Annotated in this window: 61 protein-coding genes, 8 tRNA genes, 3 rRNA genes and 1 pseudogene (2 of these 73 cut by a window edge); 61 read left to right on the top strand and 12 right to left on the bottom strand. The window is 42.8% G+C overall.

Features of this window, described 5'->3' with window-relative positions; all coding sequences use genetic code 11:
- The 24 genes from rplF to B9Y89_RS00990 all read left to right on the top strand — a co-directional run.
- Positions 1 to 357, top strand: partial view of a 50S ribosomal protein L6 gene (gene rplF / locus B9Y89_RS01100; protein ID WP_085520756.1) — the 3' portion only. 180 nt of this gene lie to the left of the window's left edge; the window shows 357 of its 537 coding nt (coding positions 181-537); its start codon lies off the left edge, out of view; its stop codon occupies positions 355 to 357.
- Between the two features lie 28 nt (positions 358 to 385).
- The gene (rplR, locus tag B9Y89_RS01095; RefSeq protein WP_085520754.1) at positions 386 to 748 is read left to right on the top strand and encodes a 50S ribosomal protein L18; all 363 of its coding nucleotides are present in this window, start codon (positions 386 to 388) and stop codon (positions 746 to 748) included.
- A gap of 21 nt (positions 749 to 769) precedes the next feature.
- Positions 770 to 1,273 (top strand): 30S ribosomal protein S5, encoded by a 504-nt coding sequence (rpsE, locus tag B9Y89_RS01090; protein WP_085520752.1) that lies wholly within the window; start codon positions 770 to 772, stop codon positions 1,271 to 1,273.
- Positions 1,274 to 1,286: 13 nt separating this feature from the next.
- Positions 1,287 to 1,472 (top strand): 50S ribosomal protein L30, encoded by a 186-nt coding sequence (rpmD, locus tag B9Y89_RS01085; RefSeq protein ID WP_085520750.1) that lies wholly within the window; start codon positions 1,287 to 1,289, stop codon positions 1,470 to 1,472.
- A 31-nt stretch (positions 1,473 to 1,503) separates the two neighbouring features.
- On the top strand, positions 1,504 to 1,944 hold the full coding sequence (gene rplO / locus B9Y89_RS01080; RefSeq protein WP_085520748.1) for a 50S ribosomal protein L15: 441 nt from the start codon (positions 1,504 to 1,506) through the stop codon (positions 1,942 to 1,944).
- Positions 1,944 to 3,230 carry a preprotein translocase subunit SecY gene (secY, locus tag B9Y89_RS01075; protein WP_085520746.1) on the top strand — a complete coding sequence of 429 codons (1,287 nt, stop codon included), beginning with the start codon at positions 1,944 to 1,946 and terminating at the stop codon, positions 3,228 to 3,230. Before rplO ends, secY begins: the two co-directional genes overlap by 1 nt.
- A 23-nt stretch (positions 3,231 to 3,253) precedes the next feature.
- Positions 3,254 to 3,904: an adenylate kinase gene (locus B9Y89_RS01070; protein WP_085520745.1), complete on the top strand. Its 651-nt coding sequence runs from the start codon at positions 3,254 to 3,256 to the stop codon at positions 3,902 to 3,904.
- Complete coding sequence (locus tag B9Y89_RS18880; protein ID WP_176222055.1) at positions 3,905 to 4,072, top strand: hypothetical protein; 168 nt, start codon at positions 3,905 to 3,907, stop codon at positions 4,070 to 4,072.
- 3 nt (positions 4,073 to 4,075) lie between these two features.
- Positions 4,076 to 4,396: a KOW domain-containing RNA-binding protein gene (locus B9Y89_RS01065; RefSeq protein WP_085520861.1), complete on the top strand. Its 321-nt coding sequence runs from the start codon at positions 4,076 to 4,078 to the stop codon at positions 4,394 to 4,396.
- Positions 4,389 to 4,607, top strand: coding sequence for a translation initiation factor IF-1 (gene infA / locus B9Y89_RS01060; RefSeq protein WP_085520742.1), 219 nt, complete (start codon positions 4,389 to 4,391; stop codon positions 4,605 to 4,607). The genes B9Y89_RS01065 and infA overlap by 8 nt, the downstream gene beginning before the upstream one ends.
- Positions 4,608 to 4,637: 30 nt before the next feature.
- Entirely contained in the window at positions 4,638 to 4,751 is a 114-nt protein-coding gene (gene rpmJ / locus B9Y89_RS01055) for a 50S ribosomal protein L36 (protein WP_085520740.1), read from the top strand.
- Positions 4,752 to 4,766: 15 nt separating this feature from the next.
- A complete protein-coding gene (rpsM, locus tag B9Y89_RS01050; RefSeq protein WP_085520739.1) occupies positions 4,767 to 5,132 on the top strand; it encodes a 30S ribosomal protein S13 in 366 nt (121 codons plus the stop codon).
- 25 nt (positions 5,133 to 5,157) lie between these two features.
- Complete coding sequence (gene rpsK, locus B9Y89_RS01045) at positions 5,158 to 5,553, top strand: 30S ribosomal protein S11 (RefSeq protein ID WP_085520737.1); 396 nt, start codon at positions 5,158 to 5,160, stop codon at positions 5,551 to 5,553.
- A 165-nt stretch (positions 5,554 to 5,718) separates the two neighbouring features.
- Positions 5,719 to 6,663: a DNA-directed RNA polymerase subunit alpha gene (locus tag B9Y89_RS01040; protein ID WP_085520735.1), complete on the top strand. Its 945-nt coding sequence runs from the start codon at positions 5,719 to 5,721 to the stop codon at positions 6,661 to 6,663.
- A 38-nt stretch (positions 6,664 to 6,701) separates the two neighbouring features.
- Positions 6,702 to 7,064, top strand: a complete 363-nt coding sequence (rplQ, locus tag B9Y89_RS01035) for a 50S ribosomal protein L17 (protein WP_085520734.1) — start codon at positions 6,702 to 6,704, stop codon at positions 7,062 to 7,064.
- 134 nt (positions 7,065 to 7,198) lie between these two features.
- Complete coding sequence (locus B9Y89_RS01030) at positions 7,199 to 8,047, top strand: energy-coupling factor ABC transporter ATP-binding protein (protein WP_085520732.1); 849 nt, start codon at positions 7,199 to 7,201, stop codon at positions 8,045 to 8,047.
- Positions 8,023 to 8,904: an energy-coupling factor transporter ATPase gene (locus B9Y89_RS01025; protein ID WP_085520730.1), complete on the top strand. Its 882-nt coding sequence runs from the start codon at positions 8,023 to 8,025 to the stop codon at positions 8,902 to 8,904. Before B9Y89_RS01030 ends, B9Y89_RS01025 begins: the two co-directional genes overlap by 25 nt.
- A complete protein-coding gene (locus B9Y89_RS01020) occupies positions 8,901 to 9,695 on the top strand; it encodes an energy-coupling factor transporter transmembrane component T family protein (protein WP_085520728.1) in 795 nt (264 codons plus the stop codon). The genes B9Y89_RS01025 and B9Y89_RS01020 overlap by 4 nt, the downstream gene beginning before the upstream one ends.
- A gap of 26 nt (positions 9,696 to 9,721) precedes the next feature.
- A complete protein-coding gene (truA, locus tag B9Y89_RS01015) occupies positions 9,722 to 10,468 on the top strand; it encodes a tRNA pseudouridine(38-40) synthase TruA (RefSeq protein WP_085520859.1) in 747 nt (248 codons plus the stop codon).
- A 121-nt stretch (positions 10,469 to 10,589) separates the two neighbouring features.
- The gene (rplM, locus tag B9Y89_RS01010) at positions 10,590 to 11,027 is read left to right on the top strand and encodes a 50S ribosomal protein L13 (RefSeq protein WP_085520726.1); all 438 of its coding nucleotides are present in this window, start codon (positions 10,590 to 10,592) and stop codon (positions 11,025 to 11,027) included.
- Between the two features lie 20 nt (positions 11,028 to 11,047).
- Positions 11,048 to 11,440, top strand: coding sequence for a 30S ribosomal protein S9 (rpsI, locus tag B9Y89_RS01005; protein ID WP_085520724.1), 393 nt, complete (start codon positions 11,048 to 11,050; stop codon positions 11,438 to 11,440).
- A 122-nt stretch (positions 11,441 to 11,562) separates the two neighbouring features.
- Positions 11,563 to 12,003, top strand: a complete 441-nt coding sequence (locus tag B9Y89_RS01000) for a DUF2521 family protein (protein ID WP_085520722.1) — start codon at positions 11,563 to 11,565, stop codon at positions 12,001 to 12,003.
- 70 nt (positions 12,004 to 12,073) lie between these two features.
- On the top strand, positions 12,074 to 12,796 hold the full coding sequence (cwlD, locus tag B9Y89_RS00995; RefSeq protein ID WP_085520720.1) for an N-acetylmuramoyl-L-alanine amidase CwlD: 723 nt from the start codon (positions 12,074 to 12,076) through the stop codon (positions 12,794 to 12,796).
- A gap of 88 nt (positions 12,797 to 12,884) precedes the next feature.
- A complete protein-coding gene (locus B9Y89_RS00990) occupies positions 12,885 to 13,931 on the top strand; it encodes an Mrp/NBP35 family ATP-binding protein (protein WP_085520718.1) in 1,047 nt (348 codons plus the stop codon).
- A gap of 39 nt (positions 13,932 to 13,970) precedes the next feature.
- Here the strand turns inward: B9Y89_RS00990 and gerD are convergent, their stop codons facing one another.
- The gene (gene gerD, locus B9Y89_RS00985; RefSeq protein WP_085520717.1) at positions 13,971 to 14,594 is read right to left on the bottom strand and encodes a spore germination lipoprotein GerD; all 624 of its coding nucleotides are present in this window, start codon (positions 14,592 to 14,594) and stop codon (positions 13,971 to 13,973) included.
- A 153-nt stretch (positions 14,595 to 14,747) separates the two neighbouring features.
- Here gerD and B9Y89_RS00980 point away from each other — a divergent pair, with 153 nt between their 5' ends.
- Complete coding sequence (locus tag B9Y89_RS00980) at positions 14,748 to 15,323, top strand: KinB-signaling pathway activation protein (RefSeq protein WP_085520715.1); 576 nt, start codon at positions 14,748 to 14,750, stop codon at positions 15,321 to 15,323.
- Positions 15,324 to 15,363: 40 nt separating this feature from the next.
- Here B9Y89_RS00980 and B9Y89_RS00975 read toward each other — a convergent pair whose 3' ends face one another.
- Positions 15,364 to 16,122, bottom strand: a complete 759-nt coding sequence (locus B9Y89_RS00975) for a polysaccharide deacetylase family protein (protein WP_085520713.1) — start codon at positions 16,120 to 16,122, stop codon at positions 15,364 to 15,366.
- A 139-nt stretch (positions 16,123 to 16,261) separates the two neighbouring features.
- Between B9Y89_RS00975 and B9Y89_RS00970 the strand changes: the two genes are divergently transcribed.
- From B9Y89_RS00970 to B9Y89_RS00945, 6 genes are all read left to right on the top strand, one after another.
- The gene (locus B9Y89_RS00970; protein WP_085520712.1) at positions 16,262 to 16,483 is read left to right on the top strand and encodes a hypothetical protein; all 222 of its coding nucleotides are present in this window, start codon (positions 16,262 to 16,264) and stop codon (positions 16,481 to 16,483) included.
- Positions 16,484 to 16,970: 487 nt separating this feature from the next.
- Positions 16,971 to 18,518, top strand: a 16S ribosomal RNA gene (locus B9Y89_RS00965).
- Positions 18,519 to 18,699: 181 nt separating this feature from the next.
- Positions 18,700 to 21,622, top strand: a 23S ribosomal RNA gene (locus tag B9Y89_RS00960).
- A 162-nt stretch (positions 21,623 to 21,784) separates the two neighbouring features.
- A 5S ribosomal RNA gene (gene rrf, locus B9Y89_RS00955) occupies positions 21,785 to 21,900 on the top strand.
- Together the 16S, 23S and 5S rRNA genes with 1 tRNA gene alongside form the textbook arrangement of a ribosomal RNA operon.
- A 25-nt stretch (positions 21,901 to 21,925) precedes the next feature.
- Positions 21,926 to 21,998: transfer RNA gene (locus tag B9Y89_RS00950), tRNA-Thr, on the top strand.
- 513 nt (positions 21,999 to 22,511) lie between these two features.
- Positions 22,512 to 22,910: a hypothetical protein gene (locus B9Y89_RS00945; RefSeq protein WP_139822664.1), complete on the top strand. Its 399-nt coding sequence runs from the start codon at positions 22,512 to 22,514 to the stop codon at positions 22,908 to 22,910.
- Between the two features lie 927 nt (positions 22,911 to 23,837).
- Here the strand turns inward: B9Y89_RS00945 and B9Y89_RS00940 are convergent.
- Complete coding sequence (locus tag B9Y89_RS00940) at positions 23,838 to 24,743, bottom strand: SDR family oxidoreductase (RefSeq protein ID WP_085520708.1); 906 nt, start codon at positions 24,741 to 24,743, stop codon at positions 23,838 to 23,840.
- Positions 24,744 to 24,878: 135 nt separating this feature from the next.
- Here B9Y89_RS00940 and B9Y89_RS00935 point away from each other — a divergent pair, with 135 nt between their 5' ends.
- The 10 genes from B9Y89_RS00935 (at position 24,879) to rocF (ending at position 28,808) form a co-directional block, all read left to right on the top strand.
- A complete protein-coding gene (locus B9Y89_RS00935) occupies positions 24,879 to 25,241 on the top strand; it encodes a potassium channel family protein (protein WP_176222054.1) in 363 nt (120 codons plus the stop codon).
- 109 nt (positions 25,242 to 25,350) lie between these two features.
- Positions 25,351 to 25,425: transfer RNA gene (locus B9Y89_RS00930), tRNA-Glu, on the top strand.
- 4 nt (positions 25,426 to 25,429) lie between these two features.
- Positions 25,430 to 25,505: transfer RNA gene (locus tag B9Y89_RS00925), tRNA-Val, on the top strand.
- A 4-nt stretch (positions 25,506 to 25,509) separates the two neighbouring features.
- Positions 25,510 to 25,583: transfer RNA gene (locus B9Y89_RS00920), tRNA-Thr, on the top strand.
- 13 nt (positions 25,584 to 25,596) lie between these two features.
- Positions 25,597 to 25,682: transfer RNA gene (locus B9Y89_RS00915), tRNA-Tyr, on the top strand.
- A gap of 38 nt (positions 25,683 to 25,720) precedes the next feature.
- A tRNA-Lys gene (locus B9Y89_RS00910) sits at positions 25,721 to 25,796 on the top strand.
- Positions 25,797 to 25,799: 3 nt separating this feature from the next.
- Positions 25,800 to 25,874: transfer RNA gene (locus tag B9Y89_RS00905), tRNA-Gly, on the top strand.
- 1 nt (position 25,875) lies between these two features.
- A tRNA-Ala gene (locus tag B9Y89_RS00900) sits at positions 25,876 to 25,951 on the top strand.
- 267 nt (positions 25,952 to 26,218) lie between these two features.
- On the top strand, positions 26,219 to 27,505 hold the full coding sequence (locus tag B9Y89_RS00895; protein WP_085520704.1) for an IS110 family RNA-guided transposase: 1,287 nt from the start codon (positions 26,219 to 26,221) through the stop codon (positions 27,503 to 27,505).
- Positions 27,506 to 27,911: 406 nt separating this feature from the next.
- Positions 27,912 to 28,808 (top strand): arginase, encoded by an 897-nt coding sequence (rocF, locus tag B9Y89_RS00890; protein ID WP_085520702.1) that lies wholly within the window; start codon positions 27,912 to 27,914, stop codon positions 28,806 to 28,808.
- A gap of 50 nt (positions 28,809 to 28,858) precedes the next feature.
- Here the strand turns inward: rocF and B9Y89_RS00885 are convergent, their stop codons facing one another.
- The gene (locus B9Y89_RS00885) at positions 28,859 to 29,032 is read right to left on the bottom strand and encodes an aspartyl-phosphate phosphatase Spo0E family protein (RefSeq protein ID WP_254901153.1); all 174 of its coding nucleotides are present in this window, start codon (positions 29,030 to 29,032) and stop codon (positions 28,859 to 28,861) included.
- 205 nt (positions 29,033 to 29,237) lie between these two features.
- Here B9Y89_RS00885 and sigW point away from each other — a divergent pair, with 205 nt between their 5' ends.
- From sigW to B9Y89_RS00850, 7 genes are all read left to right on the top strand, one after another.
- A complete protein-coding gene (gene sigW, locus B9Y89_RS00880) occupies positions 29,238 to 29,810 on the top strand; it encodes an RNA polymerase sigma factor SigW (RefSeq protein WP_085520698.1) in 573 nt (190 codons plus the stop codon).
- Between the two features lie 5 nt (positions 29,811 to 29,815).
- Entirely contained in the window at positions 29,816 to 30,454 is a 639-nt protein-coding gene (locus tag B9Y89_RS00875) for a zf-HC2 domain-containing protein (RefSeq protein ID WP_085520696.1), read from the top strand.
- 166 nt (positions 30,455 to 30,620) lie between these two features.
- Entirely contained in the window at positions 30,621 to 31,445 is an 825-nt protein-coding gene (cdaA, locus tag B9Y89_RS00870) for a diadenylate cyclase CdaA (protein WP_085520694.1), read from the top strand.
- Positions 31,438 to 32,679, top strand: coding sequence for a CdaR family protein (locus B9Y89_RS00865; RefSeq protein ID WP_085520692.1), 1,242 nt, complete (start codon positions 31,438 to 31,440; stop codon positions 32,677 to 32,679). The genes cdaA and B9Y89_RS00865 overlap by 8 nt, the downstream gene beginning before the upstream one ends.
- A gap of 40 nt (positions 32,680 to 32,719) precedes the next feature.
- On the top strand, positions 32,720 to 34,072 hold the full coding sequence (gene glmM / locus B9Y89_RS00860) for a phosphoglucosamine mutase (protein ID WP_085520690.1): 1,353 nt from the start codon (positions 32,720 to 32,722) through the stop codon (positions 34,070 to 34,072).
- 408 nt (positions 34,073 to 34,480) lie between these two features.
- A complete protein-coding gene (gene glmS / locus B9Y89_RS00855) occupies positions 34,481 to 36,283 on the top strand; it encodes a glutamine--fructose-6-phosphate transaminase (isomerizing) (protein ID WP_085520688.1) in 1,803 nt (600 codons plus the stop codon).
- A 390-nt stretch (positions 36,284 to 36,673) separates the two neighbouring features.
- Entirely contained in the window at positions 36,674 to 37,570 is an 897-nt protein-coding gene (locus B9Y89_RS00850; protein WP_085520686.1) for a mechanosensitive ion channel family protein, read from the top strand.
- Positions 37,571 to 37,757: 187 nt separating this feature from the next.
- Here the strand turns inward: B9Y89_RS00850 and nagZ are convergent, their stop codons facing one another.
- Positions 37,758 to 39,476 carry a beta-N-acetylhexosaminidase gene (gene nagZ / locus B9Y89_RS00845; RefSeq protein WP_085520684.1) on the bottom strand — a complete coding sequence of 573 codons (1,719 nt, stop codon included), beginning with the start codon at positions 39,474 to 39,476 and terminating at the stop codon, positions 37,758 to 37,760.
- 311 nt (positions 39,477 to 39,787) lie between these two features.
- On the opposite strand from nagZ, the gene B9Y89_RS00840 reads away from it, so the two are divergent.
- The 10 genes from B9Y89_RS00840 (at position 39,788) to B9Y89_RS00795 (ending at position 48,686) form a co-directional block, all read left to right on the top strand.
- The gene (locus tag B9Y89_RS00840) at positions 39,788 to 40,588 is read left to right on the top strand and encodes a sulfite exporter TauE/SafE family protein (RefSeq protein WP_085520682.1); all 801 of its coding nucleotides are present in this window, start codon (positions 39,788 to 39,790) and stop codon (positions 40,586 to 40,588) included.
- 140 nt (positions 40,589 to 40,728) lie between these two features.
- The gene (locus B9Y89_RS00835) at positions 40,729 to 40,908 is read left to right on the top strand and encodes a hypothetical protein (protein WP_139822663.1); all 180 of its coding nucleotides are present in this window, start codon (positions 40,729 to 40,731) and stop codon (positions 40,906 to 40,908) included.
- A 297-nt stretch (positions 40,909 to 41,205) separates the two neighbouring features.
- Positions 41,206 to 42,435 (top strand): MFS transporter, encoded by a 1,230-nt coding sequence (locus tag B9Y89_RS00830; protein WP_085520678.1) that lies wholly within the window; start codon positions 41,206 to 41,208, stop codon positions 42,433 to 42,435.
- 170 nt (positions 42,436 to 42,605) lie between these two features.
- Positions 42,606 to 43,343 (top strand): class I SAM-dependent methyltransferase, encoded by a 738-nt coding sequence (locus B9Y89_RS00825; RefSeq protein WP_085520677.1) that lies wholly within the window; start codon positions 42,606 to 42,608, stop codon positions 43,341 to 43,343.
- A gap of 158 nt (positions 43,344 to 43,501) precedes the next feature.
- The gene (locus tag B9Y89_RS00820) at positions 43,502 to 43,801 is read left to right on the top strand and encodes a CotD family spore coat protein (protein WP_254901149.1); all 300 of its coding nucleotides are present in this window, start codon (positions 43,502 to 43,504) and stop codon (positions 43,799 to 43,801) included.
- 253 nt (positions 43,802 to 44,054) lie between these two features.
- Positions 44,055 to 44,987 carry an aldo/keto reductase gene (locus B9Y89_RS00815; protein WP_085520675.1) on the top strand — a complete coding sequence of 311 codons (933 nt, stop codon included), beginning with the start codon at positions 44,055 to 44,057 and terminating at the stop codon, positions 44,985 to 44,987.
- Positions 44,988 to 45,460: 473 nt separating this feature from the next.
- Entirely contained in the window at positions 45,461 to 46,234 is a 774-nt protein-coding gene (fadH, locus tag B9Y89_RS00810) for a 2,4-dienoyl-CoA reductase (RefSeq protein WP_085520673.1), read from the top strand.
- Positions 46,235 to 46,357: 123 nt separating this feature from the next.
- Positions 46,358 to 46,756, top strand: coding sequence for a hotdog fold thioesterase (locus tag B9Y89_RS00805; protein WP_441351459.1), 399 nt, complete (start codon positions 46,358 to 46,360; stop codon positions 46,754 to 46,756).
- A 96-nt stretch (positions 46,757 to 46,852) separates the two neighbouring features.
- The gene (locus tag B9Y89_RS00800; RefSeq protein WP_085520669.1) at positions 46,853 to 47,638 is read left to right on the top strand and encodes an enoyl-CoA hydratase/isomerase family protein; all 786 of its coding nucleotides are present in this window, start codon (positions 46,853 to 46,855) and stop codon (positions 47,636 to 47,638) included.
- Positions 47,639 to 47,744: 106 nt separating this feature from the next.
- Positions 47,745 to 48,686, top strand: a complete 942-nt coding sequence (locus B9Y89_RS00795; RefSeq protein ID WP_085520667.1) for a phosphotransferase family protein — start codon at positions 47,745 to 47,747, stop codon at positions 48,684 to 48,686.
- A 183-nt stretch (positions 48,687 to 48,869) separates the two neighbouring features.
- Here B9Y89_RS00795 and B9Y89_RS18660 read toward each other — a convergent pair whose 3' ends face one another.
- Complete coding sequence (locus B9Y89_RS18660) at positions 48,870 to 49,064, bottom strand: hypothetical protein (protein ID WP_139822662.1); 195 nt, start codon at positions 49,062 to 49,064, stop codon at positions 48,870 to 48,872.
- A gap of 320 nt (positions 49,065 to 49,384) precedes the next feature.
- Here B9Y89_RS18660 and B9Y89_RS00785 point away from each other — a divergent pair, with 320 nt between their 5' ends.
- Together B9Y89_RS00785 and B9Y89_RS00780 are read left to right on the top strand one after the other, a co-directional pair.
- On the top strand, positions 49,385 to 49,792 hold the full coding sequence (locus B9Y89_RS00785) for a hypothetical protein (protein WP_085520664.1): 408 nt from the start codon (positions 49,385 to 49,387) through the stop codon (positions 49,790 to 49,792).
- A 4-nt stretch (positions 49,793 to 49,796) separates the two neighbouring features.
- Positions 49,797 to 51,080, top strand: coding sequence for an ammonium transporter (locus B9Y89_RS00780; protein ID WP_085520662.1), 1,284 nt, complete (start codon positions 49,797 to 49,799; stop codon positions 51,078 to 51,080).
- Positions 51,081 to 51,248: 168 nt separating this feature from the next.
- Here the strand turns inward: B9Y89_RS00780 and B9Y89_RS00775 are convergent, their stop codons facing one another.
- Both B9Y89_RS00775 and B9Y89_RS00770 read right to left on the bottom strand, forming a co-directional pair.
- On the bottom strand, positions 51,249 to 52,412 hold the full coding sequence (locus B9Y89_RS00775) for an ABC transporter permease (protein ID WP_254901148.1): 1,164 nt from the start codon (positions 52,410 to 52,412) through the stop codon (positions 51,249 to 51,251).
- Between the two features lie 48 nt (positions 52,413 to 52,460).
- Positions 52,461 to 53,555, bottom strand: coding sequence for an ABC transporter ATP-binding protein (locus tag B9Y89_RS00770; RefSeq protein WP_254901147.1), 1,095 nt, complete (start codon positions 53,553 to 53,555; stop codon positions 52,461 to 52,463).
- 405 nt (positions 53,556 to 53,960) lie between these two features.
- On the opposite strand from B9Y89_RS00770, the pseudogene B9Y89_RS00765 reads away from it, so the two are divergent.
- A pseudogene (locus B9Y89_RS00765) lies at positions 53,961 to 54,167 on the top strand (thioredoxin family protein); the annotation flags it as partial.
- A 51-nt stretch (positions 54,168 to 54,218) separates the two neighbouring features.
- On the opposite strand, the gene B9Y89_RS00760 reads toward B9Y89_RS00765, so the two are convergent.
- The 4 genes in view from B9Y89_RS00760 to phnD are tightly spaced (at most 58 nt apart) and all read right to left on the bottom strand, a layout consistent with a single transcriptional unit that may run on beyond the window.
- The gene (locus tag B9Y89_RS00760; protein ID WP_085520659.1) at positions 54,219 to 54,809 is read right to left on the bottom strand and encodes a polysaccharide deacetylase family protein; all 591 of its coding nucleotides are present in this window, start codon (positions 54,807 to 54,809) and stop codon (positions 54,219 to 54,221) included.
- A gap of 58 nt (positions 54,810 to 54,867) precedes the next feature.
- Positions 54,868 to 55,611 carry a phosphonate ABC transporter ATP-binding protein gene (gene phnC / locus B9Y89_RS00755; protein WP_085520657.1) on the bottom strand — a complete coding sequence of 248 codons (744 nt, stop codon included), beginning with the start codon at positions 55,609 to 55,611 and terminating at the stop codon, positions 54,868 to 54,870.
- Between the two features lie 14 nt (positions 55,612 to 55,625).
- Entirely contained in the window at positions 55,626 to 56,384 is a 759-nt protein-coding gene (phnE, locus tag B9Y89_RS00750; protein ID WP_085520655.1) for a phosphonate ABC transporter, permease protein PhnE, read from the bottom strand.
- A gap of 8 nt (positions 56,385 to 56,392) precedes the next feature.
- Positions 56,393 to 56,623 carry the 3' portion of a phosphate/phosphite/phosphonate ABC transporter substrate-binding protein gene (phnD, locus tag B9Y89_RS00745; protein ID WP_085520654.1) on the bottom strand. The gene runs 687 nt beyond the window's last position, so 231 of the gene's 918 nt are visible here — the last part of the coding sequence; its start codon lies beyond the right edge, outside the window — the gene reads right to left on this strand; its stop codon occupies positions 56,393 to 56,395.

Raw genomic sequence — 56,623 nt, 5'->3', positions numbered from 1 at the left:
TACCGTATGTTGCATGGTACAACCACAAGTATCATTAATAATATGGTTGATGGTGTCACTAAAGGGTTTGAAAAACATCTTGAACTTCAGGGTGTTGGTTACCGCGCAGTAAAACAAGGTGAGAAGTTAGTTTTAAATGTTGGCTATTCTCATCCAGTTGAATTTGAGCCTGAAGAAGGCATTGATATAGACGTTGAAAAGAATACAAAAGTCATCGTAAAAGGTGTCAGCAAGGAACGCGTTGGTGCTGTCGCTGCTAACATTCGTGCTGTACGTCCGCCTGAGCCATATAAAGGTAAAGGGATTCGTTATGGTAATGAACGCGTACGCCAAAAAGAAGGTAAATCTGGTAAGTAATAAAAGTTAGCAGAAGGGAGTGACCCAGATGATTACTAAGGCAAGCAAAAATGATGTACGGAAAAAACGCCATCAGCATGTCCGTAACCGGATTTACGGAACAGCGGAGCGTCCTCGTTTGAACGTTTATCGTTCGAATAAACACATTTATGCTCAGTTAATCAATGATGATGAAGGTGCTACAGTTGTCGCATCTTCAACCATGGATAATGAACTCGGCCTTGATAAGGGCGGCGACGTTGAAGCTGCTAAGCAAGTTGGAAGCAGTCTTGCAGCCCGTGCCTTAGAAAAAGGTTATGAAACAGTAATTTTTGACCGTGGCGGTTATCTCTATCATGGTCGCATTAAGGCGTTAGCTGACGCAGCTCGTGAAGCTGGATTACAATTTTAAGAGAAGGAGGGAAATGCTTTTATGGCTAATCGTGATCAAAAGAAAAGCTCTGATATCGAAGAACGCGTTGTGGCGATTAACCGTGTTGCCAAAGTTGTTAAGGGTGGTCGTCGTTTTCGCTTTGCAGCTATTGTTGTTGTCGGTGACAAACAAGGTAATGTTGGCTTTGGCACAGGGAAGGCCCAAGAAGTTCCTGAAGCCATTAAAAAGGCTGTTGAGGACGGTAAAAAGAACATGTTTAATGTACCGATCGTTGGTACTTCAATACCGCACCAAATTCATGGCCGGTATGGTGCAGGAAATGTCCTTCTAAAACCTGCTACTGAAGGTACTGGCGTCATTGCTGGTGGTCCTGTTCGTGCAGTACTAGAACTTGCCGGTATTGGCGATATATTATCTAAATCTCATGGGTCGAACAACCCGATTAATATGGTTCGTGCAACTCTTGAGGGACTTAGAAATCTCAAACGGGCTGAAGATGTCGCTAAACTACGTGGCAAATCCGTTGAAGAATTGTTAGGATAAGGAGGGACTATTGATGGCCAAAAAATTGGAAATTACCCTCACCCGAAGTCTAATTGGACGCCCTCATGACCAACGTGTTACAGTTAACACGCTGGGATTGAAGAAGACCAATCAAACTGTTGTTCAAGAAGAAAATTCAGCCATTCGTGGCATGATTAATAAAGTATCGCATCTAGTGAAAGTCAACGAAATTAATTAATATTAAACGATTGACCTGAGGAGGTGTCAATATGAAACTCCATGAACTTAAAAGCCCTGAAGGTTCCCGTTCCACTCGTAAACGTGTTGGCCGTGGTTATAGCAGCGGTTTAGGTAATACGTCTGGTCGCGGTGAAATGGGTCAAAAGGCGCGTTCTGGCGGTAATGTTCGCCCTGGTTTTGAAGGGGGTCAAATGCCTCTAATCAAGCGTTTGCCTAAGCGTGGGTTTAAAAACCCTAATCGGAAAGATTATTCTATTGTTAATCTTGAAACGTTGAATAAATTTTCAGATGGAACTGAAGTTACACCAGATGTTCTTCTTGACAATAAAGTTATAAGCAACTTGAACAATGGCGTTAAGATCCTTGGTAAGGGGCAATTGAACAGTCAATTAACGGTTAAAGCTAATAAGTTTTCCAATTCGGCAAAAGAAGCCATTGAAGCTGCTGGTGGAAGTATTGAGGTGATTTAATGTTCCGTACCATCTCCAATATTGTGCGTGTCGCTGACATTCGTCGAAAAGTTTTATTCACTTTATTAATGCTTGTTATATTCCGTGTCGGGACATTTATTCCTGCGCCAAACGTTAACAGTGATGTTATTACGTTTAATAATAACGATGTGTTTGGCTTTTTAAATACGTTTGGCGGCGGGGCCTTACAGAACTTTTCGGTATTAGCGATGGGGATCATGCCCTATATTACTGCATCCATTATTGTTCAGCTTTTGCAGATGGATGTTGTACCAAAGTTTACTGAATGGTCCAAGCAAGGCGAGATGGGGCGAAAGAAACTTGCCCAAGTCACCCGATATGGAACGGTTGGTTTAGGGTTTATTCAAGCCATTGGTCTTTCCTTTGGCTTTAATCAAAAATTTCCGGGTCTGGTTGAAAATCCAGGTATTACAACTTACTTGTTAATTGCATTAATATTAACCGCAGGCACGGCTTTTCTCATGTGGTTGGGTGAACAAATCACAGCTCATGGTGTTGGCAACGGTATTTCTGTCCTGATCTTTTCAGGGATTGTCGCTGGAATACCGAATTCGGCTAATCAGTTATATGTTCAGCGTTTTGAGGATGCCGATAATATTTTTTTACAAATCGTTACGATCCTTGTTATTTTGCTTGTTGCTCTTCTGATCGTTATCGGAACCATTTTTGTACAGCAAGGTTTGCGTAAAATTCCAATTCAATACGCCAAACGGACATCAGGTAATAAGTCATATGGTGGCGAGTCGACACACTTACCTATTAAAGTTAATGCTGCCGGGGTTATCCCCGTCATCTTTGCCATTTCTTTAATTATTACACCGCCAACGATAGCGAGATTTTTTCCCAATAATGGTTTTACAGACTGGATTGAGACGACATTTGATTATACTCATTTCACTGGGATGATTATATACGCGGCGCTTATTATCGCCTTTACTTATTTTTACACATTTGTACAGGTCAATCCTGAACAAATGGCGGATAATCTTAAAAAGCAAGGCGGTTATATACCGGGTATTCGTCCGGGGAAAAAAACGGAGACTTACATTACTCGTATTCTGTATCGATTAACTTTAGCAGGGTCGCTTTTTCTAGCAATTGTTGCTGTCATGCCAATGGTTTTTGTTGATATTGCCCATTTGCCACAAAGCGTCCGCATTGGTGGAACCAGTCTGCTTATTGTTGTCGGTGTTGCTTTGGATATAATGAAACGGATTGAAAGTCAGCTAGTCAAACGGCATTATCGAGGATTTATGAGACGTTAAAAATAACGTTTGGAGGGGTTTTTATGAACCTCATTCTTATGGGGCTGCCCGGTGCCGGTAAGGGTACTCAAGCCGAACGCATTGTTCAGGAATACGGCCTACCGCATATCTCCACGGGTGATATGTTTCGCGCCGCTATTAAAGAAGGAACTGAATTAGGAAATGAAGCTGGGTCCTATATGGATGCTGGTCAGTTAGTTCCGGATGAAGTGACTGTTGGAATTGTAAGAGAACGTCTGGCAAAAGATGACTGCCAAAAGGGTTTTTTGCTCGATGGATTTCCTCGTACAGTTTCACAAGCGGAATCATTAGACCGCCTATTGGCGAATTTGGATCGCAGGCTCGATGCTGTGCTTCATATTAATGTTGATAAGAATCAGTTAATGGAACGTTTGACCGGCCGGCGTATTTGCCGTCAATGTGGTGCCACTTATCATGTCACATTTAATCCACCGCAAGAAGCAGGTGTCTGTGACAAATGTAACGGTGAGTTATATCAACGTGATGACGATCAAGAAGAGACTGTGAAATCACGTTTGGATGTTAACATTGAACAACAAGAACCGCTTTTGAATTTATATGAGGAAAAGGGTATTCTTAAGACTATTGACGGTAATCAGGACATTAACGATGTTTTTGCTTCCGTTGAAAGCATACTTGGGGGTATCAAATAAGTGATCATCCGGAAGACCCCTCGGGAAATTGACATTGTTGAGGTATTGGATGACGATTGGGTTGTCTTGCCCCGTGATGATCAGTTTTCGGCTTACTTTGAGAACACCATAGCCATTGCTGATACGGGCCCCGAATGTAACCAATCTTTAAGTGAAGGTGATGCTTGATTGGTGAATGAATCAGATGATAAGCCTGTACCCGGGCAAATCGTCCGTGTTATAAAGGGAAGAGATGCTGGTAATTACTGTGTTGTAGTACGAGTGCTTGATGGTCGATTTATAGAGGTTGCTGATGGCTATCGAAGGAAGTACGACCGTGCTAAGAAAAAAAATTTAACACACGTTGTGCCGCAACCTTTTATATCAGCTGAAGTGCAGAACAGTTTGAATGAAACCGGAAAGGTGACGAACGGTAAACTGCGCTTTGCCGTATCCAAGTTTATGAATGAAATTGTCAGTGACCTGAGGAAGGGTGAATCAATCGATGGGTAAAGAAGACGTCATTGAAGTTGAAGGCACCGTGGTCGACCCGTTGCCCAACGCAATGTTTAAAGTAGAACTTGAGAATGGTCATACAATATTGGCACATGTTTCAGGTAAGATTCGGATGCACTATATTCGTATTTTGCCAGGCGATAAGGTCACGGTTGAACTTTCACCTTATGACTTGTCGCGTGGACGCATTACTTATCGTCATAAGTAATGCTCGGACTCTTGTAAGGAGGTACTCAAAATGAAGGTCAGATCATCCGTCAAACCAATTTGTGAAAAATGTAAAGTTATTCGCCGTAAAGGCTCAGTTATGGTCATTTGTGAAAATCCAAAACACAAACAACGTCAAGGTTAATAGGAGGTGTATTGAATGGCACGTGTTGCAGGTATTGATATTCCTCGTGAGAAAAGAATTGTTATTTCTTTAACATATCTTTACGGTGTCGGTAAAACCACCGCGCAAGAAATTTTATCAAAAGCGAATGTATCTGAAGATACAAGAGTTCGTGACTTAACTGAAGACGAACTGAACAGCATTCGTGAAGTCGTTGACCAATATAAGGTTGAGGGTGACTTGCGCCGCGAGATTCGTTTGAATATCAAGCGTCTAACAGAGATCGGTTCTTACAGAGGCATTAGACATCGCCGCGGATTGCCGCTTCGTGGGCAAAAGACGAAGAACAATTCACGTACAAGAAAAGGTCCGCGTCGGACCGTTGCTAATAAGAGAAAATAATGATTGATAAAGGAGGTTATTCCTTATGGTTAAACGTCAAGATAAGCGCAGTCGCAAACGTCGCGTGAAAAAGAATGTTGAAAGTGGCATTGCCCACATTCGTTCAACTTTTAACAACACTATTGTGACCATCACTGATTCCCATGGCGGTGCTATTTCTTGGGCAAGTGCCGGAGCGCTAGGTTTCAGAGGGTCACGTAAGTCAACACCGTTTGCCGCTCAAACGGCTGCTGAAACGGCAGCGAAAGCCGCTATGGAACATGGTATGAAAGGCATTGAAGTGTCTGTTAAAGGCCCTGGTGCCGGCCGTGAAGCTGCCATTCGTGCTTTGCAAGCCGTTGGTCTAGAAGTAACGGCTATTCGTGACGTAACGCCGGTACCCCATAATGGTTGCCGTCCGCCGAAACGTCGCCGTGTATAAATTTTATGTATAATGTGAAATCAATCTGTCAATAATGGCTTTTATGTGAAGCTTGGACGTACACGTTTTAAATTCGAGCTAAGGGAACTGTATGCCATGGAAATCTTGGTTAGATAGGGTCTGGTCTAGCCGGGATTTCGACGTTTTGAAGGAGGGTTTTGTTGGATGATTGAAATCGAAAAGCCAAAGATCGAAACGATAGAGGTCTCGGACGACGGCAAATATGGCAAATTTGTTGTTGAACCGTTGGAACGCGGGTACGGTACGACTTTGGGTAACTCACTTCGCCGTATTTTGTTGTCATCCCTCCCAGGTGCGGCTGTTACGAGTGTGCAATTTGACAATGTGTTACATGAATTCACATCTGTTGAAGGTGTTGTAGAGGACGTGACGAACATTGTCCTCAATATTAAAAGTCTAGCGATGAAAATCTACTCTGATGATGATAAAACCTTGGAGATTGATGTCCAACGTGAAGGCAAAGTCACAGCAGCGGATATTATTCACGACAGTGACGTAGATATTTTGAATCCGGACTTAGAAATTGCAACACTATCTGGTAACGCACGGTTTCATGCTAAAATGACCGCCAAAAAAGGTCGCGGTTATGTACCTGCGGAAGGTAATAATGAGGAAGATTTGGCAATCGGCGTAATACCAATTGACTCCATATATACACCTGTTTCTAAAGTCAATTATCAAGTAGAAAACACCCGTGTCGGCCAAGTCACCAACTATGACAAACTAACCCTCGATGTTTGGACCGATGGCAGTATTCGTCCGGAAGAAGCCGTATCTTTGGGTGCAAAGATCATGAACGAACACCTTAATATTTTTATAGGGTTAACTGATCAGGCACAAAAGGCTGAAATCATGGTCGAAAAAGAGGAAGACCAGAAAGAAAAAGTTTTGGAAATGACTATTGAAGAACTTGATCTATCTGTCCGTTCTTATAATTGCTTGAAACGTGCCGGTATCAATACGGTTCAAGAATTAGCTCAGAAATCGGAAGAAGATATGATGAAAGTTCGTAATCTTGGACGCAAATCCTTGGAAGAGGTTCAAGAGAAATTGGCTGAGTTGGGACTTGGCCTAAGACCAGAAGAATAGTTGCAATCAAGACGACCGACGAAGGAGGGAGATCGACTATGGCATATGTAAAATTAGGCCGTACATCAGCTGCTCGTAAGGCACTTTTTCGTGACTTGGCAACTGATTTAATTATTAATGAACGTATTGAGACAACTCATGACAAAGCCAAAGCGCTTCGTTCTTTTGCCGATAAATTAGTTACTTTAGGGAAACGTGGCGATTTGCATGCACGTCGTCAGGCGGCTACATTGATTCGTAATGAAATCGCCGATGAAGAGACTGGCCAAAAGGTCCTTCAAAAACTTTTTGGTGATATTTCCGGCCGCTATGAAAATCGTCAAGGTGGTTACACACGCGTGCTTAAACTTGGACCGCGTCGTGGCGATAGTGCTGAAATGGCCATTATTGAATTTGTATAATTGTGATCAAAGGGCGGCTTCTTTTTTGCGCCCTTTTTTTACTTAAGAGAAAGAATTTGAGGCATTCATCCTTTGTGACGGTGAATGCCATGTTTTCGTTATCGTTGGTAACATTAGAAATTTGGGAGGTTGCCATGGCTTCTACCAAACCGATTGTCGATTTAAAGGGATTATGGTTCAGGTATAATGAACAAAGTGAGTGGGTCCTGCGGGATGTTGATTTTTCTGTCAATCAGGGCGAATGGGTGGCAGTCGTTGGCCACAATGGGTCAGGAAAATCAACATTGGCCAAATGCCTCAATGGGATTTTGCTCCCTGAGGTAGGAACGGTTAAGATCAATGGGTATAATACGTTGAATGAAGACCATATTTGGGAGATTCGTCAATGGGTTGGTATGGTGTTTCAGAATCCTGACAACCAATTTGTCGGGACGACGGTACAAGATGATGTTGCTTTTGGCATGGAAAATCATGGTTTGCCACGTGAGGAAATGGTCAAACGGTTGGAGCAGTCTTTGACCCGCGTCCATATGCTTGATTATATCAACCAAGAGCCTCACCGCCTGTCAGGGGGGCAAAAGCAACGGGTCGCGATTGCTGGGATCGTTGCCTTAGAACCAGAGATTATTGTACTAGATGAAGCCACATCGATGCTTGATCCTCAAGGTAGACATGATATTCTAGAGTTAATGAAACAATTAAACAAAGAGTTAGGGATTACGGTTATTTCAATTACCCATGATTTAGAGGAGACCCTACATGCCGACCGCATGCTTGTTATGAATGATGGTGAGCCATTAATGCAAGGGCAACCAGCCGATATTTTTCAAGATCCCGAACGCTTAACACAAATCGGTTTGGATTTGCCACTTGCCATCAAGCTGCGCCAAGCATTGTCACAGCGAGGGGTTCCGATCAAGGAGACCGTTATCGAACAAGATGACTTGGTGGAGAGTTTATGGACATTGTATTCAAAGATGTGACACATATTTATCACAAAGGGACACCGTTTGAACAGCGGGCCATTGAAAACACGAATTTGTCGATTGCTTCGGGAAGTTTTGTCTCTGTCATTGGTCATACGGGGTCAGGGAAGTCAACGTTGATTCAGCATTTTAATGGATTGCTAAAGCCGACAACCGGGACAATCACGATGGGTGATATGGAGTTATCCGGTAAAAGTGATAAAAAGGCATTGCGCCGTTTGCGTCAGTATGTTGGTTTAGTGTTTCAATATCCTGAGCATCAATTATTTGAAGAAACCGTTCTTCGTGACATTTGTTTTGGTCCATTAAATTTTGGCGCGACAGAAGAGGAAGCTGAGCAGAAGGCGTATCATGCGATGGATTTGGTGGGGTTGCCTAAGGATCTAGCTGAACGTTCACCGTTTGATTTAAGCGGTGGACAAATGAGGCGTGTTGCCATTGCCGGCGTCATAGCCATGGAACCGAAAGTGATGATTCTTGATGAACCGACAGCCGGATTAGATCCTAAGGGACAGAGAGATATCCTCTCATTGTTTCAGCACCTACATGCTGAACGCGGACTGACGACGGTCATGGTTACACATCATATGGCTGATGCCGCTATTTATTCTGATGAGATTATTGTTATGGATCAAGGTCAGATGGTCATGCAAGATAGTCCTGATAAGATTTTCGCACAAGTCGAGCGATTAAAAGGATTGGGCTTGGATATTCCAGAAACCATGGCATTTTTGGCTAGATGGCGGCAGAAATTAGGTCGTGATGACTATCCAGCCGTGTTTACCGTTGATGATACAAGTGATGCTCTCATGAATGATTTATACGGGAGCCGGAGAGGCGGTGTGGGCCGTTGAAAATCATTATTGGTCAATATGTCCCTGGTGGATCCATCATTCATAGGCTTGATCCGCGTGCTAAGATTTTGACCGTTTTTCTGTATGTTGTGATTGTTTTTTTGGCAAATAATTGGTTGACACATGCGTTAAGTGTTGCCTTTATTATTGTTGGTGTTCTCCTTTCGCGGGTGCCATTGCGATTTATTTATAATGGGTTAAAACCTATTTTTATTCTTGTCCTTATCACATTTATTTTAAATCTTTGGTTAACCAAAACTGGCGATCCTTTGGTTGAGTGGGGATGGCTGACGATTTATGAAGGTGGTCTGAAGCAAGCTCTTTTGATATCGGTTCGCTTACTTGTCATTATTGTTTCGACAACCTTATTGACATTAACAACGACACCCATTGCGATTACTGATGCTTTGGAAGTGCTTCTTGGCCCTTTAAAGAAAATTAAATGTCCCGTGCATGAATTTGCGTTGATGATGTCTATTTCATTACGATTCATACCCACCTTGGTTGAAGAAACGGATAAAATTATGAAAGCGCAGATGGCTCGAGGGGTTGATTTTTTTACGGGTTCCTTGATGAAAAGGGCTAAAGCTGTCATACCGCTGCTTGTACCATTATTTGTGAGTTCATTCAAGCGTGCTGAAGATTTAGCGATGGCGATGGAGTCTCGAGGATATCGCGGAGATGTTGGTCGAACGCGTTTTCGTAAGTTACTGTGGACTTTTAGAGATACGATGGTGTTGGTATTGCTACTTGCTCTTACAGTAAGCCTGCTGATTTTACGGAATGGTTGAGAGGGGCGGTTAGATTGCCAAGAATCATGTGTACAGTTGCTTATGACGGAACGCATTTTTCAGGGTATCAAGTGCAACCGAATGCCCGGACCGTTCAGTCAGAGGTTGAGGATGCTTTACTAAAAATGCATAAAGGTCGGTTGATCCGAATTCATGCATCTGGACGGACGGATGCGGGCGTACATGCCAGAGGTCAGGTGTTTCATTTTGATACGCCCTTAGAAATTGAACCAGAAAGATGGGCTCATGCTTTAAACACATTAACCCCAGCGGATATCAAGATATTAACTGCTTCCGTCGCTCGTGATGACTTCCATGCTCGTTTTGACGTGATTGGCAAGGAATATCGTTATTTCATTGACAATGTGGCTGATCAAGACATTTTTCGGCGGTTGTATGCGGCCCATATTCCAAGACCATTAGACCTCATCCTCATGCAAACGGCAGCTGAGTATCTAGAGGGGACGCATGACTTTTCTTCGTTTTGTGCAGCCAGATCTTCGACTCAAGATAAGGTGAGAACGATTAAAACCATTAATGTCACTGAGAATGAAAATACTTTTACGTTAACCTTTAAAGGTGATGGTTTTTTATATCAAATGGTTCGAATTATGGTAGGGACATTATTAGCTGTTGGACAAGGTCGTATAGGCCCTGAAGTCATTCCAGATATTATTGCTGCCCGTGACCGACGACGGGCTTCTATGACAGCACCTCCACACGGGCTGTTTCTTTGGGATGTCTTTTATCAAGATTGTGAGATCAAGGATTAAAATCACCTTGACATGAGTTCTCATGTGTTATAGTATATAATTTGGCATTTATGTAAGCACCACTGTAGCCCCGTTTACTATAGATGACTGTTTACGATGCTTTTATAGGAGGGAAATAATCGTGCGTACAACATATATGGCGAAACCACAAGATGTCGAACGCAAATGGTTCGTTGTCGATGCTGAAGGTGAGACACTTGGTCGTTTGTCAAGTGAAGTGGCAAAACTACTTCGAGGCAAACATAAGCCAGAGTATACACCTCACGTTGACACAGGCGATCACGTTGTTGTTATTAATGCTGATAAAATTCGCCTAACTGGTAAAAAACTTACTGACAAGAAATATTATAATCACAGTCGATACCCAGGTGGCTTGCGTGAACGTTCTGCGCTTGAAATGCGGAATAAATATCCACGTGAGATGCTTGAACGGACAATCAAAGGTATGCTTCCACATAATACCCTAGGACGCCAAATGGGTCGGAAGCTTAATGTCTATGCTGGTGCTGAGCATCCGCATCAAGCTCAACAACCTGAAAAATATGAATTAAAAGGATAATGAGTTAGGAGGGAATTGAATTGGCTAAAGTCCAATACAACGGCACAGGTCGTCGTAAGACATCTGTTGCTCGTGTTCGTTTGGTGCCTGGTGAAGGTCAAATTGTCATTAACAAAAAGCATATTGATGACTACCTTGACTTTGCAGCACTTAAAGAAATGATTAGACAACCATTGATCAGTACAGAAACTGATGGTAAGTATGACGTGTTAGTAAACGTTGAAGGCGGAGGTTCCACTGGCCAAGCTGGTGCGATTCGCCACGGCGTTGCTCGTGCTTTGCTTCAAGCTGACCCTGATTATCGTCAGACGTTGAAGCGCGCTGGTTATCTTACACGTGATTCACGTATGAAAGAACGTAAAAAGTACGGTCTCAAAGCAGCCCGTCGTGCGCCACAGTTCTCGAAGCGTTAATTTTGCTGAAGAAAACCTCGTTCGTTTGAACGGGGTTTTTCTATGGCTACCATGGCAAAAGCTGTTAGCATGATACGTCTCCATTCATCAAAAGCTACAGATGAAAGGAGGCGTTTTTTATAATGGCAATCGTCACCGACTTTCAAAAGGTTTATCGACATAAACAAGTGGATTTTGAAAGGAAACTTCTTAAAGAACTTTCCATACACAATATTGAATCCATGATAGCAGAGTATTTTGATTCATTTCTTAAGCCGTTATCTATATATAAACAGACGATTAGTGACATGTGCTTAGACTATGCCATTGAATCATATTTACTGGGGGCCTCCTATGGTCGCTTAGGCTACTATGATGGCGAGTCAGCAAAAAGTGCTTTTAAAAAGAGTTCCAGTCGATTTAAAACTTTGCTGGATGATCTGTATGATTTCTGGATGTTTGGGTTCCATGCCGATGATTTAATGTATGAATCCCTTTATATGGCTTGTGAAGGTTTTATGTACTATTGGTGGACTGATGGTTTTGAGCAAACTGTTAGAAGGTATCGTTTACGACTTCATTAAATAAAATCATAAAAATCCCTCTCGTCCCATATGTATGAGTTAGACAGGCATATGGACGGAGGGACTTCTTATGTTTAAAAATAAATGGTTAAGGTGGTCGGCCATTGCTGCTGGAGCTATTTTATTAGTTGTCATTTTAAATTATGAAGTGTTGACCCGGAATTCCTGGAACAATTGGAATCTGCCGTTATCGGGAAGGGTTATTGTTCTTGATCCTGGACATGGCGGGGTTGATGGCGGTGCTGAAGGCGGGAAGGTTAAAGAGAAAGATATCGCTTTACAAATCGCTAAGAAATTAAAGGATGACTTACAAGCCTCGGGTGCGCTTGTGTTAATGACACGTGAGAAGGATCAGGATTTAGCTGATGAAGATCTTCAAGGGAATAGTCGTCGAAAAACACAAGATTTAAAGCGACGTGCAGAGATGGTTAAAGATAGTGAAGCCGATGCCATGGTGAGTATTCATTTGAACGCGATCCCTTCATCTCAATGGCGAGGTGCGCAAACCTTTTATCATCCGCAATCTAAGGAAAATAAAAAAATGGCTAAATTCATTCAAGACTCCCTTAGGAATGAGTTAAATAATACGAACCGTGTCGCGAAAGCCATTAATAGCATCTATTTATTAAAAGTTGCAAAACAACCCTCAGCTCTTGTTGAAGTCGGGTTTTTATCGAATCCAGATGAAAGACAATTACTCAACACTGATGATTACCAACAGAAAGTTGCAGCCTCTATTTACCAAGGACTTATGCGCTATTTTACTGACGAACCTGTTCCTGAATTGGAATAGGTTTTTGTTTATTAAAAAGTGGTGATCGATGCTAGGTTATTGATGTTTTGTTATACTGTACTTGTAATCATTTTCAAAGGAGGCCACTATTTTGACAAAAGAAGAGGTCATTGAGATTCTTAAGTCAATGGAAGACCCACATTTACATAAAAGTATTGAAGAAACAGGCGGCATTCGGGAAGTGAAAGTGGACGATACTTTTGTCAGTCTTAAGATTGCCTTAGGCAAGACGCAAACAGCTGAACAAATGAAATTGCAGCAAGAGATTGTACAGAAAGTGAAGCAAAATGGAGCTGAATCCGTTGGTTTGCGGTTTGAGCAACTGACTGATGAGGAGTTAGCGGCACTGGGTGGTATCCCCGAAGAGCAAGGCCCTTCCCTGTTGGCGGAAGGCAGTAAAACACAGTTTATTTCGGTTGCAAGCGGAAAAGGCGGTGTCGGTAAGTCAACAGTTTCAGTTAATTTAGCATTAGGCTTACAACGTATTGGCAAAAAAGTTGGGATTCTTGATGCTGATATTTATGGATTTAGCATCCCGGATATGATGGGTATTGAGAATCGGCCGACAGTTGTTGACAAACGAATTCAACCCGTCGACCGTTTCGGTGTTAAGGTTATTTCTATGGGCTTTTTTGTTGAAGACAATTCGCCGGTTATTTGGCGCGGTCCAATGTTAGGTAAGATGCTCAATCAATTTTTCAGTGAAGTTGACTGGGGTGATTTGGATTACCTTATTTTAGATTTGCCACCAGGAACGGGCGATATTGCTATGGATATTCAGTCGATGGTGCCGTCTGGTAATGAACTAATTGTAACAACGCCACATCCAACAGCGGCTTTTGTTGCAGCGCGTGCAGGGGCTATGGCTATAAAAACGGAACACAAACTGCTCGGTGTTATTGAGAATATGTCCTATTTTAAAAGTGATAAAACCGGAGAAATTGCACATATTTTCGGAGAAGGCGGCGGAGAAAAACTTAGTGAGAACCTGGGTACAGAATTATTGGGGCAGATTCCACTTAATCAACCGGAAGAAAAAGATGATGTTTTTGCTCCGGGTTGCTATTTTGAAGATGAATCGATTGGGCAATTGTATACGGATGTTGCCAAAAATGTTGACGCAAAATTACAGTGATAAAAAGGCTGTCCTCAAGAGGGGACAGCCTTGATTTTACTAAGAGCTTTGACCTTGACCCTTGCTTTTATTGCTGCTTTGTTGTTTACTCTGCTCCTGGCCTTGTTGGCCTTTCATTTGCTTTTCTATAGCTTTGCTAATGACCTTAGACATTTTTTCTTGGAATAGCGGGCTCGATATGGTATCAAGGACGACGGTCTGCATTTGTTCTCTAAATGGTTTGGTCTTCATGAGATCAAGGTATTGCTCCTGCATTTTTGGTGCTTTTAGAATGCTCATCATCATTTCTTGGTATGCAGGGTCTTTCATAAGATGTTTGAGTAACTTCTCGTTGTTTTTTTGCATAGACTTTGCCAGTTTCTCTGAGAACTTTGGATCACTAATGAGTTCGGTCCAAAACTGTTTCCCTTTTTTTGATTCAACGGTATTCATAAGGGTTTCTTTAACGAAATCATGGTCAAGGACTAAAGCTTGCTTCATTTCTTCCTCTTTTAGAATGTCGCGAAGCGCCTTTTTTCCTTGATCACTTTTCAACATATCGACGAACATTTTCTTTGTTTGTTCATATGATGGATCTGAGCCGCTTTGGGCTTGTTTAGCTGCACAGCCTCCAGAGAACAACAGTAATAGGCAGACCATCGTGATTTGAATAACTTTATACATAAAATGGAGTCACACTCCTTAATACTTCTTTACATTTTAATATGGGGCTATATAGGGAGAACTTATGCAATAAAAGATGATGGGTTTATTGGCTTTTTTTCCATGAGGTTGGTAAAATCAAAAGTGGATATGGTTAAGATGGGGGACAAATGAGTGAGTATAAGAATTTGGGTAGCTTTATTCATAAAAACATTAGGTTTAGGAGCGGTAGCTGCATTATTCTTTGGTTTAATCCTGTTAAACCCATTTTCCACCGGGAATTTTTTAGGTTTCTTTGTGACAACGGCTATTATGGGCTTGCTCTTCAGCGCGATTAGCCAAATGGGTTTTTTTGCTTATTTAACCTTGCACAGAATAGGTCTTGGTATGTTTAAATCCCACAGCTTATGGTCCAAGGTACAATGGGTACTGATTGCCTTTACATTCTTTGATCTTGTTTACTTGCGTTATCAGGCTTTTGCTAAAGACCATGAAAGTGTGTTCAGTTATTTGGTACTTCCGGCTATTCTTTTAGTTGTCAGTTATATTGTGGCTGAAATTAAGAAACGGGAAACAAACCACTATGCTTTTGTTCCAACAATGTTTCTTATGTTTGTTGTCACGGCAATTGAATGGATACCTGATCTACGGACGAATGACCAATGGCTTTGGATTATGGGCGGAACACTTTTAGCTTGTAATACATACCAAGTGTTGAAACTGCATCGTCTGTTACGTGCCAATCAATAAAACAAAAAGCGGTCGTCGTTTAAGACGGCCGCTTTTTGCTTTACTCAAGCGTTTTTGATTTCACCTTCGCATCTGAGACTAACTTTGATAAGGAAACCATTTTAAGACCCTTATCTTGCAAGCCTTCAATGATAAGTGGTAAGGCATTGAGGGTTTGTTTAGCTGAATCAGATGCATGTAACCTTATAATGTCACCTTTCTGGGTATGATTAAGAACGTAAGCTGCGATTTTCTTGTGTCCTGGATTTGCGGTATCTTGCGGATTAACACTCCATAAGACCACATCTTGGTTTAATTTGTTTGCGACATTTAAGACATCTTTGTTGATTTTACCTTTGGGCGGTCGAAGGAATGTCGGTGAATCTCCGCTGATTTTATTAATCATTTGCTTGGCCTGTAAAATGTCATTTTTAATATCGTTTGTTTCCATTGAGGTATAAGTGTTGTGTTTCATGCCGTGTGAGGCAATTTCTAAATCAGCTTTTTTTATCTTATCGATGAGGTTAGGATGGGCATCAACCCATTCGCCAGTTACAAAAAAGGTGGCATTGATGTTTTCTTTTTTTAAAAACTTAAGAATGGGCTTGACTCGTGCTTCACCCCAACCAATGTCAAAAGTTAAAGCCACCTGTTGCTTGTTAGTTTGCACTTTGGATAATGCTTTAGGCCCTTGTGATGTGGAAAACACTGCAACACTCTCACTTTGCACAAACGCTACTAAGGCCGCAAAAAAAGCGGCAACAACAATAAATGCGGTATGTTTAGCTTTTTTACCGTTTAAAATCCATACAAAAAGCATTGTCGTCCTCCTAATATAGGGTTTGTACTATATTTATTTTCATAGGGGACGAGATATGTCTTGACGGTTGAGTTTAATCATTATTTATAAAAACATGGCAATCGGTGAATAATTAATATTGTGAAGTGAGGTGACATTTATGTTAGGTGCTTTGTTTTTAGATAAAGAAGTCGAAGAAGTTAAGTATTTACTTAAAAGTGAACTGGAAGATTTGCTTCATGATATAACAGATGATCAACTCCACCATGTTGTAAGAAGAGCGATGGAAGAGCGTTATCAAATCCTCTTTAAAATATTAAAACGATTTGCATCTCGAGAAGAGTGCATAAAATATGTAAGAACCCAACAGAACATAAAATAATTAAGGGATTAGGGATTGACGAAGTCTACATAAATTGTTATTATACAAAATGTCGCTTTTTGCAGCGACTAATACACAACTATTATTAACTCTTAAAGATGCGAGTTGACATGATGTATAGATTGTGTTAAACTAATATAGTTGCTTTAAAAAAAGGTTGCATTAATGTGAAGATGTTGAATTGGTCAATGAACTTTGACATTAGTCGCATAACTTTTAAGGAAAGCATCATTTACTAAAAGGTTATTGACATTATAGTTAACCCTTGCTATAATATAAAGGTCGCTTTGATGAGCAACAACATGAGCGAATGACAGATTGCTCTTTGAAAACTAAACAAAACTCAAGCGCTGTTTGAAAGGAACCTCTTTTCAAACATAGCCAAGGGTCAAACGTTTGTAGATATTGGCTTAACAGCCAAGGATGTAAAGAAAGGCCGACTAACGGCGTGACGTCCTGTCACAACGTCGGCACTTGTACGTCCTATACATCGGAGAGTTTGATCCTGGCTCAGGACGAACGCTGGCGGCGTGCCTAATACATGCAAGTCGAGCGCGAGATATTCTATGATCTCTTCGGAGTGATTAGGGTGGATCGAGCGGCGGACGGGTGAGTAACACGTGGGTAACCTGCCTGTAAGCTCGGAATAACCCCGGGAAACCGGAGCTAATGCCGAATGTGATCATCGCACCGCATGGTGCGATGAATAAAGACGGCTTTGTCGTCACTTACAGAGGGGCCCGCGGCGCATTAGTTTGTTGGTGAGGTTAAGGCTTACCAAGGCGACGATGCGTAGCCGACCTGAGAGGGTGATCGGCCACACTGGGACTGAGACACGGCCCAGACTCCTACGGGAGGCAGCAGTAGGGAATCATCCGCAATGGACGAAAGTCTGACGGTGCAACGCCGCGTGAGTGATGAAGGTCTTCGGATCGTAAAGCTCTGTTGTCAGCGAAGAACAGGTGCCATAGGTAATGATGGCGCTTTGACGGTATCTGACCAGAAAGCCCCGGCTAACTACGTGCCAGCAGCCGCGGTAATACGTAGGGGGCAAGCGTTGTCCGGAATTATTGGGCGTAAAGCGCGCGCAGGCGGCTTCTTAAGTCTGATGTGAAAGCCCGTGGCTCAACCACGGAGGGGCATTGGAAACTGGGGAGCTTGAGTACAGGAGAGGAGAGCGGAATTCCACGTGTAGCGGTGAAATGCGTAGAGATGTGGAGGAACACCAGTGGCGAAAGCGGCTCTCTGGCCTGTAACTGACGCTGAGGCGCGAAAGCGTGGGGAGCGAACAGGATTAGATACCCTGGTAGTCCACGCCGTAAACGATGAGTGCTAGGTGTTAGGGGGGTCCAACCCCTTAGTGCTGAAGTTAACACATTAAGCACTCCGCCTGGGGAGTACGACCGCAAGGTTGAAACTCAAAGGAATTGACGGGGGCCCGCACAAGCAGTGGAGCATGTGGTTTAATTCGAAGCAACGCGAAGAACCTTACCAGGTCTTGACATCCTCTGACAACCCTAGAGATAGGGCGTTCCCCTTCGGGGGACAGAGTGACAGGTGGTGCATGGTTGTCGTCAGCTCGTGTCGTGAGATGTTGGGTTAAGTCCCGCAACGAGCGCAACCCCTAATCTTAGTTGCCAGCATTCAGTTGGGCACTCTAAGGTGACTGCCGGTGACAAACCGGAGGAAGGTGGGGATGACGTCAAATCATCATGCCCCTTATGACCTGGGCAACACACGTGCTACAATGGGCGGCACAACGGGCAGCGAAACCGCGAGGTTCAGCGAATCCCTTAAAGCCGCTCTCAGTTCGGATTGTAGGCTGCAACTCGCCTGCATGAAGCCGGAATTGCTAGTAATCGCGGATCAGCATGCCGCGGTGAATCCGTTCCCGGGCCTTGTACACACCGCCCGTCACACCACGAGAGTCCGCAACACCCGAAGTCGGCTCCGGCCGCCGAAGGTGGGGCGAATGATTGGGGTGAAGTCGTAACAAGGTAGCCGTATCGGAAGGTGCGGCTGGATCACCTCCTTTCTAAGGATATAAGAACGATACATGGACTCGCATTTGCGAGCCNGAACCTACCGACAGATTGTCGGTGATGATCCTTGACTATGCTTCAGCGCTTGATGAGTTTTGTTTGGTTTTGAGAGAGGAATCTCTCAAGTTGTTCCTTGAGAACTGGATAACGAAGGTAGAAACAAAGCATCTCATAGGTTAAGCTATGAAGAGCGCACGGTGGATGCCTTGGCACTAGGAGCCGATGAAGGACGGGACGAACACCGATATGCTCCGGTAAGCTGTAAGTAGGCTTTGACCCGGAGATTTCCGAATGGGGCAACCCGCGACCCTGAACGGGTCGTATTCATATCTGAATTCATAGGGTATGAAAGGCACACCTGGGGAACTGAAACATCTTAGTACCCAGAGGAAGAGAAAGCAAACGCGATTCCCTGAGTAGTGGCGAGCGAAACGGGACCAGCCCAAACCAAGAGCGAGTCTCTTGGGGTTGTAGGACACACCATCACGTGGCATCGGTATAGATGAATCGGCTTGGAACAGCCAGCCAAAGAAGGTAATAGCCCTGTAATCGACATGCCGGATGACACGGGTGTGGATCCTGAGTACGGCGGGACACGAGAAACCCCGTCGGAAGCTGGGAGGACCATCTCCCAAGGCTGAATACTCCCTAGTGACCGATAGTGAACCAGTACCGTGAGGGAAAGGTGAAAAGCACCCCGGAAGGGGAGTGAAAGAGAACCTGAAACCGTGTGCTTACAAGTAGTCGTAGTCCCCTTCGGGGGATGACGGCGTACCTTTTGTAGAATGGACCGGCGAGTTGCGATCACAAGCAAGGTTAAGCTGAAGAGGCGGAGCCGCAGCGAAAGCGAGTCTGAACAGGGCGTATGAGTTTGTGGTTGCAGACCCGAAACCGATGTGATCTACCCATGGCCAGGGTGAAGTCCAGGTAACACTGGATGGAGGCCCGAACCCACGTATGTTGAAAAATGCGGGGATGAGCGGTGGGTAGCGGTGAAATTCCAATCGAACTCGGAGATAGCTGGTTCTCCCCGAAATAGCTTTAGGGCTAGCCTCGAGGGAAGAGTCTTGGAGGTAGAGCACTGATTGAGTGCGGGGTCCTCACCGGATTACCAAATTCAGTCAAACTCCGAATGCCAAAGACTTAGCCTCGGGAGTCAGGCTGCGAGTGATAAGATCCGTAGCCGAGAGGGAAACAGCCCAGACCACCAGCTAAGGTCCCTAAGTATACGTTAAGTGGCAAAGGATGTGGCGTTGCCCAGACAACCAGGATGTTGGCTTAGAAGCAGCCATCATTGAAAGAGTGCGTAATAGCTCACTGGTCGAGTGGCGCTGCGCCGAAAATGTAACGGGGCTAAACGTATCACCGAAGCTGTGGATGACGTTGTCATGGTAGGGGAGCGTTCTAAGGGCATTGAAGTCAGACCGGAAGGTCTGTTGGAGCGCTTAGAAGTGAGAATGCCGGTATGAGTAGCGAAAAGAAGGGTGAGAATCCCTTCCGTCGAAAGCCTAAGGGTTCCTGAGGAAGGTTCGTCCGCTCAGGGTTAGTCGGGGCCTAAGCTGAGGCCGTAAGGCGTAGGCGATGGACAACAGGTTGAAATTCCTGTACCACCTGCCGCCGTCCGAGTGACGGGGGGACGCAGGAAGGCAAGGCCAGCGCACGGATGGAAGCGTGCGTTCAAGCCGTAAGGCTGATGGTGAGGCAAATCCCGCCATCTTATAGCCGAGCGGTGATGAGGAGGGAATTTAAGTACCGAAGGGCCTGTACCTACACTGCCAAGAAAAGCCTCTAGCGAGGCGGTAGGTGCCCGTACCCAGAACCAACACAGGTAGGCGAGGAGAGCATCCTAAGACGCTCGGGAGAACTCTCGTTAAGGAACTCGGCAAAATGACCCCGTAACTTTGGGAGAAGGGGTGCTCGTCCGGGTGATGAGCCTGGATGAGCCGCAGTGAAAAGATCCAAGCGACTGTTTACCAAAAACACAGGTCTCTGCTAAACCGAAAGGTGACGTATAGGGGCTGACACCTGCCCGGTGCTGGAAGGTTAAGAGGAGCTGTTATCCCTTTCGGGAGAAGCAGCGAATCGAAGCCCCAGTAAACGGCGGCCGTAACTATAACGGTCCTAAGGTAGCGAAATTCCTTGTCGGGTAAGTTCCGACCCGCACGAAAGGTGCAACGACTTGGATACTGTCTCAACGAGAGACCCGGTGAAATTATAGTACCTGTGAAGATGCAGGTTACCCGCGACAGGACGGAAAGACCCCATGGAGCTTTACTGTAGCTTGATATTGGGTATCGGTATCGTTTGTACAGGATAGGTAGGAGCCAGAGAAACCGGAGCGCCAGCTTCGGTGGAGGCACTGGTGGGATACTACCCTGACGATTCGGATATCCTAACCTAGAACCGTGATCCGGTTCGGAGACAGTGTCAGGTGGGCAGTTTGACTGGGGCGGTCGCCTCCTAAAAGGTAACGGAGGCGCCCAAAGGTTCCCTCAGAATGGTTGGAAATCATTCGCAGAGTGCAAAGGCATAAGGGAGCTTGACTGCGAGACCTACAAGTCGAGCAGGGACGAAAGTCGGGCTTAGTGATCCGGTGGCACCGCATGGAAGGGCCATCGCTCAACGGATAAAAGCTACCCTGGGGATAACAGGCTTATCTCCCCCAAGAGTCCACATCGACGGGGAGGTTTGGCACCTCGATGTCGGCTTATCGCATCCTGGGGCTGAAGTTGGTCCCAAGGGTTGGGCTGTTCGCCCATTAAAGCGGTACACGAGCTGGGTTCAGAACGTCGTGAGACAGTTCGGTCCCTATCCGTCGCGGGCGCAGGAAATCTGAGAGGCGCTGTCCTTAGTACGAGAGGACCGGGATGGACACACCGCTGGTGTACCAGTTGTTCCGCCAGGAGCACAGCTGGGTAGCTAAGTGTGGCCGGGATAAGTGCTGAAAGCATCTAAGCATGAAGCCCCCCTCAAGATGAGATTTCCCATGGCGTTAGGCCAGTAAGACCCCTTAGAGATGATGAGGTTGATAGGTCCGGTGTGGACGCGTGGTGACACGTGGAGCTGACGGATACTAATCGGTCGAGGGCTTATCCTAATTGAGATGCGTTTCTACTTTCGTTTCTAGTTCTGAAGGCGCAAGCCTTTAATTACATAGCATGTTTGTTTGTATAAGCGAGGATGTTATAGTGGTCAAAAGGATGTTCAACTAAGAACGTCACGTCCTGTGACAACACTGAACTGACTCACATCCTGTGAGCCCGGTGGTGATGGCGAAGAGGTCACACCCGTTCCCATCCCGAACACGGTCGTTAAGCTCTTCAGCGCCGATGGTAATTGGGGCTTTGCCCCTGTGAGAGTAGGACGCCGCCAGGCTACTTCATTATTAAACTTTTGACTTGCTTCCATAGCTCAGTCGGTAGAGCGCATCCATGGTAAGGATGAGGTCACCGGTTCGAGTCCGGTTGGAAGCTCTCATAGAAGCATTGATATGGCGGGGTTCATTGGTTATCTGATGTCCCGTCATTTTTTGTGTTAAAAACGGATTGGCACAAATTTGGCACAAACGATTTTTAAAGAGCATTTCGCGAAGGGCCACTAACAATTTCTCTATTTATCAATAGCTACATTTGTTTTGATTTAATTAATCTCTTAACGTACCTTACAGACCTTATATCTATGCTCAAAAAATCCATATGCGAATCTATACGTCCTGTTATCCAAAAGATAATTGTTCCAATAAACATAAACCAAAGGCTAAAACGTTAAAGTTGGATCATAACTTTATTGATTTATTAGAAAAATAACTGGAACGTCGTTCACTAACTTTGAAAGCATAACTTTTTGGTGTTTCATCAATTATCGCAATGTCTCGCTTTTCTGTAGTCAATTTCATTAAATTAAGCTCTTGGTACATACACTCTGATAATATTCCTTTGTGTATGTTTTTTGAGCTTCAATATCAGATCATCTTTAACATTTCTGACTTGAATAAGAATAACTTTGATTTAAATGTATCGAAAGATTTATATCAAAAAGCCAATAAAGAATCGGGAAAGGTTAGAAGCTTTACAAAAATAGCTGATCAAGGTTATGCTAAAATTAATACGGAAAAGGCTATAGATATTGTTGGATTAAAAGTCGCAAAATATTATAAGTTTTCATTTGCACAAATTAATGCTGATGTTGATCGTAATGCAGTAAAATATAATTATAACGTGAAAACTTATGTACCTGATGTTAATTATGATCAATACTATAGTACTGATCAAGAAACAAGTGGTATTCAAACAATGTCATGTAGCTTGAAAGGATTTGGAAAAGGTGCTGTTGGTGCAGGTTTAGTAGGAGGCGGTCTCGGTTACGCAGCTACTTGTTGGTGGTGATTTAATGAAAAGGTTAGCTTTTAGGTCTAAGAAATCAAGTATGGTTTTTATAGGTGTTATAGCTCTTATAGTTGGTTTCGTTTATGGAGTATTAAAAGGAACAGTTTTGATTTAATAATTAAATAAGTAAATGAATAAAAAAACTCTTAGTACTAAGAGGCTTTTTTGTATCTGATACCTGAATACTACATGAAAGCTCCTATAAATGCTCCAGTTTGGACTTTGAAACGCAGCTTTTCAAATGACGTCCGATAGAAATTAAATTATTAGATTAGCGCTGTTCATGGCTGCTGAATATGATGAATGCAAAACTGTTCTGCGGCAACACTTAAAATATAAAACCCCTTACACAAAAACGAGCGTTCACCGAAAGACGAGAGACGATCAGGGGAAGTTCATAGACAAAAACGAATTCCCGGTATCAAGTTCACTCTTTAATGAAAACCCACACTGGCAATGGGTAAAAAAACAACGAGCGAATAGAAACGTCTATATAATAGGAAGTTTTCCAACGGATTATTGGGCAAAATGTTGATTATGACGCCCGATTATACATAGTAAGGATGAGGTCACCGGTTCGAGTCCGGTTGGAAGCTCTGATACAGAAAAGATGAAAACCCCTTGATATCAAGGGGTTTTTTTATGTTTTGTCAGATTCATCTTGTCATAAATAAACGAGATGCGGTCTATATTGAACAGAGTAGGGATGGCGGAAAACGTACTAAACATCCCAAAATAAGGCTAGCAAAATGTAGGTAGAGAACTGATTAACACGATTTATACGAACAAATGGGTTCCTCTCAGGAGAGAATTATGATTGTTTGGACAATTATTTTATCTATTCAATTAACGTACATGTGTTTAAATTATTTCTAGGGAAATAACTAGAATAAGGGTGCTCTACAATTTTTGGGCTCCCTTATTTACTTATGAACTTACCATTTGCCCACCATTAACATGAATAACTTGACCGGTGACATAGCGTGAGTCATCAGATGCTAAATATACATAGGCGGGGGCGAGTTCAAATGGCTGTCCGGCGCGCTTCATCGGCGTATCAAGACCAAATGTTTCGACTTGTTCTACAGAAAAACTGGAAGGGATCAACGGGGTCCAGATAGGCCCGGGGGCAACAGCGTTGACGCGAATGTCTTGAGTAGCGAGATTTTGGGACAGCGCACGGGTAAATCCGACAATGGCTCCTTTTGTTGCTGTATAATCAATGAGTCTTTTATTTCCCTCGTAAGCAACCACAGAGGCTGTATTGACAATGGCGTCACCGCTTTCTAGATAAGGAAGGGCGGCTTTGGCCATATAAAAAAAGGGATAAATATTTGTCTTAAACGTTGTGTCCCATTGCTCGATTGAAATGTCCGTGAGGTTTTCCTGTGGAAATTGGACACCGTGATTGTTGACGAGAATATTCAGTTCACCAAATGAATCGATTGTGGTCTTGATGACGTTTTGACAATGCTTTGGATCTTTAAGGTCACCAATGATTAAGAGACACTGTCCGCCAAGTTCCTCGACTCGACGTTTTGTTCTCATAGCATCTTCGTTTTCATAATCATAAAAGTATGGAATCACAACGTCTGCTCCCTCTTTAGCAAAACTAATTGCTGTAGCAGCGCCAATGCCACTATCGCCTCCTGTTATAATGGCAACTTTATTTTTCAGCTTATGACTGCCATGATATTCAGGATTTTCGATGATGGGCCTTGGATCCATTAATGATTCAATACCAGGTTGTCTGGGTTGGTGTTGAGGTGGAAATGATAGTGGTTGTTGTTTGTACTGGGTCGTGACGGTGTAATAAGGATATTTAGGATACATAAGATTCCCTCCAAAAATAGGCAATTATCATTATATGTTATTCAGGAATTAAGTTTCGGTGCAAAGGGGTCCAGTCATGTTTAATTCATAATTGATCTCAGGTGAGCATATGCATCGATAGGAGGGGAAATGGACATGCTTGATCGGAATGTTTGGTACCGCTCGTTGGCATTGTTAATGTTATGTATGAATATTATTTTAACTTTCACTCTGATATATCTTGCCTTAGACTTTCTTGATTTAGGTAGGATTGTGGAGCACCGTGGGGGTCAAATTTTTGCCCCATTATGGTTTGATCAATTGACAAGAACGATGTATTTCAGTTCCATCACATTATTTTCAGTAGGATATGGTGACATGACACCTTATCATTGGGCGCGAATCGTGGCAGTGGTCGAGGCAACCGTTGGATATATATTGCCAGCCGTCATTACTGTACAGTATTTGCAGTTATATCCATCATTAATTGAGCGCTGGCTGCCAAATAGGAGGAAATAATCAACACCTTATTTGATTTATCTTAATAATCTTTTTATTTTATTTCCCCTTTACAATAAAAGACGCACTGGGTATAATAAAAAGCGTCGGTTGGCAGGACAAGATGTTTGGCCCCTTGGTCAAGTGGTTAAGACACCGCCCTTTCACGGCGGTAACACGGGTTCGAATCCCGTAGGGGTCACCACTATGGAGGATTAGCTCAGCTGGGAGAGCATCTGCCTTACAAGCAGGGGGTCGCAGGTTCGAGCCCTGCATCCTCCACCATTATGCCGGCCTAGCACAATCTGGCAGTGCAACTGATTTGTAATCAGTAGGTTGGGGGTTCGAGTCCCTCGGCCGGCATGCTTAATCATATGGAGGGATAGCGAAGTGGCTAAACGCGGCGGACTGTAAATCCGCTCCCGTTCGGGTTCGTAGGTTCGAATCCTACTCCCTCCACCACTTAATAAAAATCACTTTAATATTGTCTTAAATATTAAGAGCCATTAGCTCAGTTGGCAGAGCATCTGACTTTTAATCAGAGGGTCGGAGGTTCGAATCCTCCATGGCTCACCAGTTGCGGAAGTAGTTCAGCGGTAGAACACCACCTTGCCAAGGTGGGGGTCGCGGGTTCGAATCCCGTCTTCCGCTCCATGGGGCCTTAGCTCAGCTGGGAGAGCGCCTGCTTTGCACGCAGGAGGTCAGCGGTTCGATCCCGCTAGGCTCCACCAATCCCTTAATCATTCATACAAATCCCTTTCGTTAACCTTAAACTTTGCCGTTTAAGGTTTTTTAATTATATGAAACCATGTAAAATAGACTTATGCATTTAATAAAATCTCGCGAATGTAGTAAAAATGATACAGGGAGCATTCCTGTAAGGAAGAAAATTTGAAGGGAACTCAACGAAAATGAAAAGTGCATAAAAAAAGTCCCCTTGGTACGATAGAGAGTGTCATGCATGACCTCGAATTGAGTACCGAAGGAGGACTTCTACAATGGATTTTACACAAAATAATCGATTAGCGCAAATCAACGAACAAACATTAATTATCGGGGTTGATGTGGCGAAACGCAAACACGTGGCCCGTGCGATAGATGATCGTGGTCGAGATCTTGTCAAACGGCTGGTATTCACCAATTCGCTGCAGGGATTCTCAAATCTTATCGAATGGGCTGAGAACTTGTCCGAAAAATACGCGCGCTCCAACATCATCGTTGGGATGGAACCAACGGGCCATTACTGGCTGAATTTAGCCTATCACTTGAAAGGCCAGGCGTTTCAAGTGGTTGTCGTCAATCCGATGAAGGTCAAGCGATCCAAGGAATTGGATGATGACTCACCAACGAAAAACGATACAAAAGATGCCAAAGTCATCGCCCAGGTCGTGCGTGATGGCCGTTATCATGAACCTACATTACCGGAGGATGTGTACGCTGAATTACGGGAAGGCATGAAACTCTATGATATCATCCAGGAAGATATGTCCTCGATCAAAGCCCAAATGCATAATGCGCTTGATCGATACTTTCCAGAGTTTCTTGATGTCTTTAAGGACTGGTCCGGGAAGGCTGCCCTTCATCTATTGGAAAGAGGCTATATGCCAGAAGATATCCGTAAAACTTCGGAAGAAGATTTGCTTCTGGAAGTCAAAGAGGCTGCCAAACGCGGTGTGGGTATCAAACGCATACAGGCCCTAAAACAGGCAGCTGATGACAGTGTTGGCCTCACAGTGGGATTACGCATGGCACGTCAGGAAATTCGTTATTTGATTGACCAGTATAAGGCTCTTGAAGAACGTCTAATCGCTCTTGAAGCACAACTCGAAGAAATCATTCTTCACGTTCCGGGGTCCGATCAAATGATGGCGATTAAAGGCGTAAGTGCCATGACCGTGGCTGGCTTTTTCGCTGAAGTTGGTGATTTATCGAACTATCGGGATCCACGCCAAGTTATCAAATTAGCGGGACTCAATCTAAAGATGAATCAATCAGGATTATTCAAAGGTCAAACGACCATCACCAAACGGGGCCGGAGAAGACTGCGAAGTTTATTGTATCAAGTGGCACGCCCATTATCGTTACACAATGAAGGTTTCAAGCAGCTTCATTATTACTATCGACATCGGCCCAATAATCCGCTAACAGGCAAACAATCGTTTATTGCGCTAAGCAGAAAACTCATCAAAATCTTTTATGTATTAGGTACACGAAAGTGTACGTTCAGTGAAGAACGCATGCTTCGTGATATCCCAATGATTTCGACATTACAGGAAGTCGCTTAACAAGACGTACAGACATCGTTTTGAAACATCTTTTGACAATTGAAGCACGGAGAAGCCGGTCGTTATTTCATCCATTAGGGCATAGACCCGCCAAGGGAGCATTTCCGGCATCCACCATGGTTAGGTCGAACGAAGGAATTTGCGCGCATAGACGCCGAGAGACATGGGAGGGTCCACCGCCATGTAAAAAGTGGAGATCCAAGGTGCGATCATAAATCTAGATTATCCATTTAATGGTATTTTGCCATTAAGGTTTATTCAGTCTCATGCCTGAGTTCCATATATATCATTAGTAGGAAATAATAGGACTAAAAACAACCGTGGACTTTGATTGATCAAAAAGAAATATGGAGAAAAACGGCGAAATTCTAAGAAAACCTTAATTTAAAGAGGGAGGTTGCGTGACTTGGCTAAAAATATTGCAATCATAGGTGTACCTATGGATATGGGGCAGGCGCGTCGAGGCGTTGATATGGGTCCAAGTGCGGTTCGCTACGCAGGTATGTTGGAACGGCTTCGTGACATTGGTCACGATGTTGATGATTCTGGAGATATCCAAATAGCATATAATGAAAGGGATCAGCAACGTCAAGGCTTAAAAAATTTGAAAGCGATTACGAATTCAAATATTCAATTATATGAAACTGTTAAACACATTGTCGGACAAGGACGATTTCCTTTAGTCGTTGGTGGTGATCACAGCATCGCAATAGGAACACTGGCAGGAACAGCTCATGCTTATGATAATATGGGTGTCATTTGGTATGATGCTCATGGTGACTTAAATACAGGTGAAACATCGCCGAGCGGTAATATTCATGGTATGCCGTTAGCTGTTAGTCTTGGAATTGGCGACGAAGCACTTACGGGAATCGGGCAATATACTCCGAAAGTCAAGCCTGAGAACGTTGTGATCATTGGTGCACGTTCATTGGATGCTGAAGAGAGGCTGTTAATTAAAGAAAAAGGGATCAATGTTTACACCATGCATGAGATTGACCGTCTTGGGATGACCCAAGTGATGAATGAAGCGATTCGATATCTCAAAGAGCGGACAGATGGTGTTCATTTAAGTTTGGATTTAGATGGATTGGACCCGAGTGATGCGCCGGGTGTAGGCACCCCTGTTAATGGAGGTATCTCTTTTAGGGAAAGCCACTTAGCGATGGAAATGTTAGCAGATGCAGATATTCTGACATCTGCAGAGTTTGTAGAAGTGAATCCGATCCTTGACGAACGAAATAAAACGGCAGTTGTTGCCGTTGATTTAATGGGATCACTATTCGGTGAGAAGTTATTATGAATGGTTTATATTAAATAAATCGGGGCTGCCTTACATACAAGGCAGCCCCACTATTTATGCCTAGTCTTAGTTGATGGAACATCAGTCCTTAATTTGTGGTAATCCACGATTAAGCGATCCAGTTGTGTGCTCGATGAAATAATATCGGCTTCTGTTAATGAACGATGTCGAGCCTCTTCAATTAATGCTTGCCTGGCCTGTTCAATTTCACCTTTGAGCTTCATTTGTCCCAATCAAAACCCTCCCGTAGGTCTTTCTTATTAGGATTCCCGATTGATATGTCCTTTAAAACCTGTCATTAAATAATATTCGATAATAAACTCAAACTTTTAAACACGCGTTAAGAAATATTTGTTAAAATTATTTTTGAAACCTAAGTGGCATGTTATGCGTAGTTTAGGATAGCCACAGAAATGGGGCTTAGGGGATATGGAAGATACGGTTCAATTACTCATAAAAGAAATAAGACATGGTGACCAGCAAGCTTTTGCTCAGATAGTCGAAATGTATAAAACTAAAGTTTATAATATTTGTTTACGTCTTGTTCGCATCCCTCAAGAAGCTGAGGACCTTGCTCAGGAAACCTTTATTCGAGCATACACAAATATTAATCGCTATGAGAATACACACAAATTTTCAACATGGCTATTTCGTATTGCGACTAACTTATCGATTGACTATCTGCGTAAAAAAAAGCCCAGTTTTTATCTTGATGCCGATATTCCGGGCACCGATGGCTTTAATATGTATGCTCATTTGCCATCTAATGAAGATGGTCCAGAGCAGACGGTGTTAAATCATGAAACTGCATCGTGGCTACAGCATGAAATTGACAAATTGCCGCCAAAATATAAAACAGCCATTACACTGAAATATATTGAAGATTTTAGCTTGAAAGAGATCAGTGACATTATGGGTATCCCGGTTGCGACAGTAAAGACTAGGATTCACAGGGGAAGAGAAGCTTTAAGAAAACGAATGCTTGATTCCCAGAAGAGGTGAGATGGATGGGTTGTAGCAAAACATATATTAGTCTCATACAAAAAATGTTGGACGGAGATACATCAGAAGAAGAAAAGCAAGACATTCACAATCATATCAGTTACTGTGAACCATGCCGCCGTTATTATGATGAAATGTCTCTTGTCGACAGGCAATTACACTCATTAAGTCATCAGACGGGTGATAAGCCGTCACAAAACTTTACTGACCAAGTGATGCAGCAGCTACCTAAGGAAGATCATAACAAACGATTCCGGCAATGGTTGAAGCGTCACCCTATGGTTTCAGCAGCGGCTGTATTCCTGGTGCTTATGATGGGGTATATTTTTTCAATGTGGGTTGATCGTCCATTCAATGCCTATGTCCAAGGTGAAGGTCAACTGCAATACGCTTCAGCCAACACCGTTATCGTTCCTGAAGGTGAAACGATTAAGGGTGATTTAGTTGTTGAGAACGGTCATGTTGACGTCAAAGGACAAGTCAGCGGCGATGTGATTCTAATAAAAAATTCGACTTTAAAGGCTTCGGCAGGATCGGTTGCTGGTGACATCGAAGAAGTTAATCAAATCATGGAATGGGTTTGGTACAATCTAAAGGATGCATTTAAGCATTTATTTTTCATATCAATAGAGACCAACAGTTAAGTTGGTCTCTATTATCACAAGTTTTCCCATATTTATAGAGTGACCCACATAGACTAAAGATGTGTTATGAATTTTTCATATCACTTAAAAGAAGAGTGACGAATAAGTATGTTATAATAAAAAACACTAAGAAAGAACATTTTTTATATTTTGGAGGCAAGTTACCATGTTATCATGGTCTGACATAGATTTACTTAAGTCACTTCGTGTCGTTGTTGACATACTGCTTGTTACCTACGTCATTTATAAATTGATTATGGTCATTAAGGGTACAAAGGCTGTCCAATTATTAAAAGGAATTACTTTTATCATTGCTATTTGGTTTTTGAGTAGCTTCCTTGGTTTAAGAACTCTTGAATGGATTATGGATAAGACCATTACATACGGCTTGCTTGCCATTATTATTATTTTCCAGCCAGAGTTACGCCGGGCATTGGAACATTTAGGACGCGGCCGGTTATTCACCCGTGAGATCCAGGAAGAAGAGCGGCAAACACAAACGATTGATCAAATTATTAAGGCGGTATCGTATATGGCTAAACGACGCATCGGCGCCTTAATGTCCATTGAACGTGAAACGGGGCTGAATGATTATATCGAAACAGGTATTACCATGAATGCCCATTTGACATCACAACTGTTAATTAATATTTTTATACCGAACACGCCTCTGCATGATGGAGCTGTCATTATAAAAGATCATGATATCAAAGCCGCTGCTTGTTACTTGCCGCTCTCGGAAAGTCCACTTATATCGAAGGAACTTGGTACAAGGCATAGGGCTGCCATGGGCATTAGTGAAGTGACCGATAGCATAACAATTATCGTCTCTGAGGAAACCGGTAATATCTCATTAACGAAAAACGGCGAACTTCATCGCGATATATCGGAAGACAAGCTTCGCGAGTTATTATCCGAAGAAATATTGGTGCAAGATAAACGAGCTGCAAGCGGATCAATTTGGCATTGGAGAGGTAAGGACAATGGATAAACTTTTTAAAAGCCGTTGGTTTATGAAGTTGATAGCTTTTCTAATTGCACTTATGCTCTACACTGTCGTCACTTCTGAACAAGACTCTCAGGCCAATACTCCGTTCTTTTCTGATAACGGAGAAGCCATTGAGACGTCTTCGGAGGAATTATCGGCGGAATATGATAAGGATAAGTATGTTGTTCTTGGTTTGCCGGAAGAAGTTAAGTTACAAGTTAAAGGTTCTCCGGAACAAGTTCAAACGACGAAGTTTAGAATCACCAAACATGTCTTTGTTGATCTTGAGGGGAAAGGTCCCGGTACTTATAAAGTTCCCATTCAATCAGAGGGGTTGCAGAATGGTCTTAATGTGAATATCATTCCATCCAGTGTCAGAGTCACGATTCAGAAAAAAGTGACAGAGTCTTTCCCGGTCAATATTGACTTTATTAATGAACAAAAATTAGCGGCTGGCTACCAGCTGGGAGACCCCACTATAGAACCAGAAACAGTGGAAGTAACGGGAGGAAAGCAAGTCATCGATTCGATTTCGTATATTAAAGGTGTCATTAATGTGAAGGGGGCGAACGAAGATATTTCCCGGGAGCTGAATTTGAAGGCCTATGATGACAACGGTAATCAATTGGACGTTCAAATGAATCCTTCATCCGCTGACGTGGAAATCCCTTTGCTGTCTCCTTCAAAAACCATGAATGTTAAGACAGAAACTAAGGGTCAGCTTCCCGATGGGACAAGTTTATCATCGATAACCGTAAGTCCTAAGAAAGTTGATATCTATGGTGAAAAGGATGTTATCAGCGATATCAACCATTTGAGTACCGTTAAAGTTCCGCTTGACGGTGTGACAGAAGGTCAAACATTGGATGTTGATGTGCCCATGCCGAAGGGTGTTGATATGGTCAAGCCTGAAACGGTACAAGTCAAGGTTGATGTCGGTCAGAGCCAAAAACATTCATTTAAACAGGTGTCAATTGGTGTCCGTGGATTGGATAAGGACCAGACCGTTGAATTCCTTGATCCCCCGGATCGAGCTGTCGATGTGACCCTAGAAGGAACTGAACAGGTATTAAGTTCGGTTAGACGTGGCGATTTTCAAGTATATGTAGATGTATCAGATCTCAAAGCAGGTAAACATCAAGCTGAGCTTCAAGTTGAGACACCTGATTACGTTAAAGCCATTGTCTCGAAGGAAAATACCAAAATCAAAGTGAACAGCGAGTCTCAATCTGATTGACCACACAATTAGAAAGTGTGTGATGAAGGAGCGATTGTTTATGTCTAAGTTATTCGGAACGGATGGTGTTAGGGGCATAGCCAATACGGAATTAACACCGGAATTGGCTTTTAGATTAGGTCGATTTGGAGGCTATGCACTGACGAAATCGGCAGAGCGCCCGAAAATTCTTGTCGGCCGGGATACACGTATTTCTGGCTACATGTTAGAAAGTGCCTTAATTGCTGGTTTACTGTCAATAGGTGCTGAAGTCATGCGGCTTGGCGTTATATCAACACCTGGTGTTGCCTATCTCACTAAGGCTATGGACGCTCAGGCAGGTGTTATGATCTCAGCTTCTCATAATCCAGTTGCTGATAATGGTATTAAATTCTTTGGTTCGGACGGCTTTAAATTAACGGATGAACAGGAAGAACATATTGAAGCGTTGTTTAAAGGTGAAGATGACCTGCCTCGTCCGACCGGAACAGAGTTAGGAACTGTAACAGATTACTTTGAAGGCGGGCAGAAGTATTTACAATTCTTGAAGCAAACCGTTGATGAAGATGATTTTTCCGGTTTACACATTGCCTTGGATGGCGCACATGGATCTACCTTCTCACTCGCACCGCATTTATTTGCTGATCTTGAGGCAGATATCACAACCATTGGCACATCACCGGACGGTTACAATATTAATGATAATGTCGGTTCAACCCATACCGATGCTTTGGTCAATTTCGTGCAGGAAAAAGGCGCAGACCTTGGTCTCGCGTTTGACGGTGACGGTGACAGGTTGATAGCTGTTGATGAAAATGGTCAGATTGTCGACGGCGACAAAATTATGTATATATGTGCGAAGTATTTAAAAAGAGAAGGTCAGTTACGCCAGCATACCTTGGTGACCACTGTCATGAGTAACATGGGGCTTTATAAGGCGCTGGAAGAAGAGAGTATTGTTACAAAACAAACAAAAGTCGGTGACCGTTATGTGATGGAATTGATGCGCCATGAAGGTTATTCACTCGGTGGTGAACAATCAGGCCATATTATTTTCTTGGATCACACGACGACGGGTGACGGCATGTTATCAGCTCTACAACTTGTCAGTATCGTGAAATCAACAGGAAAAAAACTCTCACAATTAGCGGCTGAAATGGAGAAATTCCCACAGGAACTTGTTAATGTCAAAGTCACTGACAAACACGGTGTCACTGACAATCCTCAAGTCGCAGCAACGATCGACCAAGTTGAACAGGAGATGGCGGGCAACGGACGTATCTTGGTGAGACCTTCTGGAACCGAACCCCTTGTTCGAGTGATGGTGGAGGCTCCCACTGAAGAACTTAGCCGCAAATACGTTGATCAAGTGGCCGATGTTGTTCGTGATGAATTGGGTCTTAAGGAAGCATGAGTGTAATCATATAAAATGGATGCATGCATCATCACACAAGGTTTTGCGGGTGCATATGTCTAATAATAAAGGGGAATTGAGATTGACATTTTCTCAGTTCCTTTGTACAATTTTAAAGTGTTTTTATTCAAAAATGGGAAGGTGGATAGAGGGGAAGACAGTTAAGAAAAAGCGCCAGGACTATGTCCCATGTTCGGAAACGGGAGATAGTTGACGAGGAAGAGGTTAATCGAGGCTTCGGCGGATACCTCTCGGATCGGCTTACATCCGTTAGCCGCGGTTTGAAAACAAAGAGGCGACTCTTTGCACAAGGGCCCGGCAGTGAGCACGACTAAAAAACAAGTGGGGTAAGAAATCACCCCATCATATTGCATTTTTCTTACCCCACTTACTAGGGGGAAGAACAACATGTGTGGTATTGTCGGATATATTGGAGAAGAAAGCGCACAAGACATCTTATTAAACGGATTAAAAAAGCTTGAATATCGAGGTTATGACTCAGCAGGCATCGCTCTTTTAGATGATGAAGAGCTTAATGTTGTTAAAGAAAAAGGTCGGATTGCGGCATTGGAAGCAGCCACAAATCAAGATGTGACCGCAACATTAGGTATTGGTCATACGAGATGGGCGACTCATGGTGCACCGAGTAAAGAAAACGCTCACCCGCACCAAAGCCATACGGCACGGTTCACGTTAGTTCACAACGGTGTTATTGAAAACTATGAGCAGCTTCGCAATGAGCACTTAGCGAATGTAGAACTCAAAAGTGAGACAGATACAGAAGTGATTGTACAGCTGGTCGAAGAATGGGTTCACAGTGGTAAAACCGTAGAAGCTGCGTTCCGTCACACACTATCATTGTTGCATGGTTCCTACGCGATCGCTTTAATTGATAAAGAAAATGATGACGCGATTTATGTCGGTAAACATAAGAGCCCGCTGCTTGTTGGTACCGGCGATGGATTTAACGTTGTCGCTAGTGATGCGCTGGCCATGTTGCAAGTAACCGATCAATTCGTGGAATTGATGGATGGAGAAATCGTGATTGTCAGCCGCGAAGGCTACGCTATTGAAACCTTAGACGGTGACACGGTTGAACGTGGGCCTTATACAGCGGAAATTGATGCGAGTGATATTGAAAAAGGCACGTATCCGCATTACATGTTAAAAGAAATTGATGAACAGCCAGCGGTTATACGTCAATTGCTGATGCAGTACCAAGATGAGGACGGACGCATTAAGCTTGATGATGACATCCGCAAAGCGATCAGAAGCTCCGATCGTCTCTATATCATCGCTTGCGGTACCAGCTATCATGCGGGTCTTGTTGGTAAACAATTGCTTGAGAACATTGCGGAGGTACCAACAGAAGTTCACATCGCCAGTGAATTTTCCTACAACATGCCGCTGTTATCAGACAAACCGCTGTTTATCTTCATCTCACAAAGTGGTGAGACAGCTGACAGTCGTTCTGTTCTCGTGAATGTGAAAGAAAAGGGTCACAGCACTTTGACCATGACCAATGTTCCCGGTTCCACACTGTCTCGTGAAGCGGATCATACGCTATTGTTGCATGCAGGACCGGAAATTGCAGTCGCATCAACCAAGGCTTATACAGCGCAAATCGCTGTCCTTTCTATCTTGGCTGTCGATGCCGCGAAAGCTCAAGGCATTGAACTAGATTTCGATCCAATGAAGGAACTCGGTATTGTAGCTAACGCCATGCAGTCCCTTGTGGACCAAAAAGATGTGATCGAACAAATGGCCCGCGACTATCTATCAGTGACGCGAAACGCCTTTTTCATCGGTCGCTCGGTTGATTATTATGTCTGCTTAGAAGCAGCACTCAAGCTTAAGGAAATCTCGTATATTCAAGCTGAAGGCTTTGCCGGCGGTGAACTCAAACACGGCACCATTGCGTTAATTGAAGAAGGAACGCCGGTCATCGCCATTGCCACACAGTCTCATGTGAACGGTAGCATCCGCAGCAACGTCCAGGAAGTCGCTGCCCGCGGTGCCAATACATGTATCGTCAGTATGGAAGGTGAAAACGACCTTGACGATAACATTGTGTTGCCCGAAGTCCATGAGCACCTCACACCACTTGTTTCTGTCGTGCCAATGCAACTGTTGGCCTATTTTGCGGCGCTCCACCGCGACTGCGACGTCGATAAGCCAAGGAACTTGGCTAAATCAGTGACAGTTGAGTAAGAGTTTTGGATATTTGGCTAAACGTGTGGATTTGAAATAAAGTTTAACTGTTTGAAAAAAGTTATACCGTTTCACCCCTTTGGATGATTTCCTAAAGGGGTGTTTTTATGTTGAAAAGAAAAAGAAACCGTAGTTAAAAGGTGGATAAGAAGACCGCGTATATAAGTAAAAACCCTTTCCGAAATTCTTAGACAAAATTCGTTATTTTATTGTTAGTTATTTCATAGGATATATATCGTTAAGTCAATTGATAGCTAAAACAAATGAGTGATATCCAATCGTATTTTAGTAGCTTCCTTTCAATGGAGGTGCTATTCGGTTTAAGTCATTAGTATGTATTAGTGAGACATCTGGACTGCAGGTTCATAAAATGCACCAAGGGGGAGATCAATGTTGCAAACAATATGGGATCATACGCTCCAGTTAATTCATGACCATGAGACGATGGCGGCTATGGTTTGGGCTATCCTGAAAATCATAATTTTGTTTGTCGTCATTCGAGTGGGAATTAATATATCCAATAAAATTGTAAAACGGGCTTTAAGATTGCGAGGCAAAATGAATAATCGGCGCAAAAGAACGATGGTGGCGATATTCACAAAAATCATTCGCTATGCATTTTACTTTATTTTTTTACTAACCGTTCTCCCCATTCTCAACATTCATATTGGGGGGTTGCTGGCTGGGGCTGGTGTTGTGGGAATTGCGATTGCCTTTGCAGCGCAAAGTCTGCTCAAAGATTTTCTTAATGGTTTTTTTATTATGTTAGAGGACCAATACGGTGAAGGTGACTTTGTCGTTATTAATGATTTATGGGGAACGGTTAAATCAGTCGGGTTAAGGATAACGTCCTTGCAAGTTTGGACAGGCGAAGTGGTCATCATTCCAAACGGTGAAATTTCGCAAGTATTGAATTACTCTAAAGAAAATTCCATTGCTGTTATTGATGTCAAAGTTGGATATGATTCTGTGATCGACCGGGCCTTAGAAATAATTAAAAATGTCATGGATGATCTTAAAGAAGAGCAAGACACTATTGTGGGTGACGTCAGTGTTCTTGGCGTTCAGGAGCTGAATGATTGGAATTATACGCTTCGGGCCATTGCCGAGTGTGAGCCGAACGCCCATTGGGAAATCCAAAGGCTGGCTAAGCAACGGTTGAGGGCAGCCTTTGACGATGAAGGCATTGAACTCCCTCTTCAAAAGATTGTCTATCGCCATGATAATCAATTACCGGATACCTTTCAGCCGGAAAATTCGGTGCAACCCTTGCAAGAACGGGCTTAATGCCAGTACAGAGATGTAAAAGTAGGTGGTACTATATATTAAAAAAGCTTCTAAAGTTTGATTCAAGTATAGGCTGGCTTATGAAGCAAAGTAATCGTTAAAGAAGGGGTCAACCAGATATCACTGGTCGACCCGCTTTTACAACAAGGTATGCTTCTTAGCTTTAATCATAAAAAGATCGTAACATTCAATCAACGTACTTATTAAGCACTTGTTTAACGGATTGATTAAGGCTATTCACATGAACGTTTTGGGTTTTTTCATGATTTAAGTCGTATGTCCTTTTTAACTGAATGATTCTTTTGACGCTGGTGTTAATTCTTTTTTCAGTGATTGTTCCTTTTTGGACAGCGGCTTTCAAAGCATCGATTGTGGACACGATTTTCTGATAATCGTGTGCGACCAATATCATATCACTGCCGGCTTTTACAGATTTGACTGCTGCTTCACCAATTCCGAAGTTATTGGTTATGGCTTTCATGGTCATGTCATCAGTCATCACAACTCCGTCAAAATTGAGTTGTTTTCTTAGAATACCCGTTAGGATTTTTTTAGACATGGAAGCAGGGTATTCATCATCAATTTTCGGCAGTAAAATATGGGCGGCCATGACAGCATCTGCCCCATTTTCGACAGCACGAGTGAACGGGATTAATTCAAGTCTTTTTAGTTCCTTAAGGCTCTTGTTCACTTTTGGAAGCTGAAGATGCGAATCAACAGAAGTGTCGCCGTGTCCGGGAAAATGTTTAACAACCGGGACAATATTTTGTGACTGAATGCCTTTCATCGTTTGTATGCCGAGTTTACTGACAATATCCGGATTGTTGCCAAATGAACGATCTCCAATAACTGGGTTATTTGGGTTGCTGTTAACATCAAGGACGGGTGCAAAATCAAGATTAAAACCAAAAGCCTTTAACTCTTGACCTAAAAGCGTACCAACCTTATAAGAGAACTGTGACTGATTAATAGATCCTATTTTTTTATTTGTTGGGAGATCCGTTATATCTCCGGGCAATCTAGAAATCCGTCCCCCTTCTTGGTCAACACCCAATAGAAGCGGCAAACGTTTTTGTGCGTTCTTAGATTTGATTTGATTGAGCAGTTGAATGGTTTGTTGAGGCGTCTCTAAATTATTGGCGTAAAAAATGAGACCACCAACTTGATAGGTATTCATTAAATCCTTTGTATGGGCATTAAGTGTGGTTCCAGAAATGCCTGCTATGATCATTTGCCCAATTTTTTCATTTAAACTCATGTCTGAAAGGATGTCTGAGACGGCCTCTTGATCATCACCTTTATTGGTTAAATCAAAAGATACAGATATATGGTGAACTTTAGGATTGGGTTCTTGGTCTGATGGTTTCGGTAAAATCCATTTAAGATGATATCTTTGATTGATGTTGTAAATAAGAATCGTCTGATTATGGGTGTTATCTTTATAATACCGAATGTTATCCGGTTTCCCTTTTATCTGTTTAATATCTTTAAGATGAATGTTTTGTAATTCAGAATGATAGGATCTGATATCGACTATAAGGTCATCTTGATAACCGATTGTCACATTATGGTCGGGATACTTTGCGTAATCTCCTTTTGAGGCTGTGTCTGTTGCTTCAGGTTGACCCCATTTTTGTTTGACATTTTGTATTTTATTTTGGCCGGTAACAAAGGGTGAGTGCCATACTTTTCCCTTTTTTGATTGTGAAAAGATTTGGTTAACTAAAGTCTCTGGACTCGAATCGTTGTTGGTTGATGGGTCCTCCTCCTCTTCGTTCGGTGATTGAACGGAATTGGAAGGGTCTTTATTATGATCCTTTTGATCCTTTTCACTTCCGCTGAAAACTTGAAATAAAACTAGAACAATGAGTAAAGGGATAACGATGTATCCGACTTTCTTGACCATATGAAATGCCCTCCGAAAACCTCACCATCCACTTTAATTTATCTTCTGAATGGCTTCATATTTCTATCTCTTGTATTAATGATAATTCGATTAGATAAAAAAATACAACCTTTTCGTTCATTATGGTATGTTAGCACTATAATAAAACCATTTTACATTACCATTTTTATTCATCCAAGGCAAATGGTATTTTGGATAAATTGAAGAGCGTGTATAATAAACAGAAAATGATACTGGAGATTTATGATAATTAGAGAGATAAGACCTTAAGATGATAAAGGTTTTGCGCTTTTTACTCAGGGGGATTTTTTGTGTACTTGATTGCGCTATTTTTAGCGATTGGTATTCTAACAGGGCTTTTGTCAAGTATGTTCGGTTTTGGCGGCGGTTTTGTTGTCATACCAGTCCTGTATTTGCTGTTGCCAAATCTCAATGTTCCTGACTCATTGGTTATGCATGTGGCTGTAGGAACATCTCTCGCGGTCATGATTGTGAATGCGATTAACTCAACAATTTCTCATCATCGCAAAGGCCATATACTTTGGTTTATTTTTCTTCGAATGGCACCGGGCATTGCCTGTGGAGCTTTAATTGGAGGCGTTATGGCTTCTTTCATTGGCGGAAATATACTTAGGTACTTATTTATTTTATTTATGATTTATACCATTGCATCATCGCTTATTAAGAAAACATTTGTAGATATTAAAGACAATGATATAGCGATGCCCGATCCTACGAAGACATCATTGCTTGGGGGTGGAATTGGATTTATTGCGACTTTGTTAGGTGTTGGGGGCAGCGTCATCATCATCCCCTTTCTGCGAAAGTGTCAATTAAAAATGATTAATGCTGTATCTCTTGCAACGCCATTAAGTTTACCTGTAGCGGTGATAGGCACCATTACTTCTATATGGACTGGCATGCAGGAACCGGGTCTTCCACCGTGGTGTTTGGGTTTTGTTTATATTCCGGCTTTTATAGGTATTGTGGTGGGAGGATTTATAGGTGTTCCTATTGGGACTCGGATTGCCCACCATCTGCCGGATCGTCTATTTTCTAAAATTTATTTGGCCTTGCTTATTGTTGTCGTCATGACAATGATATTTGAGTGAAGTCATCGCGATGATCATATTATTGTAGATATGAAGATCGATTTACAATCACTTGCATATGCCACATCTTAGACACTTCATGAGTGAGAACCTAAGGTGTGGCTAATTTATTATAGCAACAATTTGAGGAGTGATGAATGTTGTTAACTATTGTTGCATATTCAGCTCTGTGTATGACATTCATAACAACCATTATGGCTATAAAAGGTTATTATTATCTTTATTGGATCGCTGCCATTTGTATTTACATTTTTAGTGTGATTGCTGGTTTTTCGATTGGTCAATTGACCATTGGGCTACAATCGTATTTGTTATCCTAGCTTTTGGGCATTCATTTGGTTGGATCAGAAGCAAATTAAGCTGGGCTATTTTTGTTGTAATTGGGCTATTCATTGGTTTCTTTATGGTCGTTTGTGTTGATAATTACTGGTTGTTCTATCCTTTAACATTTTTCAATTAAGGTATGAGTTATCTTTATATCACCTTTCTCAGTCCAAAGTTGTAGGTCATTTCTAAAGCTTTTTGCGGGCTCATTTTTCAATCATTTTACTGACGTGTTTCACTTTCAACCTTTATACAATAGACTTGAAGCTATTGGTTAAGGAAGGTGAGTGAAGATGAACACCCTTTTAAAAGATAGACGCTTGATTTTGATTGTACTAGCCAATTTTGTATCATCGATCGGTTCAGGAGTTACATCTATAGGAGCCAGCTGGCTTCTTGTTAATCGAGAAAATGGGGAATATATACTTGGATATACGATGCTTGGCATCACAATCTTATTGTTTGTCTTAAATCCTTATATAGGTATCGTCATTGATCGTTTTTCGAGGAAAAAAGTGTATCTTTTTAATCAAGTCCTTGGCTTGACTATCGTGGGTTCAGTGACTTTGTGGGGCATGATTGCGGATCAATATCATGCTTGGCAGTTAATAACATTCATGTTTTCATTCTCTCTCTATTTTTCACTACATTATCCAACATTATTAGCGATCGTTCAGGAAATGTTTTCTCGATCATCCTATCGTTCCTTAAATGGCATACTTGAAATTGAAAGTCAATCTGCAAGCGCAGTGGCCGGAGGGATCGCAGGGATCCTACTAGGAATCATTGACTATGATTATATTTTTTTATTCGATACCTTTACGTTTGTGTTCAGCTTTGTATTTATTTCATTCATTCCCTATCAGAAGCGTTATGAAATCCAAAACAAGCGCGTCACCATCATATCTGATATTTATGAAGGGCTACAGTTTTTAAAGGGGAAGTTGCTCTTGGTTGTGTTATTGTTAGGGACACTTATGCCTTTCATCTGTGTCACAGTGTATAATTATGTAAAACCTGTATATATCGCATCTACAATCGAAGAAAATGTAAGCGCCTTTGGTTTATCTGAAATGTTCTATGCCATTGGAGCCATTTTGGCGGGGTTAATCATCCCAATGCTTGGAAAAAGGATAGGTTACTTTGGAACCATCACCATAATGATGACCGTATTTACTGTATTTCTTGTGACAATGGCAGAGATACCGCTGCTCATCGTGTTTTTATCAGTAACACTACTTGCAGGGCTTGGGAACGCTGGAACAAGAATTATGAGAAGAACGATCATGATGGAACTTGTGCCAAATGATATTATTGGCAGGGTGAACAGCTTTTTCAAAGGGATTGAGTTAATGATTCGTATAGGTTTGTTGGTGATTTTTGTACAATTTATGAGTGGAACCGGAGCGATTACAGCTCTAATGGTTATGTCAGCCTTAATGATCGTGGCCTTAATAGGGGTACTAGTGAACAAAAATATCATCACTCAGGCTGAAAAAGGATCATTGCAACGTACAGGATAAACGGTAAATCCAGTTATGATTTTACGTTAACAATATTTTGATGATAACCGTTGGTTTTAAAATGATTGTGTAAAAATGATGGGGAGGCATTGAAATGAGAAAAGTTGAAGTCATTCCGCATGACAAAGAATGGGTTAAATTTAGAAGTTTTGATGAGGAGTCCTTAACTTATGTCTGAATACAATTCCGATGAACAATGGAGTAATACGGATTCAGCATTCTTCTTAGAATATGGTCAAGCATTGATACCTGACCGTGACAAACTTGAACAGATATTTATCGACTTATTACCTCGAAATACTCAAGAGGCATTCACAGTCGTCGATATCTGTGTTGGAGGGGGATGGCTGACAGAAGCTATTTTAACAAGATATCCTAGATCAACGGTTATTGCTTTAGATGGTTCTGAAAGCATGTTAGAAGCCACGAGAAATAGATTAGCGTCCTATCAGGATAGAGTGACCTACAAAACATTTGACTTGCATCAGAGCAATTGGGTCGATCAATTAGAACCTGTAGATTATTTTGTTAGCAGTTTAGCTCTTCATCATCTTGATGATCGTGGAAAAGAAGCGTTATTTCAACGTCTTTACAGTGCTTTAAAACCAGAAGGCAGAGTCATCATTGCTGATTTAATAAAGCCCAATTCAGAAAGCTCTAGACTCATTGCAGCCCGGGAATGGGATGAGATTGTAAAAGAGCAATCTGAGCAACTATATGGGAACCTAGAAGCCTATGATTTTTTTCAGAGAGAGCGGTGGAATTTATTTTACTATCCAGATGATCCAATCGATAAGCCATCCAGGTTGTTAGATCAGATCGGGTGGCTAAGCAAGGCTGGTTTCAATCATGTTGAAGTCCTTTATTATCGAGCAGGTCATGCTCTTATTAGTGGATTGAAAGTATAAAAATTTATTCATGAGGGAACGACAACGGGTTTTTTGGAGACTAGATGATGAATCGCGGTTAATTAAAAAGGGTAGATGTCCTAGGATGTCAGTCCAACCAATGGAGGAATGTCCCACATAATATGATAGCAGTCCATTAACAAAGGAGAGATTTGACCATGAATATGGGTTTTCATGAATGCCATCCAATGAATTGCGACTGTCATATGCCTGTACAAGAGCCTGTTCAACACATGCCGTGTCCGCCACAAATGATGCCGGCGCAGTTTGATCCACCACAGGAGAACGTGGTTTATCATCCTCAAGATGTTATTATTCCGCATGTTCACCCGTCCCATACAACACATGTTAACCAACTCAACTATAAGCACATGCATTACTTCCCTCATACGGAGTCGATGGAGGAAACATGTACGTCTGAAGAGTATTGTTGTCCTGGACCATTCCCTCATTGGTAAAAGGTATGCCCTTCATTAGGGCATACCCCCCCCCCACTTCAGAGAATCAGTGTTATAATCATCTTAGAAGAATTTTTTGATGAAAAAAGGAATGTAAGGAGCCAATCCTGGGAAAATTTATTAATCAGTTGATGTCCAAGAAGGGGAAGCGAGCGGTCATGACTGGTCTTAAGAAAGAGGTTTAATCTAAGGGCATTTGTGATATATATAAATAGAGCCCTATCCAATCCGTACATAAGGAGTCGATAAAGATATGGCAAATCATACTTATCTAGGAAAATCTGACGTGTCAGTGCACCCCATCGGTTTAGGGACCAACGCAGTTGGGGGACATAATATATATCCCAATATGTTAGATGAAGAACAAGGGAGAAATGTGGTTCGAACCGCGCTCGATCAGGGAATCAACCTTCTCGATACAGCGTTCATCTACGGGCCGGAACGTTCAGAGGAACTTGTCGGTGAAGTGATGTCTGAATATCGAAGAGAGGATATCGCCCTCGCAACAAAAGGGGCGCATAAATTTGTTGGCGAGGACACGGTCATGGATAACTCCCCAGCTTTTTTAAGGCAATCGGTCGAGGGTAGTTTAAAACGGCTAAAAACTGATTACATTGATTTATTCTATATTCATTTTCCAGATGATAAGACGCCGAAAGATGAAGCAGTGGGTGCTTTAAAAGAATTAAAGGATGAAGGGAAAATCCGTTCCATTGGCGTTTCTAACTTTACGATCAGTCAGTTGAAGGAAGCTAACAAAGATGGATATGTCGATGTACTTCAATCAGAATATAATCTCTTGCACCGGGAAGCTGAACAGGAATTGTTGCCATATACATCGCAGGAGAACATAACCTTCATTCCTTACTTTCCTCTTGAATCCGGGCTATTAGCAGGAAAATATGACGAAAACACTCAATTCTCCGATTTCCGTGCGAAGAAACCTGAATTTCAAGGGGAGACTTTTAAACAAAACTTAAAGAAAGTTGACCAGCTTCGTGAGATCGCAGATGCTAAAGGAGAAGAGGTCGCTCATATTGTGCTTGCTTGGTACTTCACACGACCGTCACTCGATGTGATTATCCCCGGTGCGAAGCGTCCCGAGCAAGTGACAAGTAACTTAAGGGCAGCAGAAATTTCACTTTCCGACGAGGATGTTGAACGGATCGATCATATCTTTTCGTAGGAGGCTGGGACAAATCTAAACCGGATACTCAGGAAGCCTAACAATAAGATATGAAAGCAACCTCTAAGCGTCGTCAAAATACGTAGATGCCTGCGGCAACAGCACAAACGCCTTAGAATAAGCTTCTTTGGACTGCGACGAAGCATCTTGCTTCTCTGAATGGGCTTGAAGATGCAGGAGCACGAGCCGAAGATCCTCTTGGTAAGGGGGTTTTCTTTACCAAGTTAGCTGAGGCCGGGCCCGCGGAAAGCGACGAATTTTGACGAAGCGATGACGGGAATAGCTAACAAATAATCCGAACTGATTAATAAACAAGTTCGGATTATTTTGTGACTAATATACTTCTGTCCCAGTCACTCATATAGAAATTTTTAAATATTTAGCTGAAACAAAAATTGTGTGTGCGCTTCTATGTTATAATAAAAGAAAATACTGAATGGTTATTCATTCAGTTAGCAAAGGAGACAAGAGCTATGAGTCTTAATGGGAAGACGGCAATTGTAACAGGTGGCAGTAACGGAATGGGCAAAGCAATGGCGATGCGATTTGCTAAGGAAGGGGCGAATGTTGTCATCACAGGTCGTCGGGAAGATAAATTATCAGAAGCGAAACAGGCGATTGAAGCAGAAGCGGGGGCAGAAGTCCTCACGGTAGCTATGGATGTTCGCAATATTGAAAGCGTTAACAAAATGGTTGAACAGGCTAAGGAGTGCTTCGGCCCGATTGACATTCTTGTCAACAATGCAGCAGGTAATTTCATATGTCCGGCCAAGGATTTATCACCGAACGGGTGGCAATCAGTGATTGACATTTGTCTTAATGGCACATGGAACTGTACACAGGCGGTTGGTAAGGATATGATCGAACAACAAACGGGCGGTGTGATGCTTAATATGGTGGCGACCTATGCATGGACGGGTGCCCCTGGTGTTGTTCACTCTGCTGCAGCAAAAGGCGGGATTTTAGCTTTGACAAAGTCTCTAGCTGTTGAGTGGGGTGGATACGGCATACGTGTCAATGCGATGGCACCAGGTCCCATTGAGAATACAGGCGGCTCAGCGAAATTGTTTGCTTCAGAAGAAGCTGTCAAAAAAATCAAAGATCAAAATCCGCTGGGTCAGGTTGGCAAACTAGATGATATTGCTGACGCTGCTGCATTTCTTGTTTCCAATGAGTCACGGTATATCAATGGTGATTGTATGACGATTGACGGTGGTCAGTGGCTGGCAAACAGCCGATATTTATAATTGGGGGCAAGTGAATGGATCGTTTGTTATTGATACAAGACGGCGGACTAAAGGAGGCATAGTGGAATGATCGTTTCTCAAGAAGTATTAACTTTGTATGGTGTAGAAGATAAGGAGTCTTTGATTGAACAATTACGTTCCCAAAGCGAAAACACTTTAATTGGGGAACTCGAAATGGACTATGTGGAACTTACGCAAGACCGGGTGGTTATGACGATGCCGGTGGGCCCCAAAACCAGACAGCCGTTTGGTATTTTACATGGCGGGGCATCTGTTGCTCTGGCGGAAACAGTAGCATCCATGGCGACTGCCATCAACATTGATCTTCGAAAGTGCCATCCGGTTGGCATGGAAATCAATGCAAACCATATTCGTAGTAAGAGCGATGGCGAGGTTATAGCAACCGCCACCCCTTTTCACAAAGGACGAACCTCAATGGTCTGGGATATTAAAATAACCGGTGAAAATGAAAAACTGATTTGTATATCTCGTTGCACAATGGCAGTTGTTGCTAACAGATAAGCCTGATAACAAGGTAAAAATGTATCGAAATGAATATGCGTTTTAAGACACATATCGTTTGAATCGAGATGACCTATTATAATTGGGGGTAAATGAATGGAACATCTTGTTATTGATACACAAGACGGTGTACGTACCATTACACTTAATCGTCCCGAGCGATTAAATGCCATTAATGATGAGCTGAGTTTTCAAATAGAACGGGCGCTGGCTGCGGCATCGGCGGATGATGACGTCCGTGTCGTTGTCATAACTGGTAAGGGACGTGGTTTTTGTGCAGGCCTTGATCTGACTGACTTAGAGGGAAATCAAAGGTTCAATACCCGGCATGAACAATTGGATGAGTTAGGCTGGGTCGGTCGGCAAGCCCTGAGTATTGTCCACTGTGACAAGCCGGTGCTTGCTGCAATTAATGGTATTGCTGCCGGAGCAGGACTATCACTAGCGCTTGCTTGCGATTTATCTTTCATGTCTGAAAGTGCCCATGTAACAACGGGTTACGTGCGTCGTGGTCTATGTCCCGATGCGGGAATGAGTTACTTTTTACCACGACGTGTCGGTCAGGTAAAGGCTGCTGAAATGATCTTCATGGGACATGATGTATATCCAGATGAAGCTGAACACATGGGATTAGTTAACGAGGTCTTTCCTAATGAGGATTTTCATGAACGGGTAAGAGCATTTGCTCATGAATTGGCAAGCGGCCCGCCCATTGCGCTGACCCTTTCGAAACGACTGCTAGCTTCAAGCCCGGACGCAGATCTTACAACCCTTTTAAAACAAGAATATAATTCAATTCAATTGTGTTTCGGAACGAAGGATGCCATGGAGGGTATGCAAGCTTTCCAAGAAAAGCGCGAACCTGTCTTTAAAGGGAAGTAGATGCCTTAAATCAAATTATAACAAGTTGATGAGTGTGAGTACTCCAAGTGGAAATTTTGATATTTTCCATTTTATTAAAATTAAATTAGATAGATAGGATGAGCCTATGACACAAGTCTCTGACAATGAGCTGCCCGACCGCGTGTTAAAATGGGTGGTCGATGCCGTAGATTCCTATGCCACTGTTCAGTCGATTTGTCGACTATACGGAGGGACATCGTCTATCGTTCACAGCGTTTCGCTTCAAGTCAATCAGGTTCAGAGGGATTTTGTCTTGCGTCAGTTCGATAACGTGGAATGGTTACAAGAAGAACCTGACCTGGCATTCCACGAGGCGGAGAGCCTCCGCTTAGCGTCACGGTCAGATGTGTCGACGCCCGAAATCGTTGCGTTTGATGAAACTGGACGTGAGTGTGGTGTTCCGGTTGTTCTTATGACTCAACTTGAGGGGTCTGTTGTCTTAAGCCCGCACAATTTAGACCATTGGCTTGACGGACTGGCAGCATCACTTGTCCAGATTCATGCCGTGGATGCTGATGGATATCCATGGCCCTATTTTACCTATAATGATGTCGCATCATTAGAAACGCCGTCATGGTCGAGTTTTCCGGAATTATGGCAACGCGCCATTGATATCGTTAAAGGTCCACGTCCCAAAGCTAAGACGTGCTTCATCCACCGGGATTATCATCCAACCAATGTTTTATGGTATGGACATACTGTTAGTGGTGTCGTCGACTGGGTCAACGCTTGTCGGGGGCCTGCTGGGATTGATGTTGGCCATTGTAGATTAAACCTAGCACAGTTGTTTGACGTTCCAACTGCCGATGCGTTTTTGTCCGCCTATCAAAGTTACGCAGGATCAGCGTTTAACTACGACCCGTACTGGGATCTATTGTCTTTGAGTGACATTCTTTTTGGGCCACCCACGGTGTATCCTGGGTGGACGGCTTTTGGTGTGACAGGATTAACCGATCAACTGATGGTTGAACGGTTAGACAGGTATATGATGAGCTTGCTAAGCGTATTTGAGAAATATAATAAGTGATATCATGAGGTTTAAAAAAGAGTTGACTGAATTCGTTATGATCTAAGGCATGAAGAATGTCCTAAAGATATTGAGTGGTCATCAAAAGGGCTGAATAAAATTGGATATCCCCTAAAATGGGTTGACCAAAGTAATAAGATTTTCGGAGTCAACCCATTTTAACAAAGGATTTAAAGGGTAACCTTACAATTCATCTAAGCTGTCCTGCTGATTGATTCGCTTGGAAAAAAGGTCAGAGTCAGAGCCGTTATCATTCTTTTGGTCGTCCTGCGTTTGCGCAGCAACACCGTATTTAGGTGTCTTGTTGTTGACCTTTGGGTGTTTTGATTGCTGTTGCGTAAAGTGTTCTTCTACCTTGTTACGATCTTTTTCGTGCATTCCTATGACCTCCTTGTTTGATTCCATATTTATATTTTGTGGAAGATGGGGTATATCATGCACTGCCATTGAAAGCAGTATTTCACTCATTTTTCCTCTAACCTTAACACGCCCCATATTTTCACGACTTTTAGTACCAAACGCCCAGCCTCCTTTCACTTGCTAGAGGGTTGATCTCATCAAGAAGTTTCAAATGCTTGTCTATATTTTCTCTTGATGCTGCTGTTAGGTAATCTAACACATAAGTTGATATAGGTTGGCTATATTTATAAAATTTAGTCACTGATTTACGAAACGTAGCATAAGAGGGGATAACACTTATGATTGTACTCGATGAGCTATCTCAAAGGGTTCATTTTGAATTGCCTCTAAATCATCTGATAGAAACTTTACAGTTGAGCAAACGGAAAAAGGGGCAAGAAATCGAAAAAATAAAGGAAAAAATTAATCAATACGAACAAAAGAAGCAAGGAGAGAAAGCATTTTATCAATCATTATCCCCACTTAGAAAGTTTTTTGCCGGTCGTCCTCCTAGCCACCATCAAGCCGTTGAGCACCTTGTATATGTCAAAGAACCCTTGAAAAGAATCGAGACCATCAATCAGCGTATCCGTGAGTTAGATGATGTCATTAACTTACTGCAAGAGGATGCTTCTAAGAATGAAATTGTGTTATCAACATCGATCATTGACGAGTTAAAGTCATTGAGACAAACGGAGGAAAGATAATTAAATGTCCATTCAAGCTGTAGCGACCGGGCTCGATACGATTTGGGTTGTTTTGACCGCTGCCATGATTTTGCTCATGGAGGGTGGCTTTGCTCTTTTAGAGGCCGGCTTTGTTCGCCAGAAAAATAACGTTAACATTCTTATGAAGATTTTTGCTGATATTACGATTGGAACCCTTTGTTTTTATGTCATTGGTTTTGGTCTCATGTACGGAGAGGATCTATGGGGGTTGATAGGGACAAATGGCATCATGTCGATGGGTAACTGGTCACATCTCGATATTCCTGTTTCTTTAGACACGTATTGGTTATTTCAAGCTGCTTTTGTCATTGCCGCGATATCTATTGTTTCTGGTGCTGTTGCTGAGCGTATCAATTTTCGCGCTTATTTACTTTATGTCATCTTAATGACCGCTGTCATTTATCCCATTTCAGGACATTGGATATGGGGTGGCGGCTGGCTGGCTAAGCTAGGCTTTTCTGATTTTGCCGGTTCAACTGCCATCCACGCATTGGGAGGTTGCTCAGCTTTAGCTGCAGCCATTTTTATTGGTCCGCGTAAGGGTAAATTCACACCCTGGGGGACGAGTACCATTGCACTGCCTAGTAATTTGCCTTTGGCTTCTGTAGGGGCCTTCCTATTATGGTTTGGCTGGTTTGGCTTCAATGCCGGAAGTACGTTAAGTGCTACCGATCCTAAGATTGGACACATAGCGATTGTAACCATGTTATCAGCATCAGCTGGTGGAGCGGTCACTTTTCTTTATACTTTGTTCCGTTATCATCGCGCGGATGCCCCTTCTGTCATTAATGGTTCTTTGGCAGGGTTAGTCGGCATAACAGCCGGCTGCGCCTTTGTTAGTGATGCTGCAGCCATCTTGATTGGGGGTGTCTCTGGCTTATTAATGATCGCTGGAAGCAATTGGTTAGAATCGAAACGTATTGATGATCCTGTCGGCGCTTTTCCGGTCCATGCAATTTCTGGCATATTGGGGACCATTGCCGTCGGTTTATTCTCGAAAAATAATGGCCTCTTCACACAGGGCAATTGGGATTTGCTAGGTGTGCAGGTTTTGGGGCTGATCGTAATATGTGTCTGGGGATTCGTGTTAACATGGGGCGGTTTATATATGATTAAATGTTGGATCCCTGTCCGTGCAACTGAGGAAGAAGAAGAGGTGGGCCTTGATATTAGTTATCATGGTATCGTCGCAGCTTATCAGGATCATGATTTTATTGCCTATGATGATCGATATAATGACACTCAGGGAAAGGATATCGACCGGTGAATCATGAAAGTGAGTAGATGTCTCATTAGTCGGGCCCTTGTTTAAGCAAAAAGCAATCTCTTCATCGTGAAGTCAAAAATGCAAAGTGATTAGGAAAAACGTCTCGCTTCGCCTCTTGAACCATAGCTAGACGAGCCAGACGTTTTCCAATGGCTTTCTCTTTGCAAGTCAACTATTCGCCGTGCGCAGGAAGTGCTTGAAGCGCAATAAAGCCACAAGCATGCCGGCTGTTCCGAACGCCAGAAGTACGACCATTGCTAACCAAACGTCTTTAATATGGGCGCTGTGGACCATCACATCCAGTAGTCCTTGCTGGGCCCAAAACTGCGGAATGAATCGGCTGATCGTCTGGATAAATTGAGGCATTAATTCAATCGGAAACCATAATCCGCCGATAACTGCGCCACCGAGCGCGAACATCTGTGTAATCGCCAGCCCCTGAGTTTCCCCCTTCACAATCATTGATAGAGCCAGACCAATGCCGGTTCCGCCAAAGGCGAGGCAAAGGACAAGGACCATGATGGCGCTCAAGTCTCCTAGATGAAGATTATAGACAAAATGCCCGAATGCCAGCAGAACAGTACACTGAATGAGTACTGAAATGAAGGCGGGTACCCACATCCCGATCAGGTATACCATAGGATTCATGGGTGTGCTTCTGAGGCGTGACACCATGCCTGACTCCTTCTCCTTAAAGAAGCGGCGTATCATGGTAATCATAATGAAGAAAACAAACATGACGGTATAACCGGGAACGACCTGTTGGACCATTGTCACATCAGATTCACTACTGCCACTTTCCTGTATATTTTTTATATTTATCGGCGGTTGCAAAATACTCTTGACTTCTGTATTTGACTTCCCCATGGCGGTTAATGTACTGGACAGTTTATGTTTCTGGTATCTGTTTGTTATATTTTGTAAAACAGCTTGAATGGGTGCCGTCGCTTGACTGGCCGTGGCATCCCGGTAAAATTTCACGTTTGTTTGTTGTTTTTCAGATTGGATTGCTTGACCGAATCTCTGGGGGATAACAAGCAGTGAGCTCATGTCACCGTCCTTAATTTGTTGAACTTGTGAATCAAGCGATGAGTCGCCATGTTTGATTTCAAACCCGTCAATTTGGTCGATGTGATGGAGAAATTCTTTTGATGCTTTGGAATGATCCTGGTCCACGTAATGAACGGTCATGGATGAATCCCCAATATTTCCGAAAACCGAGGAAAACAACACGATAAACATGATGGGCATAATGATAAGGAAGAATAGGTTACCTTTTTCTTTTATCATGATTTTCATTTCTTTAATAATAATGCTTTTCAATAAAGTCACTCCCTAAAGGGGTCACGCCCCTCTAATGTGGATAAATCTTGAAATGGATTAATCTCTCAAGCTCGTACCTGTTAAGGATAAAAACACGGATTCCAATGAAGGGCGCATAATCTCCAGGCCTTTAACCTCAATTCCTCGATTAGAGGCGGTTTGGAGTACATATTGCATTGCATCCATGATATGATTGGTTTCAATGACCCAGCCGCTTCCTTTGCGGTATGTTTTTGTGGCATGAGGGAATGGTGGAAGATCCTCCAGCCCGTCGGCTTCTGTATAAACGGCTTTGCTGCTGTAGCGGTCTAGCAATGCTTTTAATGGCCCTTGGGCAGCGACTTTTCCCTGGTCAATGATGGCGACGTGGTCGCAAAGGGCTTCTACTTCCTCCATATAGTGAGTGGAGTAAATGATGGTGACGCCTTGGGCCTTCAATGAACGAATCATTTCGAAAATATGAATGCGCGATTGAGGATCAATGCCAACCGTCGGTTCGTCGAGAATAAGAAGTTGCGGTTGGTGCAGCAATGACGCAGCCATGTTGATTCTCCGTTTCATACCACCTGAGAAAGTACCTACAATGTCCTTTACACGGTCAGAAAGTCCGGTTAACTTCAGCACTTCACTGATTCTTTGCTTTAATGCTCTGCCTTTGATACCGTACATTTCTCCGAAAAACACAAGATTGTCATGTGCGCTCAGTTTCTCGTACAGTGTGATAGCCTGCGGCACGTATCCGACCTGATGTCGAATAGCGTTTTGATGTTTGGCTGCATTCTTTCCGAGAACATAAGCTGTACCTCCATCAGCATCGACAATGCCGGTCAAAATTTTCATCGTTGTTGATTTTCCCGCTCCGTTTGGTCCAAGTAAGCCAAAGCATGTTCCTTGCGGGACGGAAAATGTGACATCCTCTAAGGCTTGCCTTTTTCCGTATGTTTTTTTCAAATGTTCAACATTCAGCACTGTCTTAGTATCGTGATCTTTTGCCTGTAAAGGTATCTTTTTGCCATCTGAGATGGTTTCCATTGAACTGTCCTCCAACAAAACAAATTTTTTATCAAACAAATAAGCGATCCAACGAAGAATCATATATGTCAGGATCCATCCAGCATCTGTTCTCATATTGGCTCGTGAAGTGGTTGGCATCGTTAGGTGTCCCTCTTGAGAAGCTTTCTTTGTGATTTAAGTGTATTGTATCACCAAAATACTTAATACAGCTGCTTTTTTTTTATAAATATATAAGCCGGACGATTGAATCATGAAACATCTGGCGTTTTTATATTTCAATTGATAAGGACTTCGGAGAAAAGCCCTGCGAAACGCCCTATGTAGACATTATGACTATAGCGAGGTATGTAATAAGTCATGTCATTTGATGAAACACGAGAGAATTAATAAAATGGACCTAGGCAATAATAAAGCCAAGTTAAAATAAGGGAGGTTCGTACAATGGCTGAAACTATTACGTCAGAAGAATATGCTGAACTGACGAAAAACATGAGTAAACCCATCGTACTTGAGTTTGGAGCGGACTGGTGACCAGGTTGTCGTCAATTGAGGCCGGTGGTCTCAAGCGTTTCTGAACAGCTCGACGAGGTTGATTTCTATTATGTTGATGTTGATCAATCCGGAGAGTTAGCTCAGCAATTTGGCATACAAAGTATTCCAACTATGGTTTTAATTAAAGATGGAGAAGAAGCCAAGCGTTCGACCGGGTTTATGCCGGAAGAACCGGTAAAAGAATTTGCTCTGTCATAGATAAATACAAAGCAGGAGCCCTTTCCGAGTGGGGCTCCTGCTTTTTTTACACTATAATTGCGTAAAGCCATAGCCTTCCGCTTTGATGGTCTTGATTAAGTCAGGTAGAACGTCCAGTGTTTGTCTAAGCTCATGTAGAAGGATCACCGCACCATCTTCCAAATAATCGGTCACATTGGTGATGATCTGCTCAGGCTCCTCTTTTAACTCCCAATCAATGGCAGCCACCCGCCACAGCACAGGGGTTAACTGTAATTGCTCTGCAGCTTTAAGGGTATCAGCATTGTATTGACCAAATGGCGGACGGAAGTACTTGATGGGTTGACCCGTGACGTCCTCAATCTTTGTAACACTGTTTGATAGTTCCTGGTATTGTTTTTCATATGTCAACCTAACCAAATTAGGATGCTTGACCGTATGGGTTCCGATGATATGGCCTTCATCTAATACGCGTTTCCAAGGGCGTTTCGGGAATAAAAGGCGAGATTGCCAAAAGAACATCGCTGGAACATTCTCGGATTTTAAAATATCGAGGATATCTGGTAGAACCCTACTTGGGCCGTCATCGAAGGTTAGAATAACCGACTTTTTATGATTCGCGGGTCCTTTGGTGACAATATTGCTGTCGTTCGAGTCGTACACGACTCTTGATTGATCGACGATTCATGGACTATGTGTCATAAACAAGTACTCCTTTCCTTTATGATGTGGACTCGTAGGTTTCATGATATTCTTGTTCTGTAAAACCCCCGGGATCACCGTCATAGATCATTTCGCCATCTTTTAGGGCGATTAGCCGGGTGGCGTATCGTTTGGCAAGCGTCACATCATGAACATTGATGACGGTAAGTAATTGATGACGCTGATGCATCTCTTTAAGCAAGGTGAAAATGTGGTTGGATGTACCTGGGTCAAGGCTCGATACCGGCTCATCGCCGAGTAATACTTCTGGATTTTGTAATACGGCTCGTGCAATGCCGACTCTTTGCTTTTGGCCGCCGCTGAGAGATTCGACCCGGCGGTGCATGAGCTCAGTCAGTCCGACATCAGTGATGACATGCTTAGCAAGTCCTTTTTCCTCCGCTGTATACCAACCGAGCAAATTTTTAAACGTGTTTCGGTAGCCAAACATCCCGGTTAAGACATTTTGTAAGACCGTTAAACGGGGAACGAGATTGAAATGCTGAAAAATCATTCCCATTTCTCTCCGGACTTTTCTTAGCTGTTCGTCTTTCATATTGGACAATGGCTGACCATCCCAATTCACCTGACCATCAGTGGGTGCTTGCAATCCATTGATACAGCGGATCAATGTTGATTTTCCTGCCCCGCTTTGTCCTAATATACAAACGAAGTCGCCTTTTTTGAGTGACAGATTGATCGCCCTAAGTGCATACTGATGGCTACCGGGATAACGGACAGACATATTATTCATTTCTATCATATTCTTCGACCTCATTAGATGATCTTGTTTCGTACATAACTGCCATAGAAATCAACGATAATGACCATAATCATAATGATCAATACATCAAGCGAAACGGAAGGATAATTAAAGGTTTTAAAATCATTAAATAGCCGTTGTCCGATGCCGCCACCGCCAATAAAACCTAAAATCAGTGATGTCCGAATCGCAACTTCAAATCGATAGAAAAAATGGGACAAGACATTTGGCCATATTTGCGGCACAATGCTGAAAAGAGATGCAAACCAACGCTTGGCCCCGACGGCTTTCATAGCTTCTTGCGGTCCGGGATCACTCGCCTCAATTAATTCTGAGATGAGCTTCCCTAGAACCCCAATATTATGGAACATAATCGCTAATACTGCCGGAAACGGTCCAAGGCCAAGTGCTGTGAGCAAGATCAGTCCAAAAACAATCTCCGGAATCGATCGAACAAAACTTAGGACCACCCGGGATAAGTGAAAAATCCATTTCGATGGCGCTGTATTTCGAGCAGCAATAAAGCTGATCGGCAAGGCAATAACGAGACCAAGGAAACTACCTAGAAATGCCATCGCCAAAGTCTCTAAACTATCTTTTAACATATTAGGTAGTTGGGATGTGTTCATTGGAAACCAATTAGCCATGAAATCGATCATGTTCCGAAAATCTTTGAACTTTGATAAATCAAATTCTGTCAGCTTCATACTAATAAAGATAAACAGACATAACAGAATCAAGGTTATAATGCTACGCCTTTTGAACCACACCATAATCAGCTCTATTCATTAATGATATCCTGTTTAAGGGCTGCTTGACGAATACTCTTATAGTCGGCATTTTTGGCTTTCGTAAATCCAGTTGCACCAAAGGCATCTAAAATCTTTTGATCGTCGATGGATAGGAAGACCTTTTGTAATTTCTTTATGGTAGCTTGATCTGTATCCTTGTGCACGGCCCATGGATACTGGAAGAGCTTATCTGACTTCCAAATCGTCTTGACTTTATCCTT

It is taken from the genome of Tuberibacillus sp. Marseille-P3662, assembly GCF_900178005.1.
GTDB lineage: Bacteria > Bacillota > Bacilli > Bacillales > Sporolactobacillaceae > Marseille-P3662.
Note: the sequence above shows the minus strand (reverse complement) of the source record. Positions and strands in the feature narration are given on the sequence as shown.

What these genes read in the sequence shown, in the direction of transcription:
- B9Y89_RS01025 (WP_085520730.1), top strand. Translation starts at nt 8,023, where the DNA reads ATGGACATTGTATTCAAAGATGTGACACATATTTATCACAAAGGGACA.
- B9Y89_RS00785 (WP_085520664.1), top strand. Translation starts at nt 49,385, where the DNA reads ATGATTGTACTCGATGAGCTATCTCAAAGGGTTCATTTTGAATTGCCT.
- B9Y89_RS01040 (WP_085520735.1), top strand. Translation starts at nt 5,719, where the DNA reads ATGATTGAAATCGAAAAGCCAAAGATCGAAACGATAGAGGTCTCGGAC.
- rplQ (WP_085520734.1), top strand. Translation starts at nt 6,702, where the DNA reads ATGGCATATGTAAAATTAGGCCGTACATCAGCTGCTCGTAAGGCACTT.
- B9Y89_RS18660 (WP_139822662.1), bottom strand. Translation starts at nt 49,064, where the DNA reads ATGCACGAAAAAGATCGTAACAAGGTAGAAGAACACTTTACGCAACAG.
- sigW (WP_085520698.1), top strand. Translation starts at nt 29,238, where the DNA reads ATGGAAGATACGGTTCAATTACTCATAAAAGAAATAAGACATGGTGAC.
- B9Y89_RS00825 (WP_085520677.1), top strand. Translation starts at nt 42,606, where the DNA reads ATGTCTGAATACAATTCCGATGAACAATGGAGTAATACGGATTCAGCA.
- B9Y89_RS00795 (WP_085520667.1), top strand. Translation starts at nt 47,745, where the DNA reads ATGACACAAGTCTCTGACAATGAGCTGCCCGACCGCGTGTTAAAATGG.
- rpmD (WP_085520750.1), top strand. Translation starts at nt 1,287, where the DNA reads ATGGCCAAAAAATTGGAAATTACCCTCACCCGAAGTCTAATTGGACGC.
- B9Y89_RS00780 (WP_085520662.1), top strand. Translation starts at nt 49,797, where the DNA reads ATGTCCATTCAAGCTGTAGCGACCGGGCTCGATACGATTTGGGTTGTT.
- cdaA (WP_085520694.1), top strand. Translation starts at nt 30,621, where the DNA reads ATGTTATCATGGTCTGACATAGATTTACTTAAGTCACTTCGTGTCGTT.
- secY (WP_085520746.1), top strand. Translation starts at nt 1,944, where the DNA reads ATGTTCCGTACCATCTCCAATATTGTGCGTGTCGCTGACATTCGTCGA.
- truA (WP_085520859.1), top strand. Translation starts at nt 9,722, where the DNA reads ATGTGTACAGTTGCTTATGACGGAACGCATTTTTCAGGGTATCAAGTG.
- rpsK (WP_085520737.1), top strand. Translation starts at nt 5,158, where the DNA reads ATGGTTAAACGTCAAGATAAGCGCAGTCGCAAACGTCGCGTGAAAAAG.
- B9Y89_RS00865 (WP_085520692.1), top strand. Translation starts at nt 31,438, where the DNA reads ATGGATAAACTTTTTAAAAGCCGTTGGTTTATGAAGTTGATAGCTTTT.
- B9Y89_RS00815 (WP_085520675.1), top strand. Translation starts at nt 44,055, where the DNA reads ATGGCAAATCATACTTATCTAGGAAAATCTGACGTGTCAGTGCACCCC.
- B9Y89_RS00935 (WP_176222054.1), top strand. Translation starts at nt 24,879, where the DNA reads ATGCTTGATCGGAATGTTTGGTACCGCTCGTTGGCATTGTTAATGTTA.
- gerD (WP_085520717.1), bottom strand. Translation starts at nt 14,594, where the DNA reads ATGTATAAAGTTATTCAAATCACGATGGTCTGCCTATTACTGTTGTTC.
- B9Y89_RS00970 (WP_085520712.1), top strand. Translation starts at nt 16,262, where the DNA reads ATGTTAGGTGCTTTGTTTTTAGATAAAGAAGTCGAAGAAGTTAAGTAT.
- fadH (WP_085520673.1), top strand. Translation starts at nt 45,461, where the DNA reads ATGAGTCTTAATGGGAAGACGGCAATTGTAACAGGTGGCAGTAACGGA.
- B9Y89_RS00770 (WP_254901147.1), bottom strand. Translation starts at nt 53,555, where the DNA reads ATGCCAACCACTTCACGAGCCAATATGAGAACAGATGCTGGATGGATC.
- glmM (WP_085520690.1), top strand. Translation starts at nt 32,720, where the DNA reads ATGTCTAAGTTATTCGGAACGGATGGTGTTAGGGGCATAGCCAATACG.
- rpmJ (WP_085520740.1), top strand. Translation starts at nt 4,638, where the DNA reads ATGAAGGTCAGATCATCCGTCAAACCAATTTGTGAAAAATGTAAAGTT.
- phnC (WP_085520657.1), bottom strand. Translation starts at nt 55,611, where the DNA reads ATGATAGAAATGAATAATATGTCTGTCCGTTATCCCGGTAGCCATCAG.
- rpsM (WP_085520739.1), top strand. Translation starts at nt 4,767, where the DNA reads ATGGCACGTGTTGCAGGTATTGATATTCCTCGTGAGAAAAGAATTGTT.
- B9Y89_RS01000 (WP_085520722.1), top strand. Translation starts at nt 11,563, where the DNA reads ATGGCAATCGTCACCGACTTTCAAAAGGTTTATCGACATAAACAAGTG.
- B9Y89_RS00850 (WP_085520686.1), top strand. Translation starts at nt 36,674, where the DNA reads ATGTTGCAAACAATATGGGATCATACGCTCCAGTTAATTCATGACCAT.
- infA (WP_085520742.1), top strand. Translation starts at nt 4,389, where the DNA reads ATGGGTAAAGAAGACGTCATTGAAGTTGAAGGCACCGTGGTCGACCCG.
- B9Y89_RS00800 (WP_085520669.1), top strand. Translation starts at nt 46,853, where the DNA reads ATGGAACATCTTGTTATTGATACACAAGACGGTGTACGTACCATTACA.
- B9Y89_RS00820 (WP_254901149.1), top strand. Translation starts at nt 43,502, where the DNA reads ATGAATATGGGTTTTCATGAATGCCATCCAATGAATTGCGACTGTCAT.
- rplO (WP_085520748.1), top strand. Translation starts at nt 1,504, where the DNA reads ATGAAACTCCATGAACTTAAAAGCCCTGAAGGTTCCCGTTCCACTCGT.
- B9Y89_RS01070 (WP_085520745.1), top strand. Translation starts at nt 3,254, where the DNA reads ATGAACCTCATTCTTATGGGGCTGCCCGGTGCCGGTAAGGGTACTCAA.
- B9Y89_RS00885 (WP_254901153.1), bottom strand. Translation starts at nt 29,032, where the DNA reads ATGAAGCTCAAAGGTGAAATTGAACAGGCCAGGCAAGCATTAATTGAA.
- nagZ (WP_085520684.1), bottom strand. Translation starts at nt 39,476, where the DNA reads ATGGTCAAGAAAGTCGGATACATCGTTATCCCTTTACTCATTGTTCTA.
- rplR (WP_085520754.1), top strand. Translation starts at nt 386, where the DNA reads ATGATTACTAAGGCAAGCAAAAATGATGTACGGAAAAAACGCCATCAG.
- B9Y89_RS00875 (WP_085520696.1), top strand. Translation starts at nt 29,816, where the DNA reads ATGGGTTGTAGCAAAACATATATTAGTCTCATACAAAAAATGTTGGAC.
- phnE (WP_085520655.1), bottom strand. Translation starts at nt 56,384, where the DNA reads ATGGTGTGGTTCAAAAGGCGTAGCATTATAACCTTGATTCTGTTATGT.
- B9Y89_RS00830 (WP_085520678.1), top strand. Translation starts at nt 41,206, where the DNA reads ATGAACACCCTTTTAAAAGATAGACGCTTGATTTTGATTGTACTAGCC.
- B9Y89_RS00895 (WP_085520704.1), top strand. Translation starts at nt 26,219, where the DNA reads ATGGATTTTACACAAAATAATCGATTAGCGCAAATCAACGAACAAACA.
- B9Y89_RS00975 (WP_085520713.1), bottom strand. Translation starts at nt 16,122, where the DNA reads ATGCTTTTTGTATGGATTTTAAACGGTAAAAAAGCTAAACATACCGCA.
- rpsE (WP_085520752.1), top strand. Translation starts at nt 770, where the DNA reads ATGGCTAATCGTGATCAAAAGAAAAGCTCTGATATCGAAGAACGCGTT.
- B9Y89_RS01030 (WP_085520732.1), top strand. Translation starts at nt 7,199, where the DNA reads ATGGCTTCTACCAAACCGATTGTCGATTTAAAGGGATTATGGTTCAGG.
- B9Y89_RS00940 (WP_085520708.1), bottom strand. Translation starts at nt 24,743, where the DNA reads ATGTATCCTAAATATCCTTATTACACCGTCACGACCCAGTACAAACAA.
- glmS (WP_085520688.1), top strand. Translation starts at nt 34,481, where the DNA reads ATGTGTGGTATTGTCGGATATATTGGAGAAGAAAGCGCACAAGACATC.
- cwlD (WP_085520720.1), top strand. Translation starts at nt 12,074, where the DNA reads ATGTTTAAAAATAAATGGTTAAGGTGGTCGGCCATTGCTGCTGGAGCT.